The organism is Streptomyces aureoversilis (assembly GCF_042657885.1).
Taxonomy (GTDB): domain Bacteria; phylum Actinomycetota; class Actinomycetes; order Streptomycetales; family Streptomycetaceae; genus Streptomyces; species Streptomyces aureoversilis.
Window position 1 is genome coordinate 1 of sequence record NZ_JBHSKJ010000003.1, and the last position, 57,671, is coordinate 57,671.

General features: G+C 73.2%; 45 protein-coding genes, 1 tRNA gene and 2 pseudogenes (1 of these 48 running past the window's edge). 29 read left to right on the forward strand and 19 right to left on the reverse strand.

Annotated elements, in window-relative coordinates; translation table 11 throughout:
• From ACFPP6_RS05390 to ACFPP6_RS05400, 3 genes and pseudogenes are all read left to right on the forward strand, one after another.
• Positions 1-182, forward strand: a pseudogene (locus tag ACFPP6_RS05390) (flavodoxin-dependent (E)-4-hydroxy-3-methylbut-2-enyl-diphosphate synthase); the annotation flags it as partial.
• Positions 183-259: 77 nt separating this feature from the next.
• Positions 260-2,188 carry a 1-deoxy-D-xylulose-5-phosphate synthase gene (dxs, locus tag ACFPP6_RS05395; protein WP_382037741.1) on the forward strand — a complete coding sequence of 643 codons (1,929 nt, stop codon included), beginning with the start codon at positions 260-262 and terminating at the stop codon, positions 2,186-2,188.
• Positions 2,185-3,600, forward strand: a complete 1,416-nt coding sequence (locus tag ACFPP6_RS05400; RefSeq protein ID WP_382037743.1) for an aspartate aminotransferase family protein — start codon at positions 2,185-2,187, stop codon at positions 3,598-3,600. The genes dxs and ACFPP6_RS05400 overlap by 4 nt, the downstream gene beginning before the upstream one ends.
• A gap of 71 nt (positions 3,601-3,671) precedes the next feature.
• Here the strand turns inward: ACFPP6_RS05400 and ACFPP6_RS05405 are convergent, their stop codons facing one another.
• Positions 3,672-4,478: a tyrosine-protein phosphatase gene (locus ACFPP6_RS05405; RefSeq protein ID WP_382037745.1), complete on the reverse strand. Its 807-nt coding sequence runs from the start codon at positions 4,476-4,478 to the stop codon at positions 3,672-3,674.
• A gap of 210 nt (positions 4,479-4,688) precedes the next feature.
• On the opposite strand from ACFPP6_RS05405, the gene ACFPP6_RS05410 reads away from it, so the two are divergent.
• Complete coding sequence (locus ACFPP6_RS05410; protein ID WP_058042624.1) at positions 4,689-5,480, forward strand: SGNH/GDSL hydrolase family protein; 792 nt, start codon at positions 4,689-4,691, stop codon at positions 5,478-5,480.
• Positions 5,481-5,538: 58 nt separating this feature from the next.
• Here the strand turns inward: ACFPP6_RS05410 and ACFPP6_RS05415 are convergent, their stop codons facing one another.
• On the reverse strand, positions 5,539-6,024 hold the full coding sequence (locus ACFPP6_RS05415) for an ATP-binding protein (RefSeq protein ID WP_382037747.1): 486 nt from the start codon (positions 6,022-6,024) through the stop codon (positions 5,539-5,541).
• 115 nt (positions 6,025-6,139) lie between these two features.
• Between ACFPP6_RS05415 and ACFPP6_RS05420 the strand changes: the two genes are divergently transcribed.
• The 3 genes from ACFPP6_RS05420 to ACFPP6_RS05430 all read left to right on the forward strand — a co-directional run bounded on the left by ACFPP6_RS05420 (position 6,140) and on the right by ACFPP6_RS05430 (position 8,198).
• The gene (locus ACFPP6_RS05420; protein WP_382037749.1) at positions 6,140-7,006 is read left to right on the forward strand and encodes a helix-turn-helix domain-containing protein; all 867 of its coding nucleotides are present in this window, start codon (positions 6,140-6,142) and stop codon (positions 7,004-7,006) included.
• A 3-nt stretch (positions 7,007-7,009) separates the two neighbouring features.
• Positions 7,010-7,267 carry a DUF397 domain-containing protein gene (locus ACFPP6_RS05425; protein ID WP_058042627.1) on the forward strand — a complete coding sequence of 86 codons (258 nt, stop codon included), beginning with the start codon at positions 7,010-7,012 and terminating at the stop codon, positions 7,265-7,267.
• A gap of 97 nt (positions 7,268-7,364) precedes the next feature.
• Positions 7,365-8,198 (forward strand): SAM-dependent methyltransferase, encoded by an 834-nt coding sequence (locus ACFPP6_RS05430; RefSeq protein ID WP_382037751.1) that lies wholly within the window; start codon positions 7,365-7,367, stop codon positions 8,196-8,198.
• Here ACFPP6_RS05430 and ACFPP6_RS05435 read toward each other — a convergent pair.
• Entirely contained in the window at positions 8,195-8,776 is a 582-nt protein-coding gene (locus ACFPP6_RS05435) for a carboxymuconolactone decarboxylase family protein (RefSeq protein ID WP_382037753.1), read from the reverse strand. The two genes, ACFPP6_RS05430 and ACFPP6_RS05435, sit on opposite strands and share 4 nt — an antisense overlap.
• A 151-nt stretch (positions 8,777-8,927) precedes the next feature.
• Between ACFPP6_RS05435 and ACFPP6_RS05440 the strand changes: the two genes are divergently transcribed.
• Complete coding sequence (locus ACFPP6_RS05440; protein WP_382037754.1) at positions 8,928-9,575, forward strand: alpha-ketoglutarate-dependent dioxygenase AlkB family protein; 648 nt, start codon at positions 8,928-8,930, stop codon at positions 9,573-9,575.
• Positions 9,576-9,875: 300 nt separating this feature from the next.
• Entirely contained in the window at positions 9,876-11,051 is a 1,176-nt protein-coding gene (locus ACFPP6_RS05445; RefSeq protein ID WP_382037756.1) for an MBL fold metallo-hydrolase, read from the forward strand.
• A 194-nt stretch (positions 11,052-11,245) separates the two neighbouring features.
• Here ACFPP6_RS05445 and ACFPP6_RS05450 read toward each other — a convergent pair whose 3' ends face one another.
• Entirely contained in the window at positions 11,246-14,473 is a 3,228-nt protein-coding gene (locus ACFPP6_RS05450) for an amidohydrolase family protein (RefSeq protein ID WP_382037758.1), read from the reverse strand.
• Between the two features lie 246 nt (positions 14,474-14,719).
• Between ACFPP6_RS05450 and ACFPP6_RS05455 the strand changes: the two genes are divergently transcribed.
• Positions 14,720-14,796, forward strand: a tRNA-Pro gene (locus ACFPP6_RS05455).
• Positions 14,797-14,914: 118 nt separating this feature from the next.
• Here the strand turns inward: ACFPP6_RS05455 and ACFPP6_RS05460 are convergent.
• The 8 genes and pseudogenes from ACFPP6_RS05460 to ACFPP6_RS05495 form a co-directional block, all read right to left on the reverse strand.
• Entirely contained in the window at positions 14,915-16,414 is a 1,500-nt protein-coding gene (locus tag ACFPP6_RS05460) for a SulP family inorganic anion transporter (protein ID WP_382037760.1), read from the reverse strand.
• Between the two features lie 216 nt (positions 16,415-16,630).
• Positions 16,631-17,728 (reverse strand): PP2C family protein-serine/threonine phosphatase, encoded by a 1,098-nt coding sequence (locus ACFPP6_RS05465; RefSeq protein WP_382037762.1) that lies wholly within the window; start codon positions 17,726-17,728, stop codon positions 16,631-16,633.
• 149 nt (positions 17,729-17,877) lie between these two features.
• Positions 17,878-18,236, reverse strand: a pseudogene (locus ACFPP6_RS05470) (pentachlorophenol monooxygenase); the annotation flags it as partial.
• A gap of 71 nt (positions 18,237-18,307) precedes the next feature.
• Entirely contained in the window at positions 18,308-18,745 is a 438-nt protein-coding gene (locus ACFPP6_RS05475) for a DUF2834 domain-containing protein (RefSeq protein ID WP_382037764.1), read from the reverse strand.
• Entirely contained in the window at positions 18,732-20,321 is a 1,590-nt protein-coding gene (locus ACFPP6_RS05480; RefSeq protein WP_382037765.1) for a flavin-containing monooxygenase, read from the reverse strand. The genes ACFPP6_RS05475 and ACFPP6_RS05480 overlap by 14 nt, the downstream gene beginning before the upstream one ends.
• A complete protein-coding gene (locus tag ACFPP6_RS05485) occupies positions 20,318-21,220 on the reverse strand; it encodes a 1,4-dihydroxy-2-naphthoate polyprenyltransferase (protein WP_382037767.1) in 903 nt (300 codons plus the stop codon). Before ACFPP6_RS05485 ends, ACFPP6_RS05480 begins: the two co-directional genes overlap by 4 nt.
• Positions 21,217-21,957, reverse strand: a complete 741-nt coding sequence (gene ubiG, locus ACFPP6_RS05490; protein ID WP_382037769.1) for a bifunctional 2-polyprenyl-6-hydroxyphenol methylase/3-demethylubiquinol 3-O-methyltransferase UbiG — start codon at positions 21,955-21,957, stop codon at positions 21,217-21,219. The genes ACFPP6_RS05485 and ubiG overlap by 4 nt, the downstream gene beginning before the upstream one ends.
• Positions 21,958-22,123: 166 nt before the next feature.
• Positions 22,124-22,867, reverse strand: a complete 744-nt coding sequence (locus ACFPP6_RS05495) for an AraC family transcriptional regulator (RefSeq protein ID WP_382037771.1) — start codon at positions 22,865-22,867, stop codon at positions 22,124-22,126.
• A gap of 54 nt (positions 22,868-22,921) precedes the next feature.
• Between ACFPP6_RS05495 and ACFPP6_RS05500 the strand changes: the two genes are divergently transcribed.
• Complete coding sequence (locus tag ACFPP6_RS05500; protein ID WP_382037772.1) at positions 22,922-24,196, forward strand: MFS transporter; 1,275 nt, start codon at positions 22,922-22,924, stop codon at positions 24,194-24,196.
• A 98-nt stretch (positions 24,197-24,294) separates the two neighbouring features.
• On the opposite strand, the gene ACFPP6_RS05505 is transcribed toward ACFPP6_RS05500, so the two are convergent.
• Positions 24,295-25,086 carry a helix-turn-helix transcriptional regulator gene (locus tag ACFPP6_RS05505; protein WP_382037774.1) on the reverse strand — a complete coding sequence of 264 codons (792 nt, stop codon included), beginning with the start codon at positions 25,084-25,086 and terminating at the stop codon, positions 24,295-24,297.
• 354 nt (positions 25,087-25,440) lie between these two features.
• On the opposite strand from ACFPP6_RS05505, the gene sbnA reads away from it, so the two are divergent.
• From sbnA to ssuE, 12 genes are all read left to right on the forward strand, one after another.
• Entirely contained in the window at positions 25,441-26,424 is a 984-nt protein-coding gene (gene sbnA, locus ACFPP6_RS05510) for a 2,3-diaminopropionate biosynthesis protein SbnA (RefSeq protein ID WP_382037776.1), read from the forward strand.
• Positions 26,421-27,479, forward strand: a complete 1,059-nt coding sequence (gene sbnB, locus ACFPP6_RS05515) for a 2,3-diaminopropionate biosynthesis protein SbnB (protein WP_382037777.1) — start codon at positions 26,421-26,423, stop codon at positions 27,477-27,479. The genes sbnA and sbnB overlap by 4 nt, the downstream gene beginning before the upstream one ends.
• Complete coding sequence (locus ACFPP6_RS05520; RefSeq protein WP_382037779.1) at positions 27,476-29,248, forward strand: amino acid adenylation domain-containing protein; 1,773 nt, start codon at positions 27,476-27,478, stop codon at positions 29,246-29,248. The genes sbnB and ACFPP6_RS05520 overlap by 4 nt, the downstream gene beginning before the upstream one ends.
• Complete coding sequence (locus tag ACFPP6_RS05525; protein ID WP_382037781.1) at positions 29,245-30,459, forward strand: acyl-CoA dehydrogenase family protein; 1,215 nt, start codon at positions 29,245-29,247, stop codon at positions 30,457-30,459. Before ACFPP6_RS05520 ends, ACFPP6_RS05525 begins: the two co-directional genes overlap by 4 nt.
• 348 nt (positions 30,460-30,807) lie before the next feature.
• Entirely contained in the window at positions 30,808-31,380 is a 573-nt protein-coding gene (locus ACFPP6_RS05530; protein WP_382037783.1) for a hypothetical protein, read from the forward strand.
• Positions 31,381-31,426: 46 nt separating this feature from the next.
• A complete protein-coding gene (locus ACFPP6_RS05535; RefSeq protein WP_058042642.1) occupies positions 31,427-31,660 on the forward strand; it encodes a hypothetical protein in 234 nt (77 codons plus the stop codon).
• A complete protein-coding gene (locus ACFPP6_RS05540) occupies positions 31,653-32,408 on the forward strand; it encodes a thioesterase II family protein (protein WP_382037784.1) in 756 nt (251 codons plus the stop codon). Before ACFPP6_RS05535 ends, ACFPP6_RS05540 begins: the two co-directional genes overlap by 8 nt.
• Positions 32,398-33,261 carry a PAS domain-containing protein gene (locus ACFPP6_RS05545; RefSeq protein WP_382037786.1) on the forward strand — a complete coding sequence of 288 codons (864 nt, stop codon included), beginning with the start codon at positions 32,398-32,400 and terminating at the stop codon, positions 33,259-33,261. The genes ACFPP6_RS05540 and ACFPP6_RS05545 overlap by 11 nt, the downstream gene beginning before the upstream one ends.
• A gap of 140 nt (positions 33,262-33,401) precedes the next feature.
• Entirely contained in the window at positions 33,402-34,745 is a 1,344-nt protein-coding gene (locus ACFPP6_RS05550) for a nitrate/nitrite transporter (protein WP_382037788.1), read from the forward strand.
• 10 nt (positions 34,746-34,755) lie between these two features.
• Complete coding sequence (locus ACFPP6_RS05555; RefSeq protein ID WP_382037790.1) at positions 34,756-36,840, forward strand: molybdopterin oxidoreductase family protein; 2,085 nt, start codon at positions 34,756-34,758, stop codon at positions 36,838-36,840.
• Positions 36,837-38,387: an FAD-dependent oxidoreductase gene (locus tag ACFPP6_RS05560; protein WP_382037792.1), complete on the forward strand. Its 1,551-nt coding sequence runs from the start codon at positions 36,837-36,839 to the stop codon at positions 38,385-38,387. Before ACFPP6_RS05555 ends, ACFPP6_RS05560 begins: the two co-directional genes overlap by 4 nt.
• 89 nt (positions 38,388-38,476) lie before the next feature.
• Complete coding sequence (gene ssuE / locus ACFPP6_RS05565; protein ID WP_382037794.1) at positions 38,477-39,010, forward strand: NADPH-dependent FMN reductase; 534 nt, start codon at positions 38,477-38,479, stop codon at positions 39,008-39,010.
• A 75-nt stretch (positions 39,011-39,085) separates the two neighbouring features.
• Here ssuE and ACFPP6_RS05570 read toward each other — a convergent pair whose 3' ends face one another.
• A complete protein-coding gene (locus ACFPP6_RS05570; RefSeq protein ID WP_382037796.1) occupies positions 39,086-39,742 on the reverse strand; it encodes a hypothetical protein in 657 nt (218 codons plus the stop codon).
• 253 nt (positions 39,743-39,995) lie between these two features.
• Between ACFPP6_RS05570 and ACFPP6_RS05575 the strand changes: the two genes are divergently transcribed.
• Complete coding sequence (locus tag ACFPP6_RS05575) at positions 39,996-42,044, forward strand: oxidoreductase (protein ID WP_382037798.1); 2,049 nt, start codon at positions 39,996-39,998, stop codon at positions 42,042-42,044.
• 53 nt (positions 42,045-42,097) lie between these two features.
• Positions 42,098-42,661 carry a PadR family transcriptional regulator gene (locus ACFPP6_RS05580; RefSeq protein WP_382037800.1) on the forward strand — a complete coding sequence of 188 codons (564 nt, stop codon included), beginning with the start codon at positions 42,098-42,100 and terminating at the stop codon, positions 42,659-42,661.
• On the opposite strand, the gene ACFPP6_RS05585 is transcribed toward ACFPP6_RS05580, so the two are convergent.
• Genes ACFPP6_RS05585 through ACFPP6_RS05600 form a run of 4 tightly spaced genes read right to left on the reverse strand, consistent with a single transcriptional unit; the run spans position 42,609 to position 53,291 of the window.
• The gene (locus ACFPP6_RS05585; protein ID WP_382038503.1) at positions 42,609-43,607 is read right to left on the reverse strand and encodes a DUF6114 domain-containing protein; all 999 of its coding nucleotides are present in this window, start codon (positions 43,605-43,607) and stop codon (positions 42,609-42,611) included. The genes ACFPP6_RS05580 and ACFPP6_RS05585 overlap by 53 nt on opposite strands.
• On the reverse strand, positions 43,607-44,221 hold the full coding sequence (locus tag ACFPP6_RS05590) for a DUF6230 family protein (protein ID WP_382037802.1): 615 nt from the start codon (positions 44,219-44,221) through the stop codon (positions 43,607-43,609). The genes ACFPP6_RS05585 and ACFPP6_RS05590 overlap by 1 nt, the downstream gene beginning before the upstream one ends.
• Before the next feature lie 14 nt (positions 44,222-44,235).
• Positions 44,236-45,351 (reverse strand): SDR family oxidoreductase, encoded by a 1,116-nt coding sequence (locus ACFPP6_RS05595; protein ID WP_382037804.1) that lies wholly within the window; start codon positions 45,349-45,351, stop codon positions 44,236-44,238.
• Positions 45,348-53,291, reverse strand: a complete 7,944-nt coding sequence (locus ACFPP6_RS05600) for an SDR family NAD(P)-dependent oxidoreductase (protein ID WP_382037806.1) — start codon at positions 53,289-53,291, stop codon at positions 45,348-45,350. Before ACFPP6_RS05600 ends, ACFPP6_RS05595 begins: the two co-directional genes overlap by 4 nt.
• Positions 53,292-53,600: 309 nt before the next feature.
• Here ACFPP6_RS05600 and panD point away from each other — a divergent pair, with 309 nt between their 5' ends.
• From panD to ACFPP6_RS05620, 4 genes are all read left to right on the forward strand, one after another.
• On the forward strand, positions 53,601-53,972 hold the full coding sequence (gene panD / locus ACFPP6_RS05605) for an aspartate 1-decarboxylase (RefSeq protein ID WP_382038504.1): 372 nt from the start codon (positions 53,601-53,603) through the stop codon (positions 53,970-53,972).
• A gap of 321 nt (positions 53,973-54,293) precedes the next feature.
• Positions 54,294-55,445, forward strand: coding sequence for a L,D-transpeptidase family protein (locus ACFPP6_RS05610; protein WP_382037808.1), 1,152 nt, complete (start codon positions 54,294-54,296; stop codon positions 55,443-55,445).
• A 340-nt stretch (positions 55,446-55,785) separates the two neighbouring features.
• Positions 55,786-56,808: a terpene synthase family protein gene (locus ACFPP6_RS05615; RefSeq protein ID WP_382037810.1), complete on the forward strand. Its 1,023-nt coding sequence runs from the start codon at positions 55,786-55,788 to the stop codon at positions 56,806-56,808.
• 97 nt (positions 56,809-56,905) lie between these two features.
• Positions 56,906-57,520: a trimeric intracellular cation channel family protein gene (locus ACFPP6_RS05620; RefSeq protein ID WP_382037812.1), complete on the forward strand. Its 615-nt coding sequence runs from the start codon at positions 56,906-56,908 to the stop codon at positions 57,518-57,520.
• A 48-nt stretch (positions 57,521-57,568) separates the two neighbouring features.
• Here ACFPP6_RS05620 and mtnB read toward each other — a convergent pair whose 3' ends face one another.
• Positions 57,569-57,671: the 3' end of a methylthioribulose 1-phosphate dehydratase gene (gene mtnB, locus ACFPP6_RS05625; RefSeq protein WP_382037814.1), read on the reverse strand. 524 nt of this gene lie beyond the right edge of the window; only the last 103 of its 627 coding nucleotides appear in the window; its start codon lies beyond the right edge, outside the window; the stop codon is at positions 57,569-57,571.

The window sequence follows — 57,671 nt, forward strand, 5'->3', positions numbered from 1 at the left end:
AGGCGGACCTGGGTGTCGCCTCGGGTAACGGCAAGGGGCAGATCTTCGTCAAGGGCGAGGTCATCAAGACCGTGCCGGAGTCGAAGATCGTGGAGACCCTCATCGAGGAAGCCATGAAGATCGCCGATGCCATGGCGGCGGACGGAGCCCTCCCCGGGGCGCCGCACGTCACCGTGGCCTGAGACCGGCGACCCGCCACCGTAGGAACAGCGACCGTGCGGCCGCCCGGCCCAGGCCGCAAGACGAGGAGGGGGCCCGCGTGTCGTTGCTGGAGAACATCCGCAGTCCGCGCGACCTGAAGACCCTGGACGCCGAGGAGCTGACCGAACTGGCGGAGGAGATCCGCCACTTCCTCATCCACGCCGTCGCCAGGACCGGCGGCCACCTCGGCCCCAACCTGGGCGTGGTGGAGCTCACCATCGCCCTGCACCGCTCCTTCGACTCACCGGCCGACCGCATCCTGTGGGACACCGGCCACCAGTCGTACGTGCACAAGCTGCTCACCGGCCGACAGGACTTCTCCAAGCTGCGCGGCAAGGGCGGCCTGTCGGGCTACCCCTCGCGCGAGGAGTCCGAGCACGACGTCATCGAGAACAGCCACGCCTCGACCGTCCTGGGCTGGGCCGACGGTCTCGCCAAGGCCAACCAGGTCCTCGGCCGCTGGAACCGCCACGTCGTCGCCGTCATCGGCGACGGGGCCCTGACCGGCGGCATGGCCTGGGAGGCGCTCAACAACATAGCCGCCGCCAAGGACCGCCCGCTGATCATCGTCGTCAACGACAACGAGCGCAGCTACGCCCCCACCATCGGCGGCCTCGCGGACCACCTCGCCACGCTCCGCACGACCGACGGCTACGAACGCTTCCTGTCCTGGGGCAAGGACGCGATCCAGGGCCTGCCCGCCATCGGCAGGCCCCTCTACGAGTCCCTGCACGGCGCGAAGAAGGGCTTCAAGGACGCCTTCGCCCCGCAGGGCATGTTCGAGGACCTGGGCCTGAAGTACCTCGGCCCGATAGACGGGCACGACGTCGCCGCCGTCGAGTCCGCGCTGCGCCGGGCCAAGCGCTTCCACGGCCCCGTCCTCGTCCACTGCCGCACGGAGAAGGGCCGCGGCTACCAGCCCGCCCTGGAGGACGACGCCGACCGCTTCCACACCGTCGGCGTGATCGACCCGCTCACCTCCCGGCCGCTGGCCCCGGCCGCCGGCCGCTCCTGGACCTCGGTCTTCGGCGACGAGATGCTCGCCATCGGCGCCGAGCGGCCCGACGTGGTCGCCATCACCGCGGCCATGCTCCACCCCGTGGGGCTGACGAAGTTCGCCGAGGCCTTCCCCGAGCGCGTCTGGGACGTCGGCATCGCCGAGCAGCACGCGGCCACCTCCGCGGCCGGCCTGGCCACCGGCGGGCTGCACCCGGTCTTCGCCGTCTACGCCACGTTCCTCAACCGCGCCTTCGACCAGGTGCTGATGGACGTCGCCCTGCACAAGTGCGGTGTGACCTTCGTCCTGGACCGGGCGGGCGTCACCGGCACCGACGGGCCCAGCCACAACGGCATGTGGGACATGTCGATCCTGCAGGTCGTCCCCGGCCTGCGGATCGCCGCCCCGCGCGACGCCGGCCAGCTGCGCGCCCAGCTGCGCGAGGCCGTCGAGGTCGAGGACGCCCCCACCGTGATCCGCTTCCCGAAGGAGAGCGTCGGCGAGCCCGTCCCGGCCCTGGCCCGCGAAGGCGGCATGGACGTCATCGCCCGCCCCGCACCCGGCGGGGACGAGGCGCAGGTCCTGATCGTCGCGGTCGGCGCCATGGCCGGCGTGTGCCTGGAGGCCGCCGGCCTCCTGGCCGCCCGCGGCACCCCCTGCACCGTCGTCGACCCGCGCTGGGTCAAGCCCGTCGACCCCGCGCTGCCCCCGCTCGCCGCGCGCCACCGGGTCGTCGCGGTCGTCGAGGACAACAGCCGCACCGGCGGCGTCGGCTGGGCCGTCGCACAGGCGCTGCGCGACGCCGGCGTCGACGTGCCGCTGCGCACCTTCGGCATCCCCGAGCAGTTCCTGCCGCACGCCAAGCGCGGTGAGGTCCTGGCGGACCTCGGGCTCACCCCCGCCGAGATCGCCGGCCGGATCAGCGCCGCCCTGGCCCGCAAGGAAGAAGCCGCGAAGAACCCCGCGGCCGTGAAGGAGAAGGACGCATGACAGCCGACACAGCCGGTGCCGCCGCCGACGGCAAGGGCTTCGACCTCACCCGGCTCCTCGCCGAGCGCGGCGGCGAGCGGTACGACCTGCACGCCCGGCACCTCAACCACCAGCTGCCGCGCATGCTGCACACCATCGGCTTCGACAAGGTCTACGAGCGGGCCGAGGGCGCCTACTTCTGGGACGCCGACGGGCAGGACTACCTCGACATGCTCGCCGGCTTCGGGGTGATGGGCGTCGGCCGGCACCACCCCGTCGTCCGCAAGGCGCTGCACGACGTCCTCGACGCCTCGCTCGCCGACCTCACCCGCTTCGACTGCCAGCCGCTGCCCGGCCTCCTCGCCGAGAAGCTGCTGTCGTACGCGCCGCACCTGGACCGGGTGTTCTTCGGCAACAGCGGCACCGAGGCGGTGGAGACGGCCCTGAAGTTCGCGCGGTACGCGACGGGCAGGCCGCGGGTCCTCTACTGCTCCCACGCCTTCCACGGCCTGACCACCGGCTCGCTCTCCGTCAACGGCGAGGACGGCTTCCGGGACGGCTTCGCGCCCCTGCTGCCCGACACGGCGATCCCGCTCGGCGACCTCGCGGCCCTGGAGCGGGAGCTCGCCCGCGGCGACGTGGCGGCGTTCGTCGTCGAACCGATCCAGGGCAAGGGCGTCCACGAGCCGCCCGCCGGCTTCCTGCGCGCCGCGCAGGAGCTGCTCCACCGGCACAAGGCGCTGCTCATCGCCGACGAGGTGCAGACCGGCATCGGCCGCACCGGCGACTTCTTCGCCTACCAGCACGAGGAGGGCGTCGAGCCGGACCTGGTCTGCGTGGCCAAGGCGCTCTCGGGCGGCTACGTGCCCGTCGGCGCCACCCTCGGCAAGGACTGGATCTTCAAGAAGGTCTACTCCTCCATGGACCGGGTCCTGGTGCACTCCGCGAGCTTCGGCTCCAACGCGCAGGCGATGGCCGCCGGGCTCGCGGTGCTCTCCGTGATGGAGGACGAGCAGATCGTCGCCAACGCCCGGCGCACGGGCGACCTGCTGCGCGGCCGGCTGGCCGCGCTCGTCGGCAAGTACGAGCTGCTGCACGACGTCCGCGGCCGCGGCCTGATGATCGGCATCGAGTTCGGCAAGCCGTCCTCGCTGGGGCTGCGCAGCCGCTGGGCCATGCTCCAGGCGGCCCGCAAGGGCCTCTTCGCGCAGATGGTCGTGGTGCCGCTGCTGCAGAAGCACCGCATCCTCACCCAGGTCTCCGGCGACCACCTGGAGGTGATCAAGCTGATCCCGCCGCTGGTCATCGGGGAGCGCGAGGTGGACCGCTTCGTGGACGCCTTCACGGCGGTCATGGACGACGCCCACGGCGGGGGAGGCCTGCTGTGGGATTTCGGGCGGACGCTGGTGAAGCAGGCGGTGGCGAACCGCTGACGCCCTGCCGGGCGGCCCGCGATGATCCGCCCGCCCCCCCCGCCGGGCCGGGGCCGGGCCGGAGCCCCGGGTCAGTCCGTGAGCAGCCTGGCCTGCAGGCGCTCACGGGCCGCCGGGCCGAGCCCCAGGCCGTCGGCCAGGTAACGGTCGGCCGACCCCCACGTGGCGTCCATCTCGTCGAACGCCGCGTGGAGGTACGCGGCCCGCGCCTCGAACATCGGCGACAGCAGCTCCGTGATCTCCCGGTCCTCGGGCCCCGTCGACTGCGGCGCGCGCCGCATCCGGTAGCGCCGGTGCGGCGCGTTCGACTCCAGGTAGTCGGCCTCGATCACGTCGCGGCCGACGCCGAGGGCGAGCAGGGTGACCGCGACGGACAGCCCGGCGCGGTCCTTCCCGGCCGCGCAGTGCATCAGCGCCGGCACGCTGTCGTCGGCGAGGGCGCGCAGGACGTGGCCGAGCTCGGCCGTGCGGCCCGTGACGACCTCCCGGTACGTCTCGGCCATCCGCTCCGCGGCTCTGCCGTCGGCCAGCACGGTCCGCAGGTGCCCGAGGTTGCGGGCGCGCACCATGTTCCAGAACTCGGCGCCGTGGGCCGGGTCGTTGAGGGGGAGGTTGACGTTCCGGACGCCGGTGAGCTCGACGTCCGGCCCGTCGAGCGCGATGTCGGCGTCGTTGCGGAAGTCGAAGACCGTGTGCAGGCCGAGCGAGCCGAGGAAGCGCGCGTCGTCCTCGGTGGCGTGGGCGAGGTGCCCGCTGCGGAAGAGGACGCCGTGCCGTACCCGCCGTCCGCCGGCGGCCGGCAGACCGCCGAGGTCACGGAAGTTGCGCACCCCCGCCAGCTCGGGCTCGGTGGACGGCACATGCGGCGTCTGCGTCACGGGCGCTCCCAGGGCTAGGCCGCCGGCACTGCTCGCCGGCGAAGCGGTTCAACGACCTTACGACACCGGTTGTACGGGCAACCGCCCCGCTGCGGTAGCCGCGCCGACGTATTCCGCGTACACGGACTTCTCGGGGTGGGATACATCACGGCTCGTCAACCCCTGGTTACGGTGGCGTAGGTCACTCCCCGCGAGGAAAGATGTACCGACGTGGCAGACGATTCGAATTCATTCAGCAAGAGCGCGATCGGGTCGTACGCAGCCGTCGGGGACAGCTTCACCGAAGGCGTCGGCGACCCGGGGCCGGACGACACCTTCATCGGCTGGGCCGACCGACTGGCCGTACTCCTCTCCGACCAGCGCGCCGAGCACGACTTCCGCTACGCCAACCTCGCCGTGCGCGGCCGTCTCCTGGACCAGATCGTCGCGGAGCAGGTGCCCCGGGCGAAGGAGCTCGGCCCGGACCTCGTGACGTTCTGCGCGGGCGGCAATGACATCCTGCGCCCGGGCAGCGACCCGGACGCCGTGGCCGAGCGCTACGAGAAGGCCGTCGCCGAGCTGGCCTCCTCCGTGGGCACCGTCCTGCTGTGCACCGGCTTCGACACCCGCGGGATGCCCGTGCTGCGGCACCTGCGCGGCAAGATCGCGACGTACACGGCCCACGTCCGGGCCATCGCGGACCGGCACGGCTGCCCGGTCCTCGACCTGTGGTCGCTGCGCTCGGTGCAGGACCGCAGGGCCTGGAGCGACGACCGGCTCCACCTCTCGCCCGACGGGCACACGCGGGTCGCCCTGCGGGCCGCCCAGGTGCTCGGCCTGGAGGTGCCGGCCGACCCGGACCAGGCCTGGCCGGACGAGGACCACCGCTCGCCCGCCGAGGTGCGGCGCGACAACATCCACTGGGCGCGCGAGCACCTGGTGCCGTGGATCGGCCGCCGGCTGCGCGGCGAGTCCTCGGGGGACCACGTGGAGCCCAAGCGGCCGGATCTGCTGCCGCTGTAGCGCCTTTGCAGCGCCTTTGTAGTGCCTTTGCTGCGCCTTCAGGCCGCCGGGATGCCTTTCAGGGGGAGAGCCGCCCGGCGGCGAGGTCGGCCCAGACGACACGGCCCCGGCCGGTGTCGTCGGGCCGGACCCCCCATGCCTGCGACAGCGCGCCCACGAGCAGCAGGCCCCGGCCGCTCTCCTCGTCCGTCCCGCTGCACCGGGCCCGCGGCTCCGTCGGGGTACGGCCCTGGTCGCCCACCTCTATGCGCAGATGCGCACCGAGCACCCTCAGCTGACAGCTGACGTTCGCGCTGTCCGTGTGCCGGACCGCGTTGGTGAAGAGCTCCGACACCACCAACTGGGCGTCGTCGCACGCCACTTCGTCGATGCCCCACTCCCGCAGTTGTGCGAGGACCCGTTTTCGCGCGGCGGCCACCGAGGCGCCACGGGCCGGGAAGTGGAAGGCGTCCTGCAGACGTACGGCCATGGAACAGCCGAAGCGCCCGAGCGAAGGTGCGTCATGGGAGGGGACCACGCCGTAACTATGTGCGATACGGCTCATGTGTGGCAAGGTTCAATCTGCAAATTGCAGAATCGTCAGATCAGTCTGTCGGCTCCGGGGGGTGCGTGACAGACTGCGGGCATATGACAACCGGTGGGCATGGAGGGGGAGAACAGTGGCGGAAGCGCGTCCGGCGGGCGCACCGACCGTCCTGCGGGTCGTGCTGGGCAAACGGCTGCACGACCTGAGGGAGAAGGCCGGTCTCTCGTACGAGCAGGCGGGCCGCGCCCTCGACGTCACCCACGCCACCGTCCGCAGGATGGAGAAGGCCGAAGTCGGCCTGAAACTCCCCTATGTGGAGAAGCTCCTGCGGGTCTACGGCGTGAGCGACGCCGAGGAGGTGGAGGGCTTCCTCGCCCTCGCCCGCGAGGCCAACCGCCCCGGCTGGTGGCACCGCTTCCGGGACGTCCTGCCCGAGTGGTTCAGCGCGTTCGTCAGCCTGGAGGGCGAGGCCAACCTCATCCGGGCCTACGAACCGCACTACGTCCCGGGCCTGCTGCAGACCGAGCGCTACGCACGCGCCGTGCTCCGCGCCGGCATGCCGCACGCGCCGGAGGCGGACGTCGAGCGGGCGGTCGCCGTCCGCCGGGAGCGCCAGTCGCTGCTGACCCGCGAGGGCGCGCCGCTGCTGTGGGTGGTGATCGACGAGACGGTGCTCCGCCGGCCCATCGGCGGGCCGGACATCATGCGCGAGCAGGTCGCCCGCCTCGCCGAGGCCACCGCCCTGCCCAACGTACGGCTGCAGATCATGCCGTTCGCCGCCGGGCCGCACCCGGCGATGTACGGACCGTTCCACATCTTCCGGTTCCCGCTCCCGGAGCTGCCGGACATCGCCTACGCCGAAAACCTCGTCGGCGCCTCGTACTTCGACCAGCGCGACGACGTCTCGGCCTTCCTGGAGGCGCTGGACCGCATGTGCGCGCAGGCCGCGCCGGCACACACCACCGAGGCAATCCTGGGTGGGATTCGTAAGGAGATCTGAACCATGGATCGCATCTACAACGGCATGCCCGCCACCGACCTCGGCACCGAGGGGTGGAGCAAGCCGTGGAGCGGCGGCAACGGGGGCTCGTGCGTCGAGGCCCTGCGGCTGGGCGACGGCCGGATCGCCCTGCGCCAGTCCACCGACCCCGGGGGCCCCGCGCTGATCTACACGCGTCACGAGATGGAGAGCTTCATCAACGGCGCCAAGGCGGGCGCGGCGGACTTCCTGCTCGCCGGCTCCGGCGCCGCCTGCGAATGACCCCGCAGGGGACGTGCACGGCACCGACGGGCGGCCCGCGCCGCCCGTGCGCCGCGGCGTCACCCCCTACCGCGCAACCAACCGAACGGAGCACCGCATGAGCCAGCAGGGCTTCGCGGCCGAGGACATCGACACCAGCCGGCCGCACCCGGCGCGGATGTACGACTACTACCTCGGCGGCTGGGACAACTACGAGGTCGACCGGCAGGCCGCCGAGCACGTCATCCAGGCGCACCCGCAGGTCCGGCTCTCCGCCCGGGCCAACCGGGCGTTCCTGCAGCGCGCCGTGCGGGAGGTCGTCCGCGGCGGCGTCCGGCAGATCATCGACGTCGGCACGGGCATCCCCACCTCGCCCAACACCCACGAGGTGGCCCGGGAGGTCGCACCGGACGTCCGGGTGGCCTACGTCGACAACGACCCGATCGTCGCCACCCACGCGGGCGCCAAGCTCACCGGCACCGGGCAGGCCGGCTTCGTCCTCGGCGACGTGCGCGACCCGGAGGCGATCCTGGCCCGCCCCGAGGTCCGCGAGCTGATCGACTTCGGTGAGCCGGTGGCTCTGCTGCTCGTGGCCGTCCTGCACTTCGTCACCGACGAGGAGGCCCCCGCCGGCATCGTCGCGGCCTTCGCCGACGCGCTCCCCGCCGGCAGCCACCTCGTGCTCTCCCACGCCACGGCCGAGCCGTACGAGGGCTACGCGGACGGCTACACCGACGTCAAGGCCCGCGACCGCGTCGTCGGCACGTACAAGAACGCCACCGCCGGCCTCAACCTGCGCGACCGCGCCGCCGTCGAGCCGCTCTTCGGGGACTTCGAGCTCCTGGACCCGGGCCTGGTCCGGGTGCCGCTGTGGCGGCCGGACGGGCCGGTCCCGGGTCCGGCGGAGCTCAACGACACGATCTTCTACGGGGGAGTGGGCCGCAAGGGCTAGCCCGCCGCCGGGACCGTGTCCGCCCGCGGGCGGGCCGGGACGTCGCAGCTTTCCTTGAAGCCCTGGCTGTGCAGGCCGAGCGCCGCGTTCGTGCGCGAGCGGAGGTTCTCCACCGCGATCATCGCGGTCAGCTCGACGAACGCGGCGTCGCCCAGGCGCATCCGCAGCCGCTTCGCCAGGTCGTCCTCGACGGCCGGCGGGGTGACGGTCATCGCCTCGGCGTACTCCAGCACGTCCCGCTCCAGCGGGGTGTACAGGTCGCTGTCCCGCCACACCGGGATGTCGCGCAGCTTCTCGTGCGGCATCCCGTGCCCGCGGTTGACCCAGTAGCCGAAGTCCATGCACCACGAGCAGCCGATCGCCGCCGCCGACGCCATCTCGGCCAGCGCCTTCAGCTGCGGGTCCAGCTTGTTCCAGCGGGCCAGCGACATCTCGAAGCGGGCCGTCGTGAGCAGCACGCGCCGGTTGTGGGCGGCGGCCATGAGCGGCTCCAGCACCTTGCCGTAGGTGCGCCTGCTGTACCACTGCACGAGCCGGATCAGCGGGGTGCGGTCCGGGGTGAGCGAGATCCTGGCCATGGCGGGTCCTCCATCGGGACGGGGTGTGCTTGCCTCTGCCCGTACGACGGACCGGACCCGCGGATCCGTGACATCCCGCGCCGCCGTCCCGGTGAGACGGCCGTCACACCGTCCGGCGGGGGTCCGGGGGAGCCGTCCTAGGCTGGGCGGCATGGACGACGAGCTCTTCCCCCGGCCCCGGGCGGAGGTCGCCCCGGGAGCGGTCCACGTCCCCGGCTGGCTGGACCTCGCGGCCCAGCGGCGCCTGCTCGCCGCCTGCCGCACCTGGGCGCGGCCCCCGGCCGGCCTGCGGAGCGTCCGCATGCCGAGCGGCGGGCAGATGTCCGTGCGCACCGTCTGCCTGGGGTGGCACTGGTACCCCTACGGTTACGCCCGCACCGTCGTGGACGGGGACGGCGCGCCGGTCAAACCCTTCCCCGCCTGGCTGGGGCGGATGGCCGTAGAGGCCGTCACCGACGCGTACGGCACGGAGCCGGAGCCCGCCGCGTACGACATCGCCCTGGTCAACTTCTACGACGGCCACGCGAAGATGGGCATGCACCAGGACGCGGACGAGAAGTCGGCGGCGCCGGTCGTCTCCCTCAGCCTCGGCGACAGCTGCGTCTTCCGCTTCGGCACCCCCGGCGGCCGCGGCCGCCCCTGGACCGACGTCGAGCTGCGCAGCGGCGACCTCTTCGTCTTCGGCGGCCCCTCGCGCCTCGCCTTCCACGGGGTGCCGCGCACCCGTCCCGGCACCGCCCCCGCCGCGCTCGGCCTCACCGGCCGGCTGAACCTCACCCTCCGTGTGAGTGGGCTCTGAAAAGACGGCGCGGGGATTTCGTGTGCTCTCCCGAAGAAGCCCTGCACAGAAGGACGGTGGCGTTGCTGCACGGGAAAATTCACGTGCATCTGCGCGCGCGACCCTGCACAGTGGATCCCCGGCACTGCGCCGGCCGCGCGTCCGGGCTCATATCACGGGGGTGAGCCCGGAGGCGCGGGCAGCCGGACGTTCACCGGCACCTCGGCAAAAGGCAGCCGGACCGTCGCGCAGGGGCCGCCGCGAGCCCGCCGGGCGGGGCGGATAATGGCATGACCTGGCCGCATTCGCCCTGGAGGTGCCGTGACCGGCTCCCGCCCGACAAGCTCACCGCTCGACGCCCTGCGCCCGGCCGCATTCGGCGCGGAGCCGTCCGGGGAGCGGATGGCGCGCATCCGGCGGTCACCGAACTTCGCCGACGGCGTGTTCACCAACCCCGTCGGCGCCGAGCGCACTCCCTCCGCCGCCCTGCTGAAGTTCCTGCCCACGTACTTCCGCGCGGAGCAGCGGGCCCGCCGGGCACCCGGCGGCACCGTGCCGGTCCACCCCACCACCGTGGCCGACCTCGCCGTCCCCGCCGCCTCCGGGCTGCGGCTGACCTGGATGGGCCACTCCAGCGTCCTGGCCGAGATCGACGGCGCCCGGGTGCTCTTCGACCCCGTCTGGTCGGAGCGCTGCTCCCCCTTCGCCTTCGCCGGCCCCAAGCGCCTGCACCCGGTGCCGGTGCCGCTGAGAGAGACCGGGCCCGTGGACGCCGTGGTCATCTCCCACGACCACTACGACCACCTGGACATGGCGACCGTACGGGCCCTGTCCCGCGGCACCGGGGCGCACTTCGTCGTACCGCTGGGCGTCGGCGCCCACCTCGAACACTGGGGGGTGCCGGCCGGGCGGATCACCGAGCTCGACTGGCACGAGACGGCCCGCGTCGCCGGCCTCTCCTTCACCGCCACCCCCGCCCGGCACTTCTGCGGCAGGGCGCTGCGCAACACCCAGCACACCCTCTGGGCCTCCTGGGTCGTGGCCGGCTCCGAGCACCGGATCTTCCACAGCGGCGACACCGGATACTTCCCCGGCTTCGCGGACATCGGCGCGCAGTACGGCCCGTTCGACGCCACCATGATCCAGATCGGCGCCTACTCCGAGTTCTGGCCGGACATCCACATGACGCCGGACGAGGGCCTGCAGGCCCACGCCGACCTGCAGGGCGACGCCGCCCGTGGAGTGATGCTGCCCATCCACTGGGGCACCTTCAACCTCGCCCCGCACCCCTGGGAGGAGCCCGCCGAGGGCTCCGTCGCCGCGGCCGCGCGCCACGGGGCCCGGATCGCGATCCCGCGACCCGGGCAGCCCTTCGAACCGGCGGAGGGCCTGCCGGCCGACCCCTGGTGGCGGGCGGTGGCGGTGCGTCCGGTGGCGGCGGCCGAGGAGACGGCGGTGCCCGGCACCGCGAGGGCGAAGGTGTCCCTGCGGGCCTGAGCGAGCGGGTGGGCCGGGCCCGGCCCGGCACCGCCGGATGTGTCGCCGGTGGTTGCGCGCCGCCGCGGCGGGAAGAAAGGGCCGGCGCTGCAGCCACCCCTCCGCCGCGGCGGTGCGCAACCCCCACGACGTGGTCGGCGGTACCGGACCGGCCCGGCCCCCGGGTCCGCAAGGCCGTGCGGGGTACCGCGCTCTCAGAAGTGCAGCTCCACGTCGCAGCAGGAGTCGCGCCGCAGCTGCCGTGACACCGCGAGCCACGCGTCGGCGGCGGCCCGCACCCCGGGCGGCGCCGCGGGAGCGTCGTGCGCGTCGTACGCCTCGACGAGCCGGGCCTGCTCGTACGGAACCCCGCCGCGCAGCACCGAAGCCGTCCGCACCAGCGCGTCGAAGTCCGCGAACGGGTCGCCGTCCACCACCGTCACGTCCGCGAGCTTGCCGGGCTCCAGCGTGCCCAGGTCGCGGTCCGCGCCGAAGACCCGGGCGGGCAGGACGGTCGCCGTCCGCAGCGCCTGCGCCGCGGACAGCCCGTAGCGGTGCAGCGCGCGCAGCCCCATGTGCAGGGCGAGGCCCACGGGCACCAGCGGCGCGTCCGTCCCCAGGGCCACGGCGCCGCCGCCCGCCAGCACCCGCCGGTAGACGCCGATCTCGCGCTCGAGGGTGGCCAGCTGGTCGGCGGTCGGCCGGGCGGCCGCCGTCCGGCGGACGACCTCCACGTCCCACGGCGGCATCAGCTTCGTCACCCGGGGGTCCTGCGCCAGGGCCGGCGCCTCGCCCAGCAGCGGCACCGAGGTGAACATCGTGGCGACGAGGTGGAAGTCCCCGTGCGTGTAGATCTCCTCCACGTCCTGGTAGGCGCGCCCGGACGCGCTCGTCGCGTGCCCGAACTCCAGGCGCTGCGTGGCCTGCAGATGCGTCGTCAGGTCCTGGCCGAGCTGGACGCCCGGCGACAGGAGGTGGCTGCCCGCGCGGACCCCGAGCCGCTCGTGCGCGAAGCGGGCCGCCTCCTCCATCACCCAGCCGGGCGCGCGGACGTAGGTCTTGACGAAGTCCCAGTCGAGGGCCGCGGCGCGGGACAGCGACCGGTGCAGCCCTTCGCGGGTGCGGTGCGCCCGGCCCATGCTGTACGCGACGCGCGAGCCGTCGAGCAGCTCCCCGGTCGTCAGCATCCGCGGCCCGGCCAGCTCGCCCGCCGCCACGGCCTCGCGGATGCGGGCCTGCTCGTAGGCGCCGCCGCCGAACGAGACGGCGGTGGTGATCCCGTAGGCCAGCTGCAGCGCCGTCTGCCGGCCGCCGTAGGTGTTCTGGTACGGGTGGGTGTGGGCGTCCCACAGGCCGGGGATCACCGTGCCGGAGGAGGCGTCGACGGTGCGGACGGCCGCGCGCTGCGCCCGGTGGGGCTCGACGGCGTCGATCCGCCCGCCGCGGACCACCAGGTCGACGTCCTCGCGGACGGTCTCCCCGGTGCCGTCCCAGAACCTGCCGGCGTGCACGACCGTGTCGGCGGGGACCGGGCGCCGGTGGTCGAGGGGGATGCGGAGCGTACGGGTGGACCCGTCGCGGACGTCGAGGAGGCGCAGCCGGCCGTCGGCGGCCAGGTAGAGGATCTTCCGGGAGTCCCCCGACCAGGAGGGGTGATCGGCCGCGCCGTCCGTGAGCCGGCGCGGCTCGCCGTCCGGGGTGCCGTCGGGCCGCACCGGCAGCAGCCACAGGGCGGACTCGGAGATCACCGCCATGTGGCGGCCGTCGGGCGACCAGACGGGCCCGCAGTCGTAGCGGTCGGCGATCGAGGCGTGCGGGGCGAGCGCGTGCAGGCGGGCGCTGCCGTCCGTGGTGTCGACGACCCGGATGAGGTTGTACCCCTCACGGAACCGCTGGTTCAGCCGGTTGCGGTCGCACAGGGCGACGTACCGCCCGTCCGGGGACCAGGTCGGTCTGCCCGGCAGCCCGCCGCCGCCCAGGGCGGCGGCGAGCACCCGGTCCGTGCCGGCGGCGAGGTCGCGCACCACGAGCCCGCCGCTCAGGTCCAGGGCGGCCAGCCGCCGGCCGTCGGGCGACAGGACGGGGTAGGCGCGGCCGCCCCCGGCCAGCTCGGTCTCCTCGCCGGAGGCGAGATCGTGACGGCGCGCGGCGAGCAGGCCGCCGCGGTCGTCGGCGTAGACCAGGGACCGGCCGTCCGGGCTCCAGACGGGCCCGAAGACGTAGCGCGTGGGATCGGACGCCACGACCCGGCGCGGCGGCCGCCCGCCGGCGACGTCGGCGACCCAGAGCGCGTTGAGCGCGGCGAAGGCGACCCGGCGGGCGTCGGGCGAGAGGGCGGGGAGGTGCAGGGAGCGGACGCCGTGCACGCCGCCGCCGTCGAGGTCGTACCGCTTGGTGCGGTAGCGCGGCCGGGCCACGGGCAGGCGGCCGAGGAAGGGGATGGCGCGGGCGTGCCGCGGCGCCTTCGGGCGGACCACCTGGAACGTGCCGCCGACGGTCAGCAGCAGCTCGTCGGCCGAGACCCAGCGGGGCGGGACGGGCTCGACGTCCCCGTCGACCGGGACGGGCGCACGGTCGACGACCAGGGTGCAGCCGGCCCTGGGCGCGGCGGTCGTCCGCAGGTAGGCCAGGCGCCCGTCCGGCGCGACGGCCGGGGTCATGACCTGCGCGGCCTCGGTCTCGGTGTGCTCGGCCCGCGCCGGCCCGTGCCCGTCGGCGGGGACGGACGCGATCGTGCGGGCCTCCAGCGCGGCCCCGGCGACGCGGGCGCGGACGAACAGCAGCCGCGAGCCGTCCGGCGACCAGACCGGGTCGAAGTCCTCCCACGCGCCGTCCTGCAGCGGCCCCTCCTGCCCGCCCACCCCGGTGACCTGCGTCAGCGCCCCGCTCCGTACGTCCACCACCCACACCCGGTACGGGCTGCCCGCCACCGGGTCGCCGCCCCGCTCGGAGGCGAAGGCGATCCGCGTGCCGTCGGGCGACCACGCGGGCCCGCGGTCGTCCCACGGCCCGTCCGTGACCTGCCGCAGCCCGCTGCCGTCGGGCCGCAGCGTCCAGATGTGGAAGCCGCCGCCCCGGTAGGCGCAGACGGCCAGCCGCCGCCCGTCGGGCGCGTGCACGGGCCGGGTCGGCTCCAGATCGGCCGGGGTGATCGCGACGGCCTCCCCGCCCTTGCGGGGCAGGGACCACAGCACGTTCTGCACCTCGGCGACCAGCCGGTCCCCGGCGGGGGAGAGGCTCGCCGCCCCATTGGTGGCGGCCGTGAAGGACAGCACCCCGCCCCCGCCCCCGGCGGGCGCCGCCGCGGCCACCGCCGCCGGCAGCGCACCCGCGACCCCGGCCGCCGCCGCGGTACCGGCCGCGGCCTGCAGGAACCTGCGCCGGGAGAGGGCGGAGCGGGAAGGGAGGGGCGAACGAGGAGCCGGAACGTCCGAGGTGGCCAACTGTCCTCCTGAGCCAGGGGAGTTGCAGCGCAGCGCGAGCGGCGTCGGGAGCCCGATGCTCCCACGGGCAACGGGAGGGTGGTCAACACCGCACGGCGCGGCGGGGGCCGACTGCGCACGCCAAGCCGTACAAAAGGTGCATTCCGCGCTGATCGCCCCATGGAAGCCGTGCGCGATCACCCCGTGAAGTGCGGTATTGTTCTCGTGCGCGGTCGGCAAGGGCGAGAGCCCGGGCCGGACAAGCACCGGGACGTGGCGCAGTTTGGTAGCGCACTTGACTGGGGGTCAAGGGGTCGTGGGTTCAAATCCCGCCGTCCCGACCAGCGATTTTCGCAGGTCAGAGGCCGTTTCCTCGTAATGAGGGAACGGCCTTTCCGTTTTCTGTGAGCTCAGGCCGCCGGTCCGCGGGAACAAGTCGTCCACCGGGGCCGGCTTCGTCCTTCAGTGGCTGGTGAGTTCGCCGCTGAGTTTGTCGTGGAGGGCGGCGCTGGGGTGGTTGAGGCCGGTGAGTTCGACTGTCTTGCCGTGCTGTGCGTACTTGTTCTCGACGGCGTCCAGGGCGGCGACGGAGGAGGCGTCCCAGATGTGGGCGGCGGAGAGGTCGATGACGACCTTGTCCGGGTCGCCCGCGTAGTCGAACCGGCCGACGAGGTCGTTGGACGAGGCGAAGAACAGCGCGCCGGTCACCCGGTAGATCACGGACGTGCCGTCGGGGTCGGTGATCGCGGTGACGTCGGCGAGGTGGGCGACGCGCTTGGCGAAGACGACGATCGCCGTGACCGAGCCGGCCACGACGCCGATCGCGAGGTTGTGCGTCGCCACGACGCAGGCGACGGTGACGACCATGACGGTGATCTCCCCGGCCGGCATCCGCTTCAGCGTCCTCGGGGCGACGGAGTGCCAGTCGAACGCCGCGATCGACACCATGATCATGACGGCCACTAGGGCGGCCATGGGGATCTCGGAGACGACCGGCCCCAGGGCCAGGCACAGCACCAGGAGGAACACGCCCGCCAGGAACGTCGACAGGCGGGTGCGGGCGCCGGAGACCTTCACGTTGATCATCGTCTGGCCCACCACCGCGCAGCCGCCCATGCCACCGAAGAAGCCGGTGACGATGTTGGCGATGCCCTGGCCGACGGACTCGCGGGTCTTGGACGAGGGCGTGTCGGTGATGTCGTCGACGAGCTTCGCCGTCATCAGCGACTCCATCAGGCCGACCAGTGCCGTGGCGAAGGCGTACGGGGCGACGGTGATGAGCGTGTCGAGGGTGAACGGCACGTCCGGCAGGCCCGGCACGGGCAGCGAGGACGGCAGGTCGCCCTTGTCGCCGACGGTCGGCACCGCGATGCCCGCGGCCACGGTGATCAAGGTGAGGGCGGCGACGGAGACCAACGGGGCCGGTACGGCCGTGGTGATCCTCGGGAGGAGCACGAGCAGCGCCAGGCCGCCGGCGATCAGCGGGTAGACGGCCCAGGGCACGTTCCGCATCTCGGGCACCTGGGCCATGAAGACGAGGATCGCGAGCGCGTTGACGAAGCCGGCCATCACCGACCGGGGGACGAAACGCATCAGCTTCGCCACCCCGAGCGCGCCGAGGGCCACCTGGAAGACGCCGGCGAGGATGACACCGGCCAGCAGGTAGCCCAGGCCGTGCTCACGGTTGAGCGGGGCGATGACCAGGGCCACGGCACCGGTCGCCGCGGAGACCATCGCCCGGCGGCCGCCGACGAAGGCGATGGTCACCGCCATGGTGAACGAGGTGAACAGCCCGATCGCCGGATCGACCCCGGTGATGACGGAGAAGGAGATCGCCTCGGGTATGAGCGCGAGCGCGACGACCAGAGCGGCCAGTACCTCGGTGCGCCACACCTTCGGATCGCCCAGCCAGTCGGGACGCAGGGTGCGCAGGCGCGCGGCGGGGGGCGGTGCGGAAGACAAGAAGGCAGGTACCTGTCGTACTCGGGCACACCCGTGGTGCGTCATCCACCGCATCGGCGGACCAGGGTGTGCGGACGGCGTGGAGGACGCAGCCGGGCGCCTCCCCGGCGCGCGGGTGGTCTCACCCGCGCCGATTTTACCGGCCTGACGGCCTGGCTGTGATCGGCGCCCGTGCCGGTCGGGCCCCGGCGCGGTGCCGGCGGGCTTCGGCGTCGGTCACGGCCCGCCGGCGCGCAGGCACACGGCCAGGGCGGCGATGTCGTCGTCGAGGCCTCCGTTGCTGAAGCGGAGGAGGTCGCGGTGGAGGCCGTCCAGGAGTTCGCGGGGCTGGGTCGAGGGCTGGTGGCTCATCCAGTCCGCCAGCGGGAAGAAGCCGCCGTTGCGGTCGCGGGCCTCGGTGACGCCGTCGGTGTAGAGGAGCAGCTGGTCGTCCGCGGTGAAGTCGAAGGTGTCGATGCTGTAGCAATCGCCGATCAGGTCCGCGAGGTTGAGGAGCGGTGAGGGCGCGGAGGGGTTCAGGACGCGCAGGCCCCCGCGGCTCAGGAGCAGCGGCGGGGGATGCCCGCAGTTGAGGATCCTGATGCGGCCCTCCCCGTGCGGGATCTCGACGAGGACGGCGGTGGTGAAGCGCTCCATCAGGTCGTCGGGCGGGAACGAGGCGTTGTAGCGGGTGCTGCTGGCCTCCAGGCGGCGGGCGACGCCGCCCAGGTCGGGCTCGTCGTGGGCGGCCTCCCGGAAGGAGTTGACCACCGCCGCGGCCGTTCCCACCGCGGCCAGCCCCTTGCCCCGTACGTCGCCGATGAGCAGCCGGACCCCGTACTGCGTGGTGACCGCCTCGTAGAAGTCGCCGCCGATGCGGGCCTCCGCGGCGGCGGCGAGGTAGAGGGCCTCGATCTCCACGCCCCCGAAGCGGCGTGGCATCGGGCCCAGGACCACCTTCTGCGCCGCGTCGGCGACGAGCCGGACCTGGAAGAGGGCCTGCTCCCGCTGGAGCCGGACGTGGCTGCCGTAGGCGGCGGCCACGGTGACCGCGACGATGCCCGCCACCGTGTACCACGCCCCGAGGCCGGGGAACACGAGGCTGAGGCCGATCATGAGCAGGAAGCAGACCGTCCCCAGCAGCACGGTGGGCAGTACGGGCCACATGGCGGCGGCGAGGGCGGGGGCCGCGGGCAGGATGCGGCTGAAGGCCATCTCCGGGGGAGTGGAGTACGCCAGGCCGGCGATGACCACGGTCAGGATCACCGGGGACAGCAGGACGAGGGGCCCCGGGCCGTGGGGACTACGGAGTCGCAGCTGTCCAGGCTTGACCATGATGCATAGCATATCCAGGCAATATGGATATACGGGGCCTTTAGGGATGTATTTGCCACCACCTGGAGTATCCGCTCCGCCTGCCTCATGGCGGTGCGGACAGGGCCGTGCGGTAGCCGGACAGGGCCGCTGCGGGCGAATTCGCCCGCAGCGTCGCGGTAGACCGGGACGGGCAGGATGCCGGGGGCGGCCTGGATGCCGGACAGCTCCGGGGCGCGGCCGCCCTCCAGGCCGTGGGTGACGCCGTCGCCCTGCGCCCGCCCCGTGCCGGCGTCCCGCGCGGCGAGCCCGGGCTGGACCAGCATGGACATGCGGTAGCGGCCCGTGCCGCCGGGCAGCGGGATGCAGACCAGTACGCCGTCCGTGGAACCGTCCTCGGCACGGTGGGTCGAGCGCAGGCCGTATCCGTGCGGCAGGTCCCCGTCGGTCTCCACGTCGGCCGGCATGTACTCCTCGGGGAAGGCCGCGCCCCGAAGGCGAGGCCCAGTCCCTTGCGGACGGTGCTGTGGCGCCGTCGCAGCTCCCGGCAGTGCCCCCGGCCCGGCCCGGTCGCCCATCCGCCGCCCACGGGCTCCGGCGTCAGGGCCCCGCCCCGCTCATCACCTCGTGGGCCGCCGCCCCGGCGGCAGGCCGCCGTTCCTCGCCCGCAACCGCGATCTTCAGCTGGCGGACGTACATGAAGACCGCGAAGCTCACGCACAGCGCCAGTGCCGGGGCGCCGACGATGTACGCCCACACGTACCGGATCCCCAGCCGCCGCGACTCGACGATCATGAAGGCCGCCAGGCCCAGCCAGATCAGCACCAGGTCCGCGTAGATGAACTGGGACGCCAGGTTCGTCAGTGCGTCGTGGAGGAAGTTCCGGACGACACCGGTCGCGCCGTCGGCCCCGTCGTCGACGGTCCGCCGCACGAAGGCGACCGCCAGCGCTCCCATGGCGACGAGGCCGCCGAGGGCGAACAGCGCGTAGAAGACGCACAGCGCGCGGTCCCTGCCCCGCACTTCACCGAGTCGCATCACGCCGGCCTCCAGGTCGGTCGTAGGGGTGGTCGTAGCAGTGGTCGTACCGGTGGTCGTAGCGGTAGTCGTCGAGGTCGAAGTGCCTGGCCCGCCAGGCGGCCTCGTAGGTGCTGGCGGGACGGACCGCCGGCGCGTCCCCGCGCTCGTCGAAGTAGTAGCTGTTCGAACGCCGGCAACTCTCGTGCAGGAAGACCGTGTCCGGCTGCCGGCGCAGCGTCCTGCGGAAGGACTCGTCGTGCTTCTCCGGGCGGACGACCGCTTGCGTGGCGTGTCGCCGCCGCGCCTCCCGGATCACCCGCAGCGCGTGGGTGACCTGGTAGTCGATCATCCCGAACCACGATCCGCCGGTGAAGGAGTACGGCCCGACGATGAACCACAGGTTCGGGAACCCCTTGACCGACGTGCCTTCGTAGGACTGGAAGCGCTCGGTGCGCCAGAACTCCCTGAGTTCGCGGCCGCCCGTGCCGTGCGTGGGGAAGGGCGGCAGGTTCTCCAGGGTCTGGAACCCGGTGGCCAGCACCAGGACGTCGAACCGCTGCTCCTCGCCGTCCGCCGTGCGGATGCCGGTCCCGGTGATCTCCTCGATGGGCTCGGTGACGAGCCGGACGTTGTCGCGGGTGAAGGCGCGCCAGTAGCCCTTGCCGAACGAGGGCCGCTTGCAGCCGAGGCGGTACGCGGGAAGGAGTCTGCCCATCAGCTCGCGGTCGCCCTTGACCTGGCTGCGCAGGTAGAGCCGGGACGCCGCCTCGCCGGCCTTCACCAGGAAGGGGAACCGGCGGTAGTGGATCATGGCGATGACGAAGCCGACCTCCGTGGCGGTGTCGGTGACCAGCCGGACCGCCCGCTGCGTCCACGGAGCCGCCCGGAACAGCCGGCGGACCGCCCCGGGCAGCGTGAAGTCCGGCTTGGGGAAGACCCAGACGGGGGTGCGCTGGTAGACGTGGAGGTGCTCCACCCGGGGCGCGATCTCCGGGATCAGCTGGATCGCCGAGGCGCCCGTGCCGATCAGCCCCACGCTCCGGCCGGCCAGTTCCAGGGAGTGGTCCCACGCCGCCGTGTGGACGACGTCGCCCTTGAACCGGTCCAGCCCCTCGACGGCGGGCGCCTTCGGCTTGGTGAGCCAGCCCGTGGCGCAGATGACGAACCGCGCCGTGACCGGCGTGCCGTCCTCCAGGAACACCTGCCACAGGTGCTCCGCATCGTCGTAGACGGCCCGCACCACCCTTGCGCCGAAGCGCAGATGGGGCCGGAGGCCGTACTTGTCGACGCAGTGGTCCGCGTACGCCTTCAGTTCCGCTCCGGCGGGGAAGGCCCGGGACCACGACGGGAAGGGCTCGAAGGCGAAGGAGTAGGAGAAGGCGGTGATGTCCACGGCGATGCCGGGATAGGTGTTGGCGTTCCAGGAGCCGCCGGCGCCGTCCTGCTCGTCGATGACGGCGAAGTCCTCGATGCCGGCCCGGCGCAGGCCGATCGCCGCGCCGATGCCGGCGAATCCGGCGCCGATCACCAGCACTTCGTGGTCAGGGGTCACCGGGGCGCCCTTGGTGCCCTTGGCGCCCTTCCGGCCGGTCACAGGGACAGGCCGATCGCCAGTACGGACCCGAACGCGAGCAGCAGCAGGCACGTGTGCTCCAGCGCCGGTATCAGGTCGCTTCCGCGGGCCCCGCTCAGCACCCGGCGCAGCGGGAAGACCGCGGAGGGGACGGCGGCGATCACGAGCGCGGCCCAGGGACGGGCCGCGGACAGGAGGAGCGCGGACGCGAAGGCGGCGGCTACGCACAGCACGTAGTACACGCGGGTCCGCTTCTCGCCCAGCAGCACGGCGACGGTGATCTTCCCCGCGGCGGCGTCGGTCCGGATGTCGCGCAGGTTGTTCGTCGTCAGCAGCGCACAGGAGAGCAGGCCCATGGGGACGGCCGCGCCGAGGGCGAGCGGGGGCACGTGTCCCAGCTGGACGCCTGTCGTCGCGGACACCATGACGATGCCGTGGAAGAGGAAGATGCTGAGGTCGCCGAGCGCCCGGTAGCCGTAGGGCCGGGGGCCGCCGGTGTAGAACCAGCCCGCGAGTCCGCAGTACGCGGTGAGCGGGATCATCCACCAGGAGATCGTGACGGCCATGACCACGCCGGTCACGATCGCGACGGCGTACAGCAGCATTCCGGCGCGCAGGACCTGCCGGGGCGTCGCCTGCCCGGAGCCGACCAGCCGGGAGGGGCCCAGCCGTTCGTCGTCGGTTCCCCGGACGCCGTCGCTGTAGTCGTTGAAGTAGTTCGTGCCGATGACGAAGCCCAGCATGAAGAGCAGGGTCAGGACGGTGCGCCACCAGAGGACCTGGCCGAGCGAGTGGGCGACTCCCGTTCCCACCGCGATGGGCGCCAGGGTCACGGGGAGGGTCTTCAGCCGGGCGCCCCTCACCCAGATCCGCACTGCGCCCGGGGCCGTCCGCCGGTACGTGGTCACCTGGGCGGTCATCGTTTCGTCCCCACGCCCAGGTAGAGGACGTCGGTGGACTTGGTGGGGATCATACGAACCTCCTCGCGTCGTTTGACGAGGTATCGGGCCAGGTCGCGCAGGTGCGGGCGCAGTCCCAGCAGCCGGAGCTCCACGCCGTGCGCCCGCGCGACCTTGACCAGCCGCTCCCGGTTGACGAAGAGGCGGTGGTCGTGGGTGCCGTGCGGGGGCCTGCCCGGGAGGGGGAGGTTCTCGGCGAGGGTGATGGCGACCAGCCGGGCCAGGCCGGTGTCGGGGATGGTGTCGACGATCAGCGTGCCGCCGGGGCGCAGGACCCGGCACAGCTCCGACACCACGACGAAGGGCTCCGGGACGTGTTCGAGACACTGCCCGGCCGTGACGACGTCGAACGACGCGTCGGTGAAGGGGAGCCGGGTGATGTCGGCCCGGAGCACCGCGTCGTAGCCGTGCTGCCGCGCCTCGCGGAGCGCCATGGCGGACAGGTCCACGCCGAACACGCGGTATCCCTTGCCGGCCAGGTGCGGGCCGAACAGGCCGCCCCCGCACGCGACGTCCAGGAGCCGGGGTCGCCCGCTCCCGTCACCCGTCGCCGGGCCGGGGGCGCCCGCGGGGTCGGGGACGAACGCGGCACGGGCCCGCGCGATCCAGCCCAGCGGTGCGAGCGACCCGCGCGGATCCCACCACTGGTCGGCGAGACCGTCGTAATCGGTGATGAAATTTCGTCTGTACCCAGCCACAACCACCGTCCGGGGAGCGGGATCCGAGCCGAAGGTTCCTGGCTCGAAAGGCTAGGGAGACCGCCGCCGGGCCACCAGGAAGCGGGCCCCGATGCCGGGCTAACCCGTCACCTGTGACCTGGGTCACAATGGGTCGGGGGTGTGTGCCGGTGCGCCTGCCGCTTCGCTAACGGGGCTGGTGGGAGCCGGGGGTGTGGCCGAAGGCGCGGCGGAAGACGTCGATGAAGGCGCTGGCGGACGACCAGCCGCACATGTGGGCCACGGTGGTCACCGGGGTGTTCTCCGCCAGCAGGATCAGGGCGTGGTAGAGCCGCAGTTGGGTGCGCCACTGGGGGAAGGTCATGCCGAGGTCGGACTTGAAGAGCCGGGACAGGGTGCGGTCGCTCGCGCCGACCTCCTTGCCCAGGGCGGCGAGGGTGCGGTCGTCGGTCGGGTCGGCCTGCAGGATCGCGCACAGCGCCTTGAGCCGCGGGGCGGTGGGCGCCGGCAGGTGTACGGGCTCCTGCTGCGAGGCGCGCAACTGGTCGAGCAGGACGGCCCGCAGGCGCCCGCGTTCGGGGCTGTCGTCGTCCGGTGAGCGGGTGTAGGCGAGGATCAGCTCGCGCAGCAGCGGCCCGACGGTCAGCACGGTCGGCTCGTCCAGGCCGAGCGGGTTGTCGGTCGCGGGCAGGCCGACCAGGTGCAGGTCGAGCCCCCCGTGCGCCTGGTGGGCGTGGACGGTCCCGGCGGGCACCCAGATGGCGCGGGTTGCCGGGGCGACCCAGGAGCCCGCGTCGGTGGTGATGGCCAGCACGCCGCGGGCGGCGTAGACGATCTGGTGGTCGTCGTGGCGGTGGGCGTCGATGGCGGCTCCGGGCGCCAGCCACTGCATGCGGGTCGGCGCGACCGGCTCATGGCGGATGTTCTTCATCGATTGGCAGATTATCGGAAGTGCGACACGGTGCCGAGCGGTGAACATGATGAGGTGCCAAGGAACAAAGCGATCCTCCTCCTCTCGGTCGGGCATGCCTGTGTGGACGTCTACCAGGGTGCGGTGGCCGCGCTCGTGCCGTTCTTCGTCGCCGAGCGCGACTACACGTATGCCGCGGCATCGGGGATCGTGCTCGCCGCGTCGCTGCTGTCCTCCGTGGCGCAACCGCTGTTCGGCGTGCTCACCGACCGGTGGGCGATGCCCTGGCTGCTGCCCCTGAGCACGTTCCTCGGCGGGCTGGGGATCGCCCTGAGCGGCCTCGGCGGGTCCTACGCGCTGACGTTGGTGTTCGTGGCCGTCTCCGGGGTCGGCGTCGCGGCGTACCACCCCGAGTCCGCCCGCGTCGCGCGCGTCGCCAGCAAGGGCAGTCACACCGCGATGGGCTGGTTCTCCCTCGGCGGCAACCTCGGCTTCGCCGTCGCCCCCCTGATGGTCGCAGGGGTCATGACCGCCGGAGGCCTGCGGCTCACACCGCTGTTCGTGGTGCCCGCCCTCGCTGGCAGCGTGCTGTGCCTCCTCGTCGTGCGCATGCTGGACAGGACGTCAGGGGGCGGCGCCCGCAAGGCCGTTACGGCGGCGGGCGCCGACGACAGGGCTTCGTTCGTGAAGCTGGCGCTGGCGGTGGTCTGCCGGTCCATCGTGTTCATCGGCCTGAGCACGTTCATCTCGTTCTACACCCAGCAGCGCACGGGAGGCGGTACGGCGTCGGGCACCGCGGCGCTGTGCGTGCTCTACCTGGGCGGTGCGGTCGGCACGGTGCTGGGCGGCAACCTGGCCAACCGGTGGGACCGGGTCACCGTCGTGCGCGGGTCGTACCTGATGACCGTCGCCGCCGTCGCGGGCATCGTCTTCGCCCCCGGCCCCGTGATCTACCTGTTCGTGGCCCTCACTTCGGCCGGGCTCTACATCCCCTTCTCCCTGCAGGTCACCCTCGGCCAGGACTACCTCCCCTCGCGCGTAGGCACCGCCAGCGGGATCACCCTCGGCCTGACCGTGAGCATCGGCGGCCTCGTCAGCCCGGTCATCGGCAGCGTCGCGGACGCGACCTCCCTGCAGACGGCCCTGGCCCCGCTGATCGCCATGCCCGCCCTGGCCTGGCTGCTCTTCCGGACCCTGCCCGAGCCGGTCGCGCCGAAGCCGGCGGCGCCGGAACAGGCGGCACCCGAACCGGCGCCGGCGGCCGGGTCCGCCCCGGCACCCGAACCGGTGCAACAGGCCGCGGGCGCCTCCGGGGCCGAGCTCTCCCCCTCCCGGCGGGACGCCCGTTGACGGGCCCCGCGTGCCGGCCGGCCACCGGAGCCCGCAGGCCCTCAGCGGTCCGGGCTGCGCCCGGCCGTTGCGCTGCCCCGGCGTTCCCGGGGCGCGGCTCACGGCGGGGTGCTGCCGGTCTCCGCTGCGGACGCCAGCATCCGGTCCCGGTAGGCGCCCGGCGTGACGTGGACGAACTCCTTGAAGCGGGCGATGAACACGCTCGGCGAGGTGAACCCGCACAAGTGGGCCGTATTGGTGACCGACTCGCCGTTGGCGAGGTGGGCCAGTGAGGCGACCAGGCGGACGAGGGTCCGCCACTGCGGGAAGGACATCCCCAGCTCTGCCTTGATCAGCCGGCGCAGGGTGCGCTGACTGGTCCCCAGGTCCCGCGCGTGGTCGTCGAGACTGCGGCCGTCGGCGGGGGCGTGGATCAGCGAACTGCTCAGCGCCAGCAGCCGCGGGTCGCGGGGCGTGGGCAGCGACAGCGCGTTGGACTGGTGCTTCTCGCTGCGGAGTTCGTAGCGCAGCACGTTCTCCAGCGCGGACCGCATCCGGGCCGGACGGTCCGGTTCGGACAGCGCGGTCAGCACGTGCCGGGCCAGCGGGGTCAGGTTCACCACCGTGGGGCGGTCGCCGGCCCGGGCCCGCATCGGCGGGTAGGCCAGCATGATCGTCGACACCAGGCTCCGGGTGTGGGCGCGGTGGGAGTGCTCGAGCCCCGGCGGGATGACGACAGCGCGGTCCGGGGCGGCGACGACCCAGGTTCCCAGTGCCGTGATCACGGCCAGGACGCCGGTGTGCGGAACGACGACCTGCGTCTGCTCGTGCCGGTGCGGGGGGACGGTCTCGTCGGGGCGCAGGACGAAGCGCCGGACGACATCTTGATCATGGCCGTTATGAAGTATCACCTGGCCGATTATTCACTACCGACTGAACAGACGGTTTTGAGAAGCTCCAGGGCAGGGGGGTGCAGAAAGACATTCGAACGGATTCCACGACTTTCCTCGCGGCGCGTTCTCCGCGTCCGTAACGTTTTCCGGACCCGACCAGCCGGATAAACGCCCGGGGTGACCGGCGGTGCCGCGCCGGCCAGGCCCATACCTTTCCATTCTCAGAGCTTCAGCGCGTCCATTCATCGCCCTTTCCGCACATGCGACACATGATGTGGTCCGGGCTGATCCAGCATGCCCTGCGGACCACGACTCGCTTTGCCGTGGATTGTTTCGGCAATCCCTGCAGAGGAATGGAAGTGAACGCAACGCATGACCTTCATCACCGCTGCCCACGAGCTGCTCGAGAGCGATGTCTACATCGATTTGCGGCCCACTCTCGGCATACCGCTCCACCTCAAATGCGAAGGTTTCAACTTCGCCGGATCCATAAAAATCGTCCCGGCCACGTGGATGGTCGCCACCGCGGAACGCGAGGGCGTCATCGGCCCCGACTCCATCCTGATCGAGTCCTCTTCCGGCAATCTCGGCGTGGCTCTGGCCGTGACCGCCGCGTCGAAAGGGCTGCGCTTCGTCTGCGTCACCGACCCCAACTGCAACCCCGCCACGGTCAACCTCATGCGGGCCCTGGGCGCCGAGGTCGTCATCGTCGGCGAACCCGATGCGACCGGCGGTTACCTGGCCGCCCGCAAGGCCTACGTGCGAAAGCGCTGCCGGGAGGATCCCGCCTACGTCTGGCTCAACCAGTACGAGAACCCGGCCAACTGGGCGGCGCACTACGAGAACACCGCCCCCTTCATCGCCAAGCAGTTCCCCGACCTCGACACCCTGTTCATCGGCACGGGCACCGGAGGCACCCTCATGGGCTGTGCCCGCTACTTCCGCGAACACCGGCCTCAGGTTCGCATCATCGCCGTCGACAGCGTCGGCTCGGTCAGCTTCGCAGGAACCCCGGGGCCACGGCACATCCCCGGACTCGGCGCCGGCACCCCGATGCCGCTGATCGACCCGGAACTCACCGGCGGCCTCGTCGACGAGGTCATCCGCGTCCACGAGATCGACACCATCCGCACCTGCCGCCGGCTCGCCGCGCGCGGGATGCTCCTGGGCGGCTCCTCGGGAACGGTCGTCAGCGCCGCCTCCCGGTGGCTCGCCCGGCACCGCGCCCCCGTCCACACCGCCGTCGCCATCGCCCCCGACCTGGGGGAGCGCTACGTCGACACCATCTACGACGACACGTGGGTCACTCATCACTACGGCCACGACGACGTCCACCCACTCCTGGAGAACCATTGAGCGACCAGGCAGAAATCCCAGAATTCTCCGTCGTTCCCGGCCGCACCGTGCACCACGTGCTCGACGGCCGGCAGCGGGAGATCACCGAACTCGTCGAAGATGCCTACCTCCTCCACGGCGAGGCCCGCACCATCAATCCGCCCTCCTACTTCCTGCGTTTTCCCGACCGGCCCACCGCCCGCATCATCGCCCTGCCCGCCTCGGTCGGCGGCGACCGCCCGGTCGACGGAATCAAGTGGATCTCCAGCTTTCCGGCCAACCTGGACCGCGGCATTCCCCGGGCCTCCGCCGTCCTCGTTCTCAACGACCCGGCCACGGGATATCCGTACGCGTGCCTGGAGAGCTCCATCATCAGCGCCGTATGCACCGCCGCATCCGCCGCAGTGGCGGCCCGGGCCCTTATCGGAGGGCGCTCCGTACGTCGCGTGGGATATCTCGGGACCGGGCTCATCGCCCGCTATCTGCACACCTACCTTTCCGCACTCGACCTGGCCCCCGAAGAATTCGGCGTCCACGACCTGTCGGCGGATTACGCCCGTGGTTTCGCGGATTATCTGGGCACCGCCGCCGGCACCGCGACCGTACGCGTCCACGATTCCGCCGAGGAACTCGTCCGCTCCTCCGACGTGGTCGTCTGCGCCACCACGGCGGCCACGCCGCACCTCCTCGACCCGTCCTGGTTCGCCCACCACCCGCTGGTGCTGCACGTGTCCCTGCGGGACCTCGGCACCGACGTCATCCTCGACAGCGTCAACGTCGTCGACGACGTCGAGCACGTCCTCAAGGCGAACACCTCGGTCCACCTCGCCGAGCAGCTGACCGGCGGCCGGGACTTCCGGGACGGCACGCTGTACGACGTCCTCACCGGCAGGACGGCCGTCCCCGACGACCGCACCGTGGTCTTCTCGCCCTTCGGCCTGGGCGTGCTCGACCTCGCGGTCGGCGAGCACGTCTTCACCCGGGCCCGGGAACGGGGCGAACTCTCCGTGGTCGACGGCTTCTTCCACGACCTGCAGCGCCACGGCAGCCCGGGCGCGGAGGCGGTGACCCGATGACGACGTCACAGCACGCGCAACAGGACGCACAGCAGGGCACGCTGCAGGACGCCGGGCGCGCGGTGCACGTACGCGCCGAACTCCCCCTGGCGCCCGGCGCGGTGGAGCGAGCAAACGCCCTGGCCCTGCGCAAGGCCCAGGACGCCGACACGCGGACGGGCGTGCTGGAGTACGTCGTCCGGCACGCCGAGCAGGCCCCCGACCGCCCGGCCGTCACCGAGGGCGAACGGACGCTGACCTACCGGGAGTTGCTGGAGAGGGTCGCCGCGATGCGGGACGCCCTGGTCTCCCGGGGCGTGCGCGCGGGCGACGTGGTCGCCGCCGTGGGCCCCCGCAGCACCGGCACGCCCGTCGTCTTCCTCGCCCTGGAGAGCCTGGGCGCCTCCTACCTGCCCGTCGACCCGGGCTGGCCCGAGGGCCGGGTCCGGGACGTGCTCAACCGCAGCCGGGCCGCACTGCTGCTGGACTACTCCGGCGCGGGCGGTGCGAGCGGTGCGGACGAGGCCGGCGCTGCGGGCGCGGCCGGCGAGGCGGGCAGCACCGCCCATGCCGCGACCGCGGCCGCCGCGGCCGAGGAGATCCCCACCCTGCGACCGCCGGCCGAGGGCGCACCGGGGCCCGCCGCGCCCCTGCCCCGGAGCACGGCCGACCGCTCCCACGAAACCCGCTACACCATCTTCACCTCGGGAACCACCGGCCGCCCCAAGGGCGCCACCGTCGAGCACCAGGGGATGCTCAACCACCTCTGGGCCAAGGTCGCCGACCTGTCCCTGGGCCCCGACGACGTGGTGGCCTTCACCGCCCCGCTGGTGTTCGACATCTCGATCTGGCAGATGCTCTGCCCGCTGCTGACGGGCGGCCGGCTCGTGGTCGTCGACGACAGCGCCATGCGCTTCCCGCGTTGGCTCGTCGGCACCCTGGACACCGCTGGCGTGACGGTCGTCGAACTCGTCCCCACCGTCGTCGGCTGGCTCGTCGACGAGGCGCAGCGCCTGGGCGGCGGGCTGCTGAAGCAGTTGCGCTGGCTGCTGTCCACCGGCGAGGAGCTCCACCCCGCCGCGGCGGCACGGGTCCTCGACGGCCTCCCGCACGTGGCCGTGGTCAACGCCTACGGGCCCACCGAGTGCTCCGACGACGTCACCCACCACCTGGTGACGGCCGCCGACCTCGCCCGCCCCCGGCTCCCGGTCGGCTCGCCCGTCGTCAACACCGCGCTCTACCTGCTGGTGCACGGCGCGGACGGCACGTGGCGGGCGGCCGAGCCGGGGGAGAGCGGCGAGCTGTTCGTCGGCGGGACCGGCGTGGGGCTCGGCTACCTCAACGACCCCGGCACCACCGACCGCGCGTTCTTCCGCGACCCCTTCGACCCGGACTCGGCGACCGGGCGGCTCTACCGCACCGGCGACCTCGCGCGCTTCGACGAGGGGCTCGTGCACTACCTCGGCCGCGGCGACCGGCAGGTGAAGGTCGCCGGCGTGCGCATGGAGCTCGACGAGATCGAAGCCGTCCTGAGCCGGCACCCCGCCGTCGACAAGTGCGCCGTCACGGTGTCCGGCGAGGGCGACCTCGCCGAGCTGGTCGCCCACTACTGCCTGCGCAGCCCGGTGACGCCGGAGGCGCTGGAGGAGGCCCTGGGCGCGGCTCTGCCGCTGCCGATGGTGCCGCGGCGCTGGCGGGAGTGGGACGCACTGCCCCTCACGCCCAACGGAAAGATCGACCACCGGTCGCTGCAGGCGGCCGCCGCCACTCCCCGGAAAGAGGCGCGATGACCACGGCAGCAGTGAAGAAGGCGAAGGCCCCCGCGGACGGCGGCGTAACGCCGGGCGGCACACCGACCCTCGCGGAACGGGCCGCCTCCGTGGCCCGCGTCGCCGGACAGGACCTCGCCCGCACCGAACGCGACGCCGTCTTCCCCGAGCAGGCGCTCGCGGAGATGCGCCGGACCGGGCTGCTCGGCCTCCTCGTGCCCGCCGCCGACGGGGGCCTCGGCGGCACGCTCGCCGACCTCGTCGACGTCAGCATGATCCTGGGGCGCACCGACATGTCGGTGGCGATGATCTTCGCGATGCACTGCCAGCAGTCGGAGGCGATCGTCCGCTACGCGCAGTCGCCCCTGCGCGAGGAGCTGCTGCCCCTGCTGGCGTCCGGGGACCTCTACCTGGCCTCGGTCACCACCGAACCCGGCAAGGGCGGGCACCTGTTCAAGTCGTACGCCCCGCTGCGCGAGGCCGGCGGGACCCTGGAGATCGACCGGACCGCGCCGATCGTGACCGGCGGCACCATGGCGGACGGCTTCCTCATCACGATGCGCAGCCCGGAGGCCACCGCGGACCACCACGTCTCCCTGGTCTACGCCCACCGCCGGCAGCTGCGCGTGGAGACCGCCGGGCAGTGGTGCCCGATGGGCATGCGCGCCAGCCACAGCCTCCCGCTGACCCTCACCGGCTCCGTCCCCGCCCACCAGGTGCTCGGCGAGCACGGCGCCTTCCACCGGATCGCCCAGGGCGTGTTCGGCCCGCTGGCCCACCTCGGCTGGTCGGCGGCCTGGCTGGGGACGGCCTGCGGGGCCCTGTCCCGGGTGCTGCACCTGCTGCGCGACCCCAAGGTCCGCAAGCGGTTCGACCTCGGCTCGGAGCTGTTCCTGACCCGGCTCTCCCGTTCCCGGCAGCGGCTCGACGGCGTCCACGCCCTGCTGCGCCGCACGCAGGAGCTGGTCGAGGGGGAGGCGGACCTGTCCGCCCCGGGCATCCAGCTGCTGCTGAACAACCTCAAGATCACCGCCGCAGAGGAGTGCTACGCGGCCGTGAACGACCTCGTCGACGCCGTCGGCCTGCGCCACGGCTACCTCCAGGACTCGCCGACCCGGCTGGAGAAGTCCCTGCGCGACCTGCGCTCGGCGGCGCTGAACTACAGCAACGACCGCCTGCACCTGGCGGACGGGCAGCTGTGCCTGCTCGACCCGGACGTGAACTTCGCCTGATCCGCCCGCGGGCAGCCCGCCCGCGGCCTGCCGGCGCGCCACGGACGGCCCGTGAAGGCCCGCCCGGACGTCTCCGCGCCCGCCCTTCTCCCTGCGCGCGGCGCTCGCGCCTGCGCCGGGCCCGGCCGTACGCCGACCGGTTTCCCGCACCCTTTCCGTGCCCTCCCTGCGCCCGGAAGGGAATCCCGGTAATGCAGCAATGCCGCACCGTCATGCCTTCATTTTGTGCGGTAAAGGAAGTCGCCGATTCGATAAAAAGCCCGGATGAAATCCTTGCACCGGCCGGGGAAATCCAGTTAACGTCGAATCACGAACCCCACCCGAACTCAAATCTCCGAGGGGCCCGCTATGCCCGGAAACACCACGGAAAACTCGACCGAGAATTGGACGACCGCACTGCGCTACATTGCGGGGCGAAAGGCCGCCGAGGAATCCCTGGGATTTCTCGCCCACATCAGCGCCACCGTGCGGGGCACCGCCGGCGCGGCGGACGTCGTACCGGCGGCGGCCAAGGCGTGCGTCCCCTTCATGGCCTCGGCGGTCTCGCTGGACGCACCGGCGACGCACTCCGGGCCCGTCGTGCAGTCGGCGGCCGGGTTCTCGGCGGCGCTGGACGGCGTACGCGCCCTGGCCCTGAAGGGCTCCGGCCCCCAGCTCGTGATCAGCGGGCACGAGGGGATGGCCAAGCAGACGGACCCGGCCCACCTGGACCTGCTGCGCGAGTGGGGGGCCGACTCGGCGGTGGCCCTCTCGCTGGACTACCGGGGCGTCCCCGGGGGTCACCTGGTCCTCGTGCGGGGCGAGGCGCACCGCCGGGGCCCGCTCGGCCCGGGCGATCTCGCCCTCGTCTCCGAAGTGGCCGACCGGGTCGCGGCGTTCAACGCCTTCGCGACGCACGCCGCGGCCGGAGCGGGCCGGTAATCCCGTACGCGGGTGTCAGACAGTCGAAAAGAATAAGGAGCGGTTTATGCCGGCGAGCTGGACAGATGTGCGCTCCTGGATCCTCGAACGCAATCCCGACCTGACGGACCTGGACCAGGAAACCGACATCATCGAGACGCGGATCATCAATTCCCTGCAGTTCGTGGAGCTCGTCCTCTACGTCGAGGAACTGCGCGGCACGATGCTCCAGTCCAACGAGGTCGATCTCGATGCCTTCCGCACCCTCAAGGGCATCGAGAAGAACTTCCTCCATGTCTGAACGAGCCTATGTCGTGCAGGGGAGCCTCGAAGGGGCCGCCGACGTCGTGGTCTTCCTGCCGCCCGCCGGCAGCGTCACGTCGCCGTACCTCCCGATAGGGTCCCGGCTGCCGGCCTCGCTGCCGGCGGTGCACTGCGAAATACCCGGCCGCGGCCGCCTGGTGCACGACGAGGCACCCGCCTCGGTGCACGGCGCCGTCGGCCGCTGGGCCGGCGAACTCGCCGCGCTGCTTCCCGGACGCCGGCTCCACGTGTTCGGCCACAGCCTGGGAGCGCTGTTCGCGTACGAGCTCACGGCCCTGTTCGAAGCCCGGCCCGACGACGGGGCCGAAGTCGCCACACTGCTCGTCTCCGGCTCCCGCGAGCCGGGGAGCGCGCCCCGGTCCCTGGTGGTCCACGCCTTCGCGGCCCTGCGCCGGGAACAGCGGCCCGCCGACCGGGAGGGCGACGCCGAGGGCGCCCGCCTGCTGGAGGACCTCCGGATGCGCCGGGAACACCGGACGGCCGGGCAGCGGCTCCGCGCGCCCCTCGCACTGTTCTGCGGACGTGCCGACGCATTCGCCCGGCCCGCGGAAATGCTCGAATGGAAACGCTTTACCGGCGGCCCTTTTCTGGGAATGTTTACATTCGACGGCGGACATGATTACCATCTGTCCGGCCGGCAGGAAATAGCCGCGACAATCAGCAGAATCGTGAATCGTCATCCGAATTCGAATTCAGAAGACCTGGGAGTCAGAAATGACGGCTGAAAACGTCACCATCCCCTCCACCGACCAGCTGATCGACGTCATCGGGAACAGCTCGGTGGGCATCGCGGTCACCGACGGCTCCGGCGCCGTCGTCCTGCACAACAAGGCGCTCTCCGTCCTCATGGGCGGGGAGACCGCCCACCTCGGCGAGCGGATCCTGTCCGGCGGTGCGGGCGAGGACCTGGCCGGGCTGCTGGAGCGGCTGAAGAAGGACGGCCGGATCGAGCACGCCGCGGTCACCTTCCGCAGCGCCGCCGGGAAGGACCGCGCGGTCCGCGTCAACGCGGTGCTGACGGGCGAGGGCGCCGGCACCCGCATCCACTGGGTGAGCCGCCCGGAGCTCGGCGAGCGGCTGCCGGTCTCCAGCACCAGCACCGAGGACGCGGCCCTGTCCGACGCCACGGCCTGGATCCGCGCGGTCGACGAGTGCGCCCACCCGTCCCTGGCCCCGGCCGCGGACAAGGAAGCGGTGATGCGCGAGTTCTACCAGGTGGCGCCGGTGGCGATCCACCTGATCGGGGTCAACGGCAACGTCATGCACGCCAACCCCGCCGACGTCGCCCTGGTCGACTACACCGCGACGCCGACCGAGTACGTCGGCGGCCACATCCGCAAGATCTACGAGGACCAGGGCCTGCTCGACGACTTCCTCTCCCGCTGGGACGAGGACTCGCCGATCATCAACTTCCGCGCGAACTTCGTCACCAAGGACGGGGAGCCGCGGCCGGTGCTGATCTTCTCGACGGCGCAGGCCGAGGGCGGCAGCGTCAGCAACACCCGCTGCTTCGTCTTCAACGACCCCGAGCCGGGCCGCGCCCGCGACACCATCAGCGCGTTCGGCTGGCCGGCCTGATCACCGGGGCGGGCGGGGCGCGGCATCCCACCGCGCCCCGCCCGCCCGTCCTTTTACCGCGCATCCGTTGCCGCGCGTCTCGATTCGTATGTCCCGATTCGCTTATCACGCATCCCGATCTGTGGGGGAAGGAATATCCGATGACCCAGGTGCAGGACAGGTCACCGTCGTTACTGGCGAATTGGGACCCGGAGGACGAGCGCTTCTGGAGGGAAACGGGCGGCCGGGTCGCCCGCCGCAATCTCGTGGTGTCCATCGTCAACGAGCACATCGGCTTCTCGGTCTTCACCCTGTGGTCGGTTCTCGTGCTGTTCCTCGGGCCGGACACCGGATTCTCCTTCAGTGCCTCGGACAAGTTCCTGCTCATCAGCACCCCGACGGCGGTCGGAGCCCTGATGCGGCTGCCCTACGGATATCTGGTGACCCGGTTCGGCGGGCGCGACTGGACGGTGTTCGCCGGGCTGGTCCTGCTCGTGCCGACCGTGCTGGCGGCGGTGTTCGTCCGGCTGCCCGGCACGCCGCTGTGGGTGTTCGTGCTGGTGGCGGCCACCGCCGGGCTCGGCGGCGGGAACTTCGCCTCCTCGATGTGCAACATCCACGCCTTCTACCCGCGGCACCGGCAGGGCTGGGCGCTGGGCCTGAACGCCGGCGGCGGGAACCTCGGCGTGGTGACCGCCCAGCTGGCCGGCCTCGCCGTGCTCGCGACGGCCGGCGACACGCACCCGGTCTACCTGGTCTCGCTCTACATGCCGCTGATCGTGCTCGCCGCCGTCGCCGCCGCGCTGTGGATGGACAACCTGCCGACGCTGCAGCACCAGGGGTCGGCGCAGCGGGCGGCGCTGCGCAACAAGCACACGTGGATGCTGTCCCTGCTGTACGTGACGACGTTCGGTTCGTTCATCGGCTACGGGTTCGCGTTCGGGCTCGTGCTGAAGGAGCAGTTCGGCTTCACCGCGCTGCAGGCCGCGTCGGTGACGTTCCTCGGCCCGCTGCTGGGATCCCTCGCGCGCCCCGTCGGCGGGCGCTGGGCCGACCGGTGGGGCGGCGCACGGGTCACGCTGTGGATGCTGCTGGCGATGACGGCCGGGACCGCGTTCCTCTACCTGGCCACGGAGGCGTCCTCGTCCCTGGCGTTCATCGTCGCCTCCACCGTGCTCATCACGTTCGCCGGCATCGGCAACGGCTCGACGTACCGCATGATCCCCGAGGTGTTCGCAGGGCGGGCGGACGGTGCGGAGGGCTCCACGGCCGGCTCCTCCCAGGCCTCCGGCGCGGTGATCGCGATCGCCGGCGCGGTGGGCGCGCTGGGCGGAGTGCTCATCAATCTGGCGTTCAGGTTCTCCTTCGGCGCCGCCGGCTCGGCCGGCCCGGCCATCGCGGGGTTCCTCGTCTTCTACGCGCTCTGCGTGCTCGTGGTGCGCGCGGTCTACCTGCGCAAGGACCGGCCGGCCGCGGCCGACCGGCCCCGCCCGGAACCGGCGTGAGGAGCCGAGCATGACACGAACCCACTGCCCGTACTGCGCGCTGCAGTGCGGGACCCGACTGGAGGTCTCGCCCCAGGGGCTGACGGTCTCCCCGGACGAGGACTTCCCCGTCAACGCGGGCCGGCTGTGCATGAAGGGGTGGACGGCTCCCCGGGTGCTGTCCGCGCCGGACCGGCTGACCTCGCCGCTGATGCGGCAGCGGCCGGGGGCGCAGCAGCGGCCGGTGCCGTGGGAGACCGCGCTGGACCGCGTCGGCGCGGAGCTCCGCAGGATCGTCTCCGCACACGGCCCGGACGCCGTGGCGGTGTTCGGCGGCGGAGGGCTGACCAACGAGAAGGCCTACACGCTGGGCAAGTTCGCGAGGGTCGCGCTGGGCACCTCGCAGATCGACTACAACGGCCGGTTCTGCATGTCCTCGGCCGCGGCGGCCGGGTCCGCGGCGTTCGGGCTGGACCGCGGCCTGCCGTTCCCGGTGACCGACCTGGCCTCGGCCGAGGTGGTCCTGCTGGCCGGGGCGAACGTCGCGGAGACCATGCCGCCGCTGATGCAGCACCTGGCCGGCGCCGACCTGATCGTCGTGGACCCCCGGCGGTCGGCGACGGCCGAGGGCGCGGCGCTGCACCTGAGCCCCGCCCCGGGCACGGACCTGGCGCTCGCCCTGGGCCTGCTGCACGTCGCGGTCGTGGACGGGCACGTGGACCACGGATACGTCGCGCAGCGCACGACCGGGTTCGACGAGGCGTGGCGGCGGGCCGCCGAGTGGTGGCCCGAGCGCACCGAGCGGGTGACCGGAGTGCCGGTCGCCGACCAGTACGCCGCGGTGCGCATGCTCGCGGCGGCCAAGCGCCGGTACGTCCTCACCGGCCGCGGCGCGGAGCAGCACTCCAAGGGCACCGACACCGTCTCGTCCTACATCAACCTGGCGCTGGCGCTGGGCATGCCGGGACGGGAGGGCTCGGGCTACGGGTGCCTGACCGGCCAGGGCAACGGGCAGGGCGGCCGCGAGCACGGACAGAAGGCCGACCAACTGCCGGGCTACCGCAGGATCACCGATCCGGCGGCCCGGGAACACGTGGCCGGGGTGTGGGGCGTCGACCCCGCCGACCTGCCGGGAGCGGGCCCCAGCGGCTACGAGCTCCTGGACTCCCTGGGCCGGCCGGGCGGGCCGCGGGCGCTGCTGGTGTTCGGCTCGAACCCGGTGGTGTCGGCGCCCGCGGCCGGGGAGATCACCGCCCGGCTCGCTTCGCTGGACCTGCTGGTGGTGGCCGACTTCGTGCCGTCGGAGACCGCGCGGATGGCCGACGTGGTGCTGCCGGTGACGCAGTGGGCCGAGGAGGACGGGACCATGACCAATCTCGAAGGGCGGGTGCTGCGGCGCCGCCGCGCGATCGACCCGCCGCCGGGCGTGCGCACCGACCTGTGGGTGCTGCGCGAACTCGCCGGCCGGCTCGGCCAGCCCGCCCACCGCTTCCCCGACGACCCCGGCGAGGTCTTCGCCGAGCTGCGGCGCGCCTCGCAGGGAGGGGCCGCGGACTACTCGGGCATCGAACCGCGGAATCTGGACGACCAGGCGGAGCCGGTGCACTGGCCGTTCCCCGCCGGCGGCTCGTCGACGCCGCGGCTGTTCCTGGAGCGCTTCGCCCACGAGGACGGCCGCGCCCGGTTCCGGGCGGTCGCCCACCGCGACGCCGCGGAGCTGCCCGACGGCGCCTACCCGCTGCACGCCACCACGGGCCGGGTGCTCGCGCAGTACCAGAGCGGGGCCCAGACCCGCCGCGTCCCCGAGTCCGTGGAGGCCGACGGGGAGGCGTTCGTGGAGGTCCACCCCGACACCGCCCGCCGCAGCGGGCTGACCGCGGGCGGGCTGGCCCGCGTGGTCTCCCGGCGCGGTGCGACCGTCGCACGGGTCCGCACAGTGGCCTCGCTGCGCACCGACACCGTGTTCCTGCCGTTCCACTTCCCCGACGCCGGAAGGGCCAACCTGATCACCAACCCCGCGCTGGACCCGGTGTCGCGGATGCCGGAGTTCAAGGTCTGTTCCGTACGGCTGGAGCCGCTGGGCTCCGGCGCCGCGACCGGCAGCGGTGCGCTGTGAGCCGCATCGTCATCGTCGGCAACGGCCCGGCCGGGCACCGGCTCGCCGAACTGCTGCGCACGCGCGCCCCCCGGGCCGCCGTCACCGTCCTGGGGGCGGAGGCCGAACCCGCCTACAACCGGGTGCTGCTGCCCTCGGTGATCTCCGGGAAGCTCTCCCCCGAGCAGACGTACCTCACGGGCCACGACAGCGGCACCGTGACCGTCCGCAGGGGAGCCGCCGTGACCGGGATCGACCGGGAGCAGCGCACGGTGCGGACCGCCGACGGGCTGCTGCACCCCTACGACGAGCTCGTGCTGGCCACCGGCGCGCGCTGCTTCCTGCCGCCCCTGCCCGGCCTGACCGGCGCCGGGGGCGGCCCCGCCGACGGCGTGGTGGCCCTGCGCACCCTGGCCGACTGCCGGCGCCTGGAGGACCTCCTGACCCGTGCGGGCAGCGTCGTCGTCCTGGGCGGCGGCGTGCTCGGCCTGGAGGTCGCCCGCGCCCTCAGCGACCGGGGCCATGGCGTCGACGTGGTGCACATGGGCCCGCACGTGATGGAGCGTCAGCTCGATGCGCCCGCCGGGAAGACCCTGGCCGGCGTGCTCGAACGCCTCGGCATCCGCATCCACACCGGCCGGGCAGCCGCCTCCTGGACCGGCGGCCGGCTCGTCCTCGACGACGGGTCCGGCCTGCCCGCCGACCTGGTCGTCGTCTCCGCGGGGGTCCAGCCCAACACCGAGCTGGCCCGGGCCGCCGGGCTCAGCGTCGGCCGCGGCGTCGTCGTGGACGACCACATGCGCACCAGCGACCCCCGCATCCACGCACTGGGCGACTGCGCGGAGCACGCCGGGCTGGTCCCCGGTCTCATCGCCCCCGCCTGGGAGCAGGCCGAGACCCTCGCCGAAGCCCTCACCGGGGGACACCGCCCCTACACCGCCACCCGTACCGTCACCCGGCTCAAGGCCCGCGGCGTCGACCTCGCCGTCATCGGCGACGGCAACCACGCCCTCCCCGGCGCCGAGGTCGTCACGCTGGCCGACCCGGCCCGCGGGCAGTACGCCCGCCTGGCCCTGCAGGACGAGCGCGTCGTCGGCGCCATCCTGCTCGGCTTCCCCTCCTCCGTGGCCGCCGTCAGCCAGCTCTACGACGCCGGCGCGCCCACCCCCGTCGACCGGCTCGCCCTGCTGGCCGGACGGGCCGTCGCCGGACGGGCGGACGCTCCCGGGGACCTCCCCGACGAGGCCGTCGTCTGCCGCTGCAACAACGTCACCAAGCGCGCGCTCGTGGCCGGCTGGCGCGGCGGGGCCCGTACGCCCGGGGCCCTGGCCCGTGCCACGCGCGCCTCCACCGGCTGCGGCGGCTGCGCGGGTGCGGTGGACGGCATCTGCACGTGGCTGAACGCCACGCGCGAGGCGGCGGACGAGGCCGGCGACGCGCTGTGCGCCGATGCCGTGCCCGCCGGCGAGGCCCACGCCGCGTCCCCCGCCGGCGCCGGGGAGGCGTTCGTCCCGGCGGCGGCTCCCCGGCAGGAGGAGCAGCCGCTGCACGAGCTCCTCGCCCGCTGACCGGCACCACCCCGAACCCGCCCGGGAAACCGAACCCGTCCGAGAAACCTTCACCGCGACCTCCGTCGCGACACTTCCAAGGAGCGGCCGTGTCCAAAGTCCTGGTAATTTCCGGCAGTCCGTCTCCGACCTCCAAGACCGAGATGGTCGGCGACCTGGTGGCGGAGCGGCTGGCCGAGTACGAGTGGAACGCCGCCCACCTCAGGGTCCGTACGCTGCCCGCAGTGCCGCTGCTCAATGCGGACTGCTCGGACCCGGCGATCGCCGAGGCGGTCGGGCAGGTCGCCCGGGCCGACGGGATCGTGCTGGCCACACCCACCTACAAGGCGAGCTACTCCGGCCTGCTCAAGGTCTTCCTGGACCTGCTGCCGCAGTTCGGCTTCACCCGCAAGGTCGTGCTGCCGCTGGCCACCGGCGGCAGCACGGCACACGTCCTCGTCCTGGACTACGCGCTGCGGCCGGTCGTGCAGTCGCTCGGCGCCCGGCACGTCGTGCAGAGCTTCTTCCTGCTGGACAAGCACCTGGACCGCAGCGGCGGGAGGCTGAGCGTCCTGCCGGAGAGCACGGAGATGCTCGACGGCGTGATCGAGCAGTTCCGCAAGGCGCTGATCGCGGCGCCGTGACCCGGGGGCGGTCCCGCCCGGCGGACGGGGGTGCCGCCGGGCGGGACCGGGTGGGGAGGCGGACCGGCCCCGGGATCAGCGCTGGGCGGTGAACGCCTTGCCGGCCTTGCTGCCGGAGGAGCAGGACGCCTGCTCCGCCGACGTCATCTTGCGGGTCTTGACGACCACCGCGTTGCTCTGCCCGTCCGTGCCGTTCTTGGCGGGGCCGGTGATGGTGTCGGGGACGTACCAGTAGTAGTGGCCCCACTTGGGGCTGTCGTAGTGGGTCTGCCACGTGCCCGAGACGCTCTGCATCACCTGGGCGCGGGAGATCCAGCCGACCTCGCCGGGCTTGACCGTCATGTTCAGCGAGCTGCTCTCCTCGTGGGAACTCGACCAGGTGTGGCCGTAGTTCGCGGTGACGCTGACGTCGACGATGCCCGCGATCTTGCCGCCGGCCGTGACGGAGACGCCCACGGAGTCGGTCGAGCCGACGGAGTCGGACCAGCCCATCGACTGCGTGGCGTCCGAGGTGCTGCAGTTGTAGAGCGAGTTGGACACCTGGCGGAACTCGCCGAGGAAGGCCTTGCCGAGCACCGGGTCGTTGAAGCTGCACTTCCCTTCGCCCGACGCGCAGTCGGCTATGAGCTCCTTGCGGGTGGGCTCGTCGGCGGCGGCCGCCGGCAGGGCCATGGCCGCCATCATTCCCAGCGCGGCCGCCGAAAGGGCCGCCAGTCTGCCGCCATTGCGCATGACGCGTGAGTTCAACGTGATCCCGTGCCTCTCAACTTGCTTGATGGAACCAGGGGTTCCGGTGTTGATCCAGAGACTGGTGCATAGATTGGGTCAACTACACCAAGGGTTGGTAAAGTTGTAGTTGATCATGAAATGTTCCACTTGATGTACCTTTCTCCCGGTAACCCATGGAGCTCCTTATGCAACTTGTTGCAAAAGGGGGTCCGGTGTTCTAGAACTGGAGGAGACGACACCGCGAGGAAGGTCCCCGATGAGCCCCTCCAGCCCGGCCGGCCAGGCCGCCCCGTACCCGCACCTCCTGCGCCCCCTCGACCTCGGGTTCACCACGCTGCCCAATCGCGTGATCATGGGATCCATGCACGTCGGGCTCGAGGAGGCCGAGCGGGGCTTCGAGCGGATGGCGGCCTTCTACGCCGCCCGGGCCCGGGGCGGGGCCGGGCTGATCGTCACCGGAGGCATCGCCCCCAACGACCGGGGACGGCCCTGGGCGGGCGGGGCCAGGCTGGCCACGGCGGCCGAGGCCGAGGAGCACCGGGTCGTCACCGAAGCCGTGCACCGCGAGGGCGGCCGGATCGCCCTGCAGATCCTCCACTTCGGCCGCTACGCCCACCACCCCGACCTGGTCGCGCCCAGCGCCGTGCAGGCGCCCATCAGCCCGTACGTCCCGCACGCCCTCACCGACGACGAGGTCGAGGCGACCGTCGAGGACTTCGTGCGCACCGCGGAGCTCGCCCGGGACGCCGGCTACGACGGCGTCGAGATCATGGGCTCCGAGGGCTACCTGATCAACGAGTTCATCGCGGCCGCGACCAACCGGCGCACCGACCGCTGGGGCGGCTCGTACGAGAACCGCATCCGCTTCCCCCTGGAGATCGTCCGGCGCACCCGCGAGCGCCTCGGGCCCGCCTTCATCCTGATCTACCGGCTCTCGATGCTCGACCTCGTGCCCGGCGGCTCCTCCCTGGACGAGGTGATCACCCTCGCCAAGGAGGTCGAGGCCGCCGGCGCCACGATCATCAACACCGGCATCGGCTGGCACGAGGCCCGCATCCCGACCATCGCCACGTCCGTGCCGCGCGGCGCGTACGCCTGGGTGACGAAGAAGGTCATGGGGTCCGTCTCCGTCCCCCTGGTCACCACCAACCGCATCAACACCCCGGAGATCGCCGAACAGCTGCTCGCCGAGGGCCACGCCGACCTCGTCTCGCTGGCCCGCCCCTTCCTCGCCGACCCGGACTTCGTCGCCAAGGCCCGCGCGGACCGGGCGGACACGATCAACACCTGCATCGGCTGCAACCAGGCCTGCCTCGACCACACCTTCAGCGGGAAGATCACCTCCTGCCTGGTCAACCCGCGCGCCTGTCACGAGACCGAGCTCGTCCTCATGCCCACCCGGCGCCGCAAGCGCATCGGCGTCGTCGGCGCGGGCCCCGCCGGGCTCGCCTTCGCGGTCTCGGCGGCCGAGCGCGGCCACGCCGTGACGCTCTACGACGCGGCCGCGGAGATCGGCGGACAGCTCAACGTCGCCAAGCGGGTCCCGGGCAAGGAGGAGTTCGGCGAGACCCTGCGCTACTTCCGCACCCAGCTCGCCCTGCACGGCGTCGACGTCCGGCTGAACACCGCCGTCACCGCCGCGGACCTCGCGGCCCGCGCCTACGACGACGTCGTCCTCGCCACCGGCGTGACCCCCCGCACCCCGGACATCCCCGGCGCGGACCACCCCAGCGTCGTCGGCTACCTCGACGTCCTGCGCGACGGGGCCGAGGCCGGCGAGCGCGTGGCCGTCGTCGGCGCCGGCGGCATCGGCTTCGACGTCGCCGCCCGCCTCACCGACAGCGGCGAGGGCGCGAGCCTCGACGCCGAGACGTACTTCCGCCACTGGGGCGTCGACACCGGATACCGCACGCCCGGCGGGCTCGGCGAGGCCCGCCGGCCCCGGCCGCCGCGCACCGTGCACCTGCTCCAGCGCAAGACCAGCAAGGTCGGTGCGGGGCTGGGCAGGACCACCGGATGGATCCACCGCACCGAGCTCAAGCACCGCGGGGTGACCATGGTCGCCGGCGTCACGTACGACCGCATCGACGACGAAGGGCTGCACATCACCGTCGACGGCGCGTCCACCGTCCTGCCGGTCGACACGGTCGTGCTCTGCACCGGGCAGGAGCCGCGGCGCGAGCTGTACGAGGAGCTGCGCGCGGCCGGGCAGTCCGTCCACCTCATCGGCGGCGCGGACGTGGCCGCCGAGCTCGACGCCAAGCGGGCCGTCCGCCAGGGCACCGAACTCGCGGCGCAGATCTGACGACAGCACGCACCCGGGGGCCGTGCGAGCGGCCCGGTCCCTAGGATGCGGGCATGTCCCTCCCGCACGCGATCCTCACCGCGCTCCTCGAGAAGCCCTCCTCGGGACTGGAGCTCGCCCGCCGCTTCGACCGGTCGATCGGCTACTTCTGGTCCGCCACGCACCAGCAGATCTACCGGGAGCTGGGGAAGCTCGAAGAGGCCGGGCTGATCCGGGCCCTGCCCTCCGGCGCCCCCGCCCGCGGGCAGAAGAAGGAGTACGAGGTCCTGCCCGCGGGCCGCGACGCGCTCACCGCCTGGGTCTCCGGGAGCGACGACCCCCGGCCCGTGCGCGACCCGCTCCTGCTGCGCCTGCGCGCCGCGGCCGTCGTGGGCACGGGCGGCCTGGAGGAGGAGCTGCGGCGCCACCTGGACCTGCACCGGCGCCAGCTCGCGGAGTACCGGGCGATCGAGGAGCGCGACTTCCCTCCGGAGCGCGACGGCGAGGAGGACCGGCTGCGCCACGCGGTGCTGCGCGGCGGCATCGGCCTGGAGACCTTCTGGACCGAGTGGCTCGCCGAGTCCCTCACGGCGCTCGGGGAGCCGAAGGAGGGGGAGGGGGAGCGGAAGGGCGGCTAGGCCCCAGCCCCAGGCCGTCGGCGGCGATGGTGCCGCTCGTGACCAGCGCCTGCTCGGCGGTGACGTCCGTCATGAAGACGAACGGCGGCGCCACCGGCGGCACGGGCAGCCGGTCCGGGGTGAAGGTGAGGCACAGGACGCCCTGGACACAGCCGGTCAGGCGGGTGAGGTACAGCGTCACCTGCCCGCCGAGCCTCAGCTCGTCGGCCGTCAGGGACAGTTCGGCGCCGCCCCCGTCCCGCGTCCGCAGCCGGTAGTCGGCCAGGGACGCGGCCCGCATGCTCAGCACCATGGCCCGGCGCGGGCCGCCGGCCGTCGGGACGTGGGCGACGCGGGCGAGCGTGAAGCCGGACGGGGCGAACCGGGTGGTGGTCACCGTCGGCGGCGTGCGCGCGGCGGTCACGGCGCCGGGAGCCTGCGGTCGTGGGCCGGGCGCGGGGGCGCCCATCGCCGCGAGGAGCACCAGGGGGAGGGCCACCGCCAGCGCCTTCGGCGGCTGCCCCGTCCCGCCCGGGAGCTCCGCGGACCCCGGCTCCGGCCGTGACGCGACCGGCTCCGGCTGCCGCGGCGTCCACGCGAAGCCCATCGCCCCGCCCGCGATCCCCAGCAGCATGCCGGCGAAGAACCCGCCCAGGTTCGTCACGGCGAAGGACAGCACCGACAGGATCACCGCGTGCACGCCGACGTAGTGGTGGGTGTGCGGCAGGAACCACAGGAAGAGGCCCGCCGCGACGAGCGCGACGCCGATGCCGAGCGCGGCGACGCCCCCCAGCCCCAGGCCGAGGAGCACCGACAGGGGCGCCAGCGGCATGGCGGCGATCTCGGCGCCGGCGAGGACGAGCAGGGCCCCGGCCCAGAACGGCCGGGTCCGCCGCCAGCGCCGCCAGGCGGACGGGGGACCGGACGGCCGTGGCCGGGGGAGGCCCCGGAGGGCCTGTCGCGGGATCAGAAGCACCCCTTTCCGTCCAGGCTCACGTTCAGCGCGAGCCCCTTGAGCTTGAAGTCGCCCCCCGTCGCGGAGTGGGCGTGGGACCGCACCCCGGCCACCGAGACCTCCGACGCCTGCAGCCCGAACTGCCCGGGCTTTCCCCGCACTCCGGGCACGGCGTCCAGCGTGGAGGCGTCCCGGCCGATCTGCACCCGGCCGAAGGAGGCGTCGCCGGTCAGGTCCTCGCTGTCGAGGACCAGGTTGCTCGCCCTGACGGCACCGGCCTTCCCGCCGGCCGTCAGCTTGAACACCACCGGCCCCAGCGGCGTCGGGACCTGCGCGGACTGGCAGATGTCGGAGAGCGTGGCGTCACCGATGCCCAGCAGCGCCACCGGGCGGCCCTCGCCGTCCGCGGAGCGGTCGACCTCGACGAAGGACGCGAGGCCGTTGCTCGACAGCTCGCCCGACGACACCTGGAAGGCCGAGCCGGACACGGCGAACGACGACGCCAGGACGCCCTCCGCCATCCCGACCGCCATCACCGCGACGGCCACCAGCGCCGGAACGGCGAGGACCGCCGCCTTCCGCCACGCCGTCCGGCCTTCGGGGGGCTTGCGGTTGTCCTGGTTCACGGTGGGCCTTCCTGTCAGCTGTGCAGGGGGATGCGGACGTTCAGCGCGGCCCGGACGTAGGCGCCGTCGACGGGGGAAGGCGGCGGCAGGCCGGGCAGGACGTCGTGCAGCGGGGTCCCGTCGTCGGCCCGGCTGCGCCAGTTGCGCCCGAAGAAGTTCTCCAGCATCGGGTTGACCTGCTGCTCCACGAGGTTGGGGCGCTCGACCGAGGGCCGGAGCACCAGCTCGACGCCGGGCAGCAGCTCGCCGACGGCCGCGACCAGCACCGGCGCGGGCGTGTCCACGGGGTGGACCACCGGGTAGGCCGTGACACCGGGCGGGTGCGGCAGGCGCGCGAGACGGAGCATGGCGTCGACGGCGTACTCGACGGGGACGATGTTCAGGCGGGAGGCGGAGTCGCCCACCAGCCGCAGGCGCACGCGCGGCACGCCGGCGCGTCTGCGCAGCAGGAGGCCCCGCAGCAGCGGCGGGGCCTGCCCGACGAGGTCGCGCAGGCCCGCGCCGAGAATGGACAGGGGCTGCTGGGCGGCGCCTTCGGGGACGGGCCGGTCGGTGGCCAGGAGGCTCGGGCGCAGGACGAGGGCCGTGCGCCGCCGCCGGCCGGCCCACTCCTGCACCACGGCCTCGGCCTGCTGCTTGGTCCGTTCGTAGCCCGTGACGGCCTCGCCCAGCGGGGAGTCCGTCCCGGCCGGGGCGTCGTCACCGGCGACGTAGGCGGTGCTGACGTACAGGAACGGGGCGCCGGCCGGGGCGCGGTCGGCGAGTTCGGTGAGGTGGCGGGTGCCGGTGACGTTGACGGGCGTGAGCGTGTCCACGGTGCCCACCAGGGACAGGGCCGCGGCGCAGTGCCAGACGGCCTCGGCCTCCCCGGCGAGCCGGTCGTGGTCCGCGGGCTCCAGCCCCAGCCCGGGCCGGGTCAGGTCCACGGGCACGGCGGTCAGCAGCTCGTGCGCCCGGGCCAGTTCGGCGTCGTCGGCGCCGCAGTCGCGCAGCGCGTTCTCCAGCCGGGCGGCCAGGGGCAGGCCCGCGGCGTCGCGGCCGAGGGCCGCCACGGGCCGGCCGCCGGCCAGCAGCGCCCGGAGCAGCCGGGAGCCGAGGAAGCCCGTGGCGCCGGTGATCAGGACGGTCACGCGTCACCCGCCTTCCGGCCGCCGGTCAGGACGGGGAGCGTGCCGGGGAGGGCGGGCAGGGCCGGGAGCCCGCCCGCCGGCGTGCCCGCCCGGGCCTGCTTGAGGAGGTGGGGCAGGACGGTCTCGGTGATGCCGTGGACGGAGCCGTCGGAGTGCAGCAGCTCCATGACCGGCACCTCCTGGTTGAGGTGCTTGCGGAACTTGGCGAGCATCTCCATCCCCATGAGCGAGTCCATGCCGTACTGCTGCAGCGGCCGGTGCCGGTCGACCTCCTCCGGGGGCATGTGCAGGGTGTCGGCGACCATCGACGTGATGAGGTCCTCGACGAGGGTGAAGCCCTCGGCGGAGGAGGCGCCGGCGAGCTGTTCCAGGAGTTCTTCCAGGCGCCAGGTGGTGCCCTCGACGGTGGTGGGCAGGACGGCGGCGAAGCGGGGGCTGTGCATGGACGGGAGGAGCGCCATGACCCGGCCCCAGTCCAGGCGGGCGAACGCGGCCCTCTCCGTCTTCCTGACGAGCATGGCCTCCAGTGCGGTCAGGGCGTCGCCCGGATCGACGGGGAGGGCGCCGAGGGCGCTCAGGACGGGGGTGAGGTTGTTGCGGGCGACGTAGCCGACGCGGTCGATGGCGCCCCAGGCCACGGCCAGGCCGGGCCGACCCGCGGCCCGCCGCGCCCGCACGAGCGCTTCCATCGCGAGGTTGGCCGCCGCGTAGGCGCTCTGGTGCGCGATCCCGACGGCGGCGCTGATCGAGGAGTAGACGACGAAGTCCGCCTGCGGGCACAGCTCGTCCAGCAGGAGGGCCCCGGTCCATTTCGGGGCGAGGACGGAGCGGAGCCGTTCGTCGGTGAGCTCCGTCAGCGCGTCGTCGTCGAGGTGCATCGCCGCGTGCACGACCGTCCGGACGGGACGGCCGTCCGCTTCGAGGCCCGCCAGCAGCCGGCGCACGGCCGGCGCGTCACCGATGTCGACGGCGTGCGCCCGCGCGTCGACGCCCTGTGCGCGCAGCCCGGCCAGCAGCTCTGCGGCCTCGGGCGCCTCCTCGCCGCGCCGGCTGAAGAGGTCCAGCCGGCGGGCGCCGTGCGCGGCGAGCCACCGTGCGGTCTCCGCGCCGAAGCCGCCCAGGCCGCCGGTGACAAGGCAGGTCCCGTCGGCGGCGGGCTGCAGGGGGCGTGGGGTGCGGTGGACGGGTACCGGCTCGTCGAACGTGATCACGATCTTGCCCAGGTGCTTGGAGTGCTGCAGGAGCCGAAACGCCTCCTCGATGCGGTGGGCGGGATAGGCCAGGTGGGGCAGCGGCACGTAGTCGCCGGCGCGGAGGTGCGCGAGGACCTCGTCGAAGACGGCCGCGACGTGGCCGGGGGCCTGCCAGACCAGGTTGGCGGCGTCCACGACACAGTGCGTGGCGTTCTCCGCCAGCGCCTTCTGCAGCATGCGCTCGTTGCCGAGGACGTCCCGCTTGCCGAGCTCGACGAACCGGCCGCAGGGGGCCAGCAGTTCGCGGGTACGGGCCGCCGCCTCGCCGCTGAGCGAGTTGAGCACGACGTCGACGCCCCGCCCGTCCGTGTGCGCGCGGACCCGGTCGGCGAAGGCGTGCGTGCGCGAGTCCAGCGCCAGATCGGCTCCGAGGGCGAGCGCCAGGTCCCGCTTGAGCGGGCTGCCCGCCGTCGCGATGAACCGGGCGCCCACGAGCTCGGCGTACTGGGCCGCCGCCATGCCGACGCCTCCGGCGGCGCCGTGGACCAGGAGCGTCTCGCCCGGCCGGAGGCGGGCGAGGTGCTTGAGGCTGTGCTGGACGGTGACGAACACCGCCGGCAGGGTGGCTGCTTCCCCGAAGGTCATGCCGTCGGGGACCGGGCGCAGCGCGGCGGCCGGGATCCGCACGTGGGAGGCGAAGGCACCGGGGAACAGGCCGAAGACCCGGTCGCCCACGGACAGGTCCGCGACGTCCTCTCCCACGGCGGTGACCACCCCGGCCCCTTCCAGACCCAGGTAGGCCTCCGAGGAGAAGCCGTCCTCGGCTGCCGGTGGCAGCAGCCCCGTCGCGACCATCACGTCGCGGTAGTTGAGCGCCGCGGCGCGTACCGCGACGACCACGTCCGCGGGGCCCGGGTCGCCGACGGCCGTCTCGGTCCACCGCAGCCCGTAGGCCATGCCCTGGTCCCGGAGGTCCAGCCGGTAGCGGACCCCGCTGTCCGGGGCGGCCGGTTCCGCGGGCGGAGCGGCCCGCTCGAAGCGGTGGACGAACCGGCCGCCCCGGGTCAGCGCGACCTCGTCCTCCTCCTGCTCGCCCTCGGGCACCGCGGCGAGGAGCTCGCGGGCCAGCCGTGCCGCGTCCCCGGCCGGGCCGGGCCCGCGGTCCAGGGAGACGCGCCGCACGGTGACGGTCGATTCGTTGGCCAGCGTACGGGTCACGCCCCACGCGGCGGCCTGACCGGGGAAGGCCGGCCGTTCCGGCGCGGGCAGGGCGCCGCTGGGGTGGGTGACCAGGACGAAGTGACGCCGGGGCACGCCCTGGAGCGCCTGGTCGGCCAGGGCCAGGGAGCGCAGCGCGGCGGCCCGGCGCACGGCCAGCTCCGTGCAGGCGGCGGGGTCGCCCTCGGCGGCCCGGTCCGGGGCGGCGCTCAGCAGCAGGGCGATCGCTGCCGAGGGTGCCTGCCCGAGGAGGTCCTGCCACCCCTCCGTGCACTCCGGCAGCGGCACCACGCGTGCCGCCGTACAGCCCGCTGCGGTCAGCTCCGCGGCCACCTGCGTCGCCAGGGCGGTCTCGGCGGCGTCCTCGGTGACGAGGAGCCAGGAGTCCCGGGCGGGCGGCCCGGTGGGGCCGGCCGGCGGGGCGCCGTCCGCCGCCGGGGTACGGGCGAGGAGTACGGAGAAGTGCTCGCTCGCGGGTGCGCTCGCGGCACTCACCTGCACCACGTCCGCGAAGCCGCTCCTGGACAGCACGTCCGGCCACTGCTCGCGGGGCAGCAGGATGGATTCCGGGCGGAGCGCGGTGTCGCGGGCCGCCCAGAAGTCCTCCAGTGTGCCGAACATCAGTGCCAGAACCGGGGGTTCGTGGATCTCCAGGGCGAGCAGGTGTCCCCCGGGGGCGAGCAGCCGGGCCAGCCGTTGCAGGCTCTCGTGCAGGTCCAGCGCCGTGTGCAGCGCGACTCCGGCGACGACGACGTCGAAGGAGTCCTCGGCGAATCCCTGTTCCGCGGGTTCGGCGTTCAGGTCGAAGGCGCGGTAGGTGACGAGGGAGTCGTAGCGGCCGAGGCGGGCCTGCGCCGGGGGGAAGAACGCGGCGGAGACGTCACTGAAGACGTACTGAGCGCGGTCGTCCAGCAGCGGCAGGAGGTGCACGGCCAGTCCGCCCGTACCGGCACCCACCTCCAGGATGCGCAGCGGCCGGTCGGCGGGCCAGGCACGGATCAGCGTGCCCAGCAGCTCTGCGACCATGCGGTTGTGGGCCGTCACCGGGGGGTTGATGTCGTAGTACTGCTGGACCAGCTCCGGACCGCTGTCCTGGAACAGCAGCTCCAGCGGGTCCCGCCGCCCGCACAGCAACTCCGGCAGCTTCAGGGCGAAGCGCAGGTTGAGGGCGTGCGAGGGGAGGTAGTCGGCGAGCCCGGACACCTCGCGCTGGCCCGGCACCGTCCCGGTTCCCAGCAACTGCCAGCCCTCCCCGGCGGGCGCCAGCAGCCCCTCCTCTTCCGCCGTGCGTGCCAGCAGCCGCACCAGCTTCTCGTGCCGCGGCAGCACTCCCGCCGCGCGGAGGTCGCCGAACGTGAAGTCGTCCCGCCCCGGCAGCAGTTGGGTGAAGGTCCTGGCCGCACTGACCCCCGTGAGCCGCTGCAGAAAGGTGTGCGCCTCCCCGTACCGCTCGGTCCACGACCCGCTCCGCAGCCGCTCCAGCCCCTCCGCCGCCGCCGCGGCCACCTCGCCCGGCGACGGCGGCACCCACGCCGGCACCGGCTGACCGGGCAGCGGTGCGGCGCGCAGCACCGAGACGTACTCCTCGCCCCGGTCCCCGGCCGGCAGGACCAGCCGTTGCAGGCGGCAGCCCGTCAGCTCCAGCGCCACCGCCCCGTCCTCGCCGGTGACCGTGATGTCCCACACGGCCTCGCGTGCGGTGCGCGAGCGCTGCCGTACGTGCACGAGCCCGTTCGCGGGCGGGCGCGCCCACATGCGGACGCCGTCCACCCCCGACGGCAGGTAGCCGGTCTCCGCGTCCGCCAGCAGCGGCGCCCCCGCCTGCAGGGCGCCGTCGAGCAGCGCGGGATGGACCACGTAGCCGCCGTAACCGTCGTCCGGCGGATCGCAGTGGTAGGCCGCGAGGACCTCGCCGCCGCCGGTGTGCAGCTCGCGCAGCACCTGGAACGCCGGGCCGTACGCCAGACCGGCCGCGGCCAGTGCGGCGTAGTGCTCCTCGCCGGGGACGCAGCCGGTCGTCCGCTGCCGCACCTCCGCCGCGTCCACCGGCTCCGGCCGGGCGGCGGCGAGGCGCCGGACCCGGCCGCGGGCGTGCAGCCGCCAGCCGCCCGAGTCGCCGGTGCGGCTGGCGACGCGGACGATGCCGTCCTCGTCGCTCAGGGACGTCGTCAGGCGGACGTCCATCGCCGCGTCCCAGGCCAGGGGCAGGGCGCGGACGATCTGCAGGTCGTCGATCTCGGCCGGGCCGCCGAAGGCCTCCCGCCCGGCGGCCAGCGCCAGTTCCACGAACCCGGTGGCGGGCATCACCACGGACCCGGCGACGCGGTGGTCGGCCAGCCACGGGGTGCGGGTGCGCTCGACGGGCGTGTGCCACGTGGGCTCCAGCACCGGTGCGCGCTCGCCGAGCAGCGGGTGCACCAGGATCCCGTCGCCGCTGGTGCGCACCCAGTGCTCCGGTGTGCCGTGCCAGTACGGCTCGCGCTGCCACGGGTAGGGCGGCAGGTCCGCGACCGAGCCGGGCCCGGGGAACCAGCGCTCCGCCGCGCCGGCGTCCCCGGCGGCCAGCAGCCGTGCGGCGGCCCGGCGCACGGCCGCCCCGTCGCACCTCTCGCGGGTCACCGGGGAGACGACGGGGAACGGGCCGCCCGGGGTCTCGGAGGCGATACGGTTCAGCGCGCCGGCCAGCCCCGGCTGCGGGGCGATCTCCACCACGGCCGCGACGCCGGCCTCCGCCGCCTGCGCCACCGCCTCCGCGAACCGCACCGGCCGGCGGGCGTTGTGCCACCAGTACGCGGCGTCCAGTTGCCCGTCCGTGACGGGCCCGCCCGTCACCGTGGAGTACATCGGCAGCCGCGGGCGGTGCGCGACGAGACCGGCCAGCCCCGCGCGCAGCGGCTCCTCGATCGGGTCCATCGCCGCGCTGTGGAAGCCGTGGTCGACGCCGAGCTCGCGGAACGGCACCTCCCGTGCGGCCAGTTCCCGGCCCAGCGAGCGCAGCGCCGCGGGCCGCCCGGAGACGGTCACGTCCCGGGCGCTGTTGACCGCCGCGATCTCCAGCAGCCCCTCGTACGCGGCGATCGCCTCCCGGGCCTCCTCCTCGCCCAGCCCGATCGCGGCCATGCGGCCCGTCCCGGCGGTCGCGGCCTGCGCCCGGCTGCGTTCGGCGACCACCCGTGCCGCGCCCGCCAGATCCAGCGCCCCGCCGACGCACGCCGCCGCCACCTCGCCGACGCTGTGCCCCAGCACGGCGGCCGGAACCGTCCCGTACTCGGCCAGCAGGGCCACGAGCCCGAGCTGGAAGGCGAACAGCGCGGGCTGGGCGAAGGCGGTATCCGCCATCCGCCGGGCGCGGGCTGCGCGGGATGCACTTTCCGCGTCCGCCGCGGCGCCGGGCGGGCTCTCCGCGTCGGCTGCCGCGTTGGACGGGCTCTCCGTGCTTGCTGCCGTGCCCGGTCCGTTCTCCGTGTCCGTCGCGGTGCGGGACGGGGCCTCCGCGTCGGCTGCCGTGCCTGGCCTGCCCTCCGTGTCTGCCGCCGCGCGGGGCGGGCTCTCCGTGTCCGCTGCGGCGCGGGATGGGCTCTCCGCGTCCGCCGCGGCGCCGGACGGGCTCTCCGTGCCTGCTGCCGGGTCGGGCCCGTTCTCCGTGTCCGCCGCCGCGTCCGGCCCGCTCTTCGTGCCTTCTGCGGTGCTCGGCCCGCTCTCCGCGCCCGCCCCGGCCGCCCCCGCTCCCGCCGTCTCCTCCTGGGGACCCTCCGCCAGGAGTTCCGCCACCGACCAGCCCAGCAGGGGTTCCAGGTGCCGGTCCGCCTCCTCGACCGCCGTGCGGAACGCGGGCTCCTGCGCCATCAGCTCGGCGCCCATGCCCGGCCACTGCGTGCCGTTGCCGCAGAAGACGAAGACCACGCCCCCCGAGGGCGGCCGTTCGGCGTGCACGGAGGCGGCGGCCTGTGCCGTCTCGTCCCCGGCCAGGGCCTCCAGCTGCCCGGCCGCGTCCTGCGGGCCGTCGGCCAGGACGACCGCGCGGTGCGGGTGCCGGGTGCGCCGCCGGGAGGCGGTCCAGCACAGGTCGTAGAAGTCCTCCTCCGGCACGTCCCGCACGTGGGCGGCGACCGCGCGGGCGGCCTCGGCCAGGGCCCGGCGGGTGCGTCCCGACACCACCAGCGGCAGCGGGCCCTGCCGGGCGGGAGCCGCCGCGCGCTGCCGCTGCGGCGCGGAGCCCAGCACCACGTGCGCGTTGGCACCGCCGAAGCCGAAGCTGTTCACGCCCACCACGCCGCCGTCGCAGGCCGCCACCGGGCGCATGCCGCCGACCGGGCAGAGGTTCAGCCCCGCGAAGTCGATCTCCGGGTTGACGGGGTCGCCGTGCAGCGAGGCCGGGATCCGGCCGTGCCGGAGCACCAGTAGCCCCTTGAAGAGGCCGGCCATCCCCGAAGCGGGCTCCGCGTGCCCCATGTTGGTCTTCACCGAGCCGATCGGCAGCGGCCCGTTCGTCCGCGGGACGCCCAGCGCGGCGCCGACCGCACGGCACTCCAGGGGGTCGCCCACCGGGGTGCCCGTGCCGTGCGCCTCGAAGTACAGCACCTGGTCGGGGCCGGTCCCGGCCCGCTCGTACACCTCCCGCAGCAGCCGCTGCTGCATCTCCGTGCTCGGCACCGTCATCCCCGAGGTGCCGCCGTCGCAGTTGGCCCCGCTGCCCACGATCACCGCGTGCACCCGGTCGCCGTCCGCGAGCGCGTCGGGCAGCCGCTTGAGGACCACGATCCCGCCGCCCTCGGCCCGCACATAGCCGTCGGCCCCCGCGGAGAACGTCGCGCAGCGCCCGCGGGGCGAGAGCATCAGCGTGCGGGAGAAGCCGACGAAGTGGTACGGGCTGAGGAGCAGGTTCGCGCCGCCCGCGAGGGCGACCCGGCTGCGGCCCGAGCGCAGCGTCTCGCACGCCTGGTGCACGGCGATGAGCGAGGAGGAACAGGCGGTGTCCACCGCGATGCTGGGGCCCCGCAGGTCGAAGACGTAACTCAGCCGGTTCGCGGCGATCGACAGCGCCGAGCCGCTCATCGCGTACGCGGTGATCTCCTCGACCCGGGCCATCTGCAGGCCGCCGTACGACATGTCGCTGATGCCGACGAACACCGCCGTGTCCGACCCGGCCAGGCCGGCCGGGTCGATGCCGGCGTCGTCGAACGCCTCGGCCGTCATCTCCAGCAGCATCCGCTGCTGGGGGTCCATGTGCCGGGCCTCGCGGGGCGAGATCCCGAAGTACTCCGGGTCGAAGCCGGAGACGTCCCCGAGGTAGCCGCCCGCCATCGTGTACGCCTTGCCCGGCCGTTCCAGGTCCGGGTCGGAGAAGCGGGCCGCGTCGATCCGGTCCGCCGGCGGGGCCGGGCTGATCAGGTCTCTCTCCTCGGCGAGGGCGGTCCACAGGCCGCCGAGGTCCGTGATGCCGCCGGGCAGGCGGCAGGCCGCACCCACGACGGCCAGGGGGACGGAGGGATCGGGAGATGCGACGGACCGGGCGGCGGTGTGCTCCATGGATCACTCCTGCACGGGAGACGGGCCGGGCAGAGCCGGAACCAGAGGCCTTTCCGGCCTCGCCGCCGATAGTGAACTACCCGCCGGTTTCACTCGTTCGATAGGGAGCGGAGCGCGTCAAGCCGGGGCAGTGGAGCACCGCCTTCCGGCCGTCGGGCTCCTGCGCCCGGCGCACGACCCCCGCGGGCGGGGGCCTGCCGTCCGCCCGGGCGCCGGGCCCGCCGGTGCCCCCGTGAATCGTTGTAGGGTGCGATGACCGCCCTTGACCTGCACGAAGCAGGCAGGGAGCAGACATTCCAGGAGTTCTCCATGATGCGAACCATGCTCAAATCCAAGATCCACCGCGCGACGGTCACCGGGGCCGACCTGAACTACATAGGTTCCCTGACGCTCGACCCCGTGCTGATGGAGCAGGCCGACCTGCTGCCCGGCGAGCAGGTGCACATCGTCGACGTGAACAACGGCTCGCGGCTCGAGACGTACGTGATCGAGGGCGAGCGGGGCTCGGGCGTCGTGTGCATCAACGGCGCCGCCGCCCGGCTCGTCGCCCCCGGCGACATCGTGATCATCATCGCCTACGCCTCGGTCGACGACGCCGAGGCCCGCGAGCTCAAGCCGCGCGTGGTCTTCGTCGACGGCGACAACAAGGCGCTCAGCGTCGGCGACGACCCGTCGGTCTGACCCTCCGAGCGACCTGAGCCGTCCGGGCCGCCCGCTCCGCCGTCCGCCCGCCCCGGACCGTCGCCCCGCCAGCTCCCTGCGGGAGAGCGGCAGTTGCTGCGTTCCGGCATGTCAACTTCGGGGAGGCGGGCCCCGGGCGGCGGAGCGGGCGGCGTCACCCGTGGGGCGAACCAGTCGATCAGACCTTCTGATGCACAAATGTTTCTTTTCTTCCTGCAACCGTACAAGCGTATGGATCATCTGTAGAAGCGAAGGCCACATCCAGAAAGCCAGAAAGGTCGTCTCACCGTGCACGTCGGACCGGGTCGTCGCTCCGCCCTGTTGGCATCCGCCGCTCTCGCGGGCTCTCTGGTGCTCACCGCCTGCTCGGGCGGCTCGGGCGGAGGCGGTAGTGATGCGGGGCCCGAGCCGAAGATCACCGTCAGCCCCGGCGAGGGCAAGGACGTCAAGCTCGGCTCGCAGATATCGGTCAAGGCCGAGGGCGGGAAGCTGACCGAGGTCGAGGTCAAGGACGCCAAGGGCGAGAAGGTCACCGGGCGGCTGGCCGACGACGGCGCCACCTGGACCGCCGACGGCAAGGTCGGCCCGAAGAACACCTACACCGTGCGCTCGAAGGCGAAGGGCGGCAAGGACGGCAAGGGCAAGGAGGCCACCTCGACCGCCACCTTCACCACGCAGGCCGCGCCCAGCGTCAACAAGCTCACCAACACCCCGGGCGGCGGCCAGACCGTCGGCACCGGCATGCCCGTCTCCATCCTCTTCGACCACCCGGTGGACAAGAGCAAGCGCGCCGAGATCGAGAAGTCCCTGACCGTCACCTCGACGCCCAAGGTCGAGGGCGCCTGGGGCTGGGTCAAGGACTGGTCCGGCCACGACCGCATCGACTGGCGGCCCAAGACCTACTGGCCCTCCGGGACCAAGGTGAACGTCAAGGGCCTGCTGGCGGGCGTCGACTCGGGGGAGGGCGGCTGGTTCGCGAAGAACTACGCCTGGGACTTCTCCATAGGCGCCGACCACAAGGCCGTGATCGACGTCCCCTCGCACACCCTCACGATGCTCGAGAACGGCAAGCCCGTCGGCACCATCAAGGGCTCCGCCGGCTCCCCGGTGGACCCCACCCGCGGCGGCATCCACACCGTCCGCAGCAAGAACGCCGACGAGACCATGGACTCCTCCACCATCGGCCACGGCAACGAGTGGATGCTCGACTCCAAGTGGGTCACCCACCTGACCGCCTCCGGCACCTTCCTGCACTCGGCGCCCTGGAACCAGTCCATCGGCGTGGAGAACAACAGCCACGGCTGCTTCGGCATGACGACCTCCGACGCGAAGAAGGTCTACGACTTCCTCCCGATCGGCTCCACCGTCGAGGTCAAGAACACCACCAGCACCAAGGTCACCGACCCGGGCAACGGCCTGTCGGTCTGGCAGGAGACCTGGGAGCAGTGGCAGAAGCGCAGCGCCCTGAAATGACACCGGGGGTACCGTGGACGGCGATGCTTTCCGGCCGTCCCTGAGGGCGCGGGGCGCGTCCGTGGCGACTGCGCCCCGCAATGCCCTGACCTGCGCGGCGGGGCGCGTGGAGCGTGGACTAAGGCCCCTGTCCTATGCAGTGGGGGGTCCGTGCGCCCGCCGGCCCCAATGCACCCCAGGGAACGTATGGTTGTCGTTTTAATGGTTGTGCCAAGAGGGCAGCACTCTGCCAGGCCCGCCCGGGAACGCAGAGGGGCGGAGCGGATGCTCCGTGCAGGCGGGCCCGGACCGCGGAAGGACCGGGACCGGTTCAGCACGGCCCTGAAGGAGGCTGGCTTCGATGCCACAGGACATCGCCCTGGACATTCCTTTTCCCAAGCGGCTGAATCCCTACGTGGAGGTGGCGCGGGCACGGAACGAACACTGGCTGGTCTCCACCGGTCTGCTCAGCAGCCCGCACAACCTCGAGCGGTACCGCACCTGGCGCATCGAGCGGCTGGCCGCCGGCTTCCTCCCCGGAGTCGGCGTCAACGACCTGACCTTCGGGCTCGCCGTGCAGAGCTTCTTCTTCTTTTTCGACGATCTCTTCGACAGCGGGCTCGGCGAGGACCCCGCCGCCACCTACGAGATCTGCCACGAAATGGCGGCCCTGGCCCGCCAGGAGCCCGGCGCGGCCGGAATCACCCCCTCCTTCCCGCTCGCCCGCGTCTGGACGGAGCTGTGGCTCCAGGCCCAGCTGGGCATGTCGGCCGCCTGGCGGGCCCGGGCCGTACGGCACTGGGAGGAGTACTTCCTCACCTACGTCTCCGAGGCCGTCAACCGCCGCAGTGGCACGGTCCTCGGCATGGACCCGTACATGAAGCTGCGCCGCCTCGGCATCGGCAGCGAGGTCGTCGTGGACGTCTCCGAGCGCTGCGGGCACTTCGAGGCGCCGCCCGAGATCCACCAGAGCATGTGCGTCCTGGAGGCCCGGGCCATCACCGCCGAGGTCGTCACCCTCACCAACGACCTCCACTCCCTGGAGAAGGACCTGGCCAACGGCGAACTCAACAACGCCGTCCTGCTGCTCGGCCTGGAGCACGGGTGCGGCCGCGCGGAGGCGATCGTCCACGTCCAGCGCATGATCCGCCGCCGCACCACCCGGTTCCTGCAGCTGGAGGCCGAGGCCGACCGGCTCTGCGAGGTCTTCGGGCTCTCCCCCGAACAGCGCGAGAACACCCGGCGCTTCCTCGACGCCAACCGCGCCTGCATGCGCGGCAACCTCGACTGGAGCAACGAGAGCGGCCGCTACAGCGAGATCGGCGTCCTGCACGTCAACCGCTCCCCCCGGATAGAGGACGTGGTCGCCCGCACCGCGGAGTGAGCGCCGCGCCCCGGCCGGGGAACTCGTTCCTTCGGCCGAGGCGGCTCCGGCCGATCGGCCGAGGCGGCGGGGGCGCCGCGGATGCTTGGCTGGAGGGATGCTGCATCTGCTCTACCTGGCCGGCATCGCCGCCTTCGCGGCCAGCGGCGTCCTCGCCGCGCACCGCGCCCGCCTCGACCCCTTCGGCGGGCTCGTCCTCGCCTTCGCCGCCGCCATCTCCGGCGGCACCCTGCGCGACCTCATCCTCGACCGGCACCCGCTGTACTGGACCCACGACTGGATCCTGCTCACCGTCATCGCGGTCACGGCCGTGGCGACCATGCTCTTCCTGCACCACCGCGAACTGCCGCGCCGCTCCCTGATGACCGTCGACGCCGTCGGCCTCGCCGTCGTCACCGTGATCGGCGCACGGGCCGCGCTCGACGCGGGCGTCACCCCGTTCGCCGCGGTCATCCTCGCCGTCGTGACCGGGGTGACCGGAGAGGTCGTCCGCGACGTCCTGTGCGGGGAGTTCCCGCCGCTGCTGCTCCGCGAGGAGGTCTACGCCACCGCGGCGCTGCTCGGCGCCGTCGGCTACCTGGTCCTGGACCGGCTCGGCACCGGACCGACGGCCGCCGCCGTCGTGGCCGCGTCCATCGTGTTCGCCGTGCGCATGGGGGCGCTGCACTTCGGCCTCCACCTGCCCCGCCTCGCCGGCCGCCCGCGAGCGTAGGGCTTGCAGGGCCTGCAGTGCGTGCAGTGCTCGCAGTGCTCGCAGGGCTCAGCGGCCGCCGGCCGGGCCCGGCCCCTCCACGAGCTCCAGCTCCAGCAGCCACTCCACGACCTCGGTCCGGTGCCGGGCCTCGCGCGGATCCGCACCCCAC

Excerpts from the sequence above, each read along its gene's own strand:
- ACFPP6_RS05400 (WP_382037743.1), top strand. The coding sequence starts at position 2,185 with ATGACAGCCGACACAGCCGGTGCCGCCGCCGACGGCAAGGGCTTCGAC.
- ACFPP6_RS05415 (WP_382037747.1), bottom strand. The coding sequence starts at position 6,024 with ATGAGCCGTATCGCACATAGTTACGGCGTGGTCCCCTCCCATGACGCA.
- ACFPP6_RS05425 (WP_058042627.1), top strand. The coding sequence starts at position 7,010 with ATGGATCGCATCTACAACGGCATGCCCGCCACCGACCTCGGCACCGAG.
- ACFPP6_RS05430 (WP_382037751.1), top strand. The coding sequence starts at position 7,365 with ATGAGCCAGCAGGGCTTCGCGGCCGAGGACATCGACACCAGCCGGCCG.
- ACFPP6_RS05435 (WP_382037753.1), bottom strand. The coding sequence starts at position 8,776 with ATGGCCAGGATCTCGCTCACCCCGGACCGCACCCCGCTGATCCGGCTC.
- ACFPP6_RS05440 (WP_382037754.1), top strand. The coding sequence starts at position 8,928 with ATGGACGACGAGCTCTTCCCCCGGCCCCGGGCGGAGGTCGCCCCGGGA.
- ACFPP6_RS05465 (WP_382037762.1), bottom strand. The coding sequence starts at position 17,728 with ATGGTCAAGCCTGGACAGCTGCGACTCCGTAGTCCCCACGGCCCGGGG.
- ACFPP6_RS05475 (WP_382037764.1), bottom strand. The coding sequence starts at position 18,745 with ATGCGACTCGGTGAAGTGCGGGGCAGGGACCGCGCGCTGTGCGTCTTC.
- ACFPP6_RS05485 (WP_382037767.1), bottom strand. The coding sequence starts at position 21,220 with ATGACCGCCCAGGTGACCACGTACCGGCGGACGGCCCCGGGCGCAGTG.
- ACFPP6_RS05495 (WP_382037771.1), bottom strand. The coding sequence starts at position 22,867 with ATGAAGAACATCCGCCATGAGCCGGTCGCGCCGACCCGCATGCAGTGG.
- sbnA (WP_382037776.1), top strand. The coding sequence starts at position 25,441 with ATGACCTTCATCACCGCTGCCCACGAGCTGCTCGAGAGCGATGTCTAC.
- ACFPP6_RS05520 (WP_382037779.1), top strand. The coding sequence starts at position 27,476 with ATGACGACGTCACAGCACGCGCAACAGGACGCACAGCAGGGCACGCTG.
- ACFPP6_RS05525 (WP_382037781.1), top strand. The coding sequence starts at position 29,245 with ATGACCACGGCAGCAGTGAAGAAGGCGAAGGCCCCCGCGGACGGCGGC.
- ACFPP6_RS05530 (WP_382037783.1), top strand. The coding sequence starts at position 30,808 with ATGCCCGGAAACACCACGGAAAACTCGACCGAGAATTGGACGACCGCA.
- ACFPP6_RS05535 (WP_058042642.1), top strand. The coding sequence starts at position 31,427 with ATGCCGGCGAGCTGGACAGATGTGCGCTCCTGGATCCTCGAACGCAAT.
- ACFPP6_RS05540 (WP_382037784.1), top strand. The coding sequence starts at position 31,653 with ATGTCTGAACGAGCCTATGTCGTGCAGGGGAGCCTCGAAGGGGCCGCC.
- ACFPP6_RS05545 (WP_382037786.1), top strand. The coding sequence starts at position 32,398 with ATGACGGCTGAAAACGTCACCATCCCCTCCACCGACCAGCTGATCGAC.
- ACFPP6_RS05550 (WP_382037788.1), top strand. The coding sequence starts at position 33,402 with ATGACCCAGGTGCAGGACAGGTCACCGTCGTTACTGGCGAATTGGGAC.
- ACFPP6_RS05555 (WP_382037790.1), top strand. The coding sequence starts at position 34,756 with ATGACACGAACCCACTGCCCGTACTGCGCGCTGCAGTGCGGGACCCGA.
- ACFPP6_RS05570 (WP_382037796.1), bottom strand. The coding sequence starts at position 39,742 with ATGCGCAATGGCGGCAGACTGGCGGCCCTTTCGGCGGCCGCGCTGGGA.
- ACFPP6_RS05575 (WP_382037798.1), top strand. The coding sequence starts at position 39,996 with ATGAGCCCCTCCAGCCCGGCCGGCCAGGCCGCCCCGTACCCGCACCTC.
- ACFPP6_RS05580 (WP_382037800.1), top strand. The coding sequence starts at position 42,098 with ATGTCCCTCCCGCACGCGATCCTCACCGCGCTCCTCGAGAAGCCCTCC.
- ACFPP6_RS05600 (WP_382037806.1), bottom strand. The coding sequence starts at position 53,291 with ATGGAGCACACCGCCGCCCGGTCCGTCGCATCTCCCGATCCCTCCGTC.
- panD (WP_382038504.1), top strand. The coding sequence starts at position 53,601 with ATGATGCGAACCATGCTCAAATCCAAGATCCACCGCGCGACGGTCACC.
- ACFPP6_RS05615 (WP_382037810.1), top strand. The coding sequence starts at position 55,786 with ATGCCACAGGACATCGCCCTGGACATTCCTTTTCCCAAGCGGCTGAAT.
- ACFPP6_RS05620 (WP_382037812.1), top strand. The coding sequence starts at position 56,906 with ATGCTGCATCTGCTCTACCTGGCCGGCATCGCCGCCTTCGCGGCCAGC.